Consider the following 57,406-nt stretch of genomic DNA (forward strand, 5'->3'; position numbering starts at 1 on the left):
ATGAACGATGTCGACCTCGGCACGGTATGGGCGAACGCCCTGAGCAACTTCCTCAACGAGAACGTCCCCATACAGCAGCGCACCTGGCTCTCCATGGTGCGCCCCATCGCCCGGGCCGACGACACGATCGTGCTTGGCGTCCCCAACGACTTCCTGAAGGACCTCATCGAGGGGAAGCTGCGCCCCCTCGTGGCCCACGCGCTCTCCCAGGAGCTCGGCCGGGCCATGCGCCTGGCCGTGATGATCGACACGACGGCCCCCGAGCAGCCGATGCCGGACCTTCATCCACAGCCTGTGGCTCAAAATTATCCCCAGGGGCTCGACCCCCAGCCACGTTATGCACAGCCCCCATCGCCCCAGCTCTACCAGGCTTCCGAACCTCCGCAGTTCTATTCTCCACAGCCGGACCCGGCCCAGATATCCACCGAATATCCACAGCCCACGTTCTCTTTTGAACAGGGGCAGTCCCCTGTGGAGAAACTGCCGGAGCCGACGCACAACCGCTGGGAAGCGAAGAGCAACAAACCCAGCGAACCCGCCCGGCTCAACCAGAAGTACACCTTCGAGACATTCGTCATCGGGGCCAGCAACCGATTCGCCCACGCGGCCGCGGTGGCCGTAGCCGAATCCCCCGCAAAGGCGTACAACCCCCTCTTCATTTATGGCGACTCGGGCCTGGGGAAGACCCACCTCCTGCACGCGATCGGGCATTACGCCCAGAGCCTGTACGACGGCGCGCGGGTGAGATACGTGAGCTCGGAGGAGTTCACCAACGACTTCATCAACAGCATCCGCGACCACAAGGCCGACGGCTTCCGCGGCCGCTACCGGGCGATCGACATCCTGCTCGTGGACGACATCCAGTTCCTGGAGGGCAAGGAGCAGACGCAGGAGGAGTTCTTCCACACCTTCAACACCCTCCACAACGCCAACAAGCAGATCGTGATCTCCAGCGACCGGGCGCCGAAGCAGCTGATCACGCTGGAGGACCGGCTGCGCAACCGGTTCGAGTGGGGCCTGATCACCGATGTCCAGCCGCCCGAGCTGGAGACCCGCATCGCGATCCTCAGGAAGAAGGCCATCCAGGAGGGCCTGGCCGCCCCGCCCGAGGTCCTGGAGTACATCGCCAGCCGCATCTCCACCAACATCCGCGAGCTGGAGGGCGCGCTGATCAGGGTCACCGCCTTCGCCAGCCTCAACAGGCAGGGCGTCGACCTGCAGCTGGCCGAGGTGGTGCTGAAGGACCTGATCACCTCCGACGGCGGCGGCGAGATCACCATCGCCACGATCATGGCCAAGACCGCCGAATACTTCGGCATCAGCATCGACGACCTCTGCGGCAGCTCGCGCAGCAGGGCTCTGGTCAACGCCAGACAGATCGCGATGTATCTGGTACGCGAGCTGACCGACCTGTCGCTGCCGAAGATCGGGCAGCAGTTCGGCGGCCGCGATCACACGACCGTCATGCACGCCGAGCGCAAGATCCGCTCGCTCATCGCGGAGCGCAGGTCGATGTACAACCAGGTCAACGAGCTAACAATGCGTATCAAACAGACGTCGCGCGGATCCTGACCCGTTATGCACAGCCTGTGGATAACACTGTGGATCAGGGGAAACGTCAAAAAGCGGCGGCCGTACGCCCCATCTTCGCCTGAAAAATCCTGCGCGACGCCTGGGGATAAAGCTGGGGACATCCTGAGGACAACCTGGGGACATCCGGTGGATGACTTGTGGACGGCCTGTGCACAGTCGAAAAAGGGTCTCTCGCGAGGCCGTTTAGCCCGTGGATAACCTGTGGAAAGCCGGTGGATGACCAGTGGATGAACGCACCATGATCTGGGGACGAGCTGTGGGCAACGAACGGCCATCCCCAGGCGCCGAAGTTTTCCCCAGGCGTAATCCACCGGGCATGTGGGCGACGCCACGCAAGCTGACCAGGGGAAACGCCGGTTGTCCACACTATCCACACCCCCTAGTGTGAAGACCACCTATCTCTCTTACTAAGAAACTCAAGACCCATAGAGGGGTTCTCCCGGAACTCGGGTGCGGGAGAGGCAACACTTGAATCAACGACGAACTCAGGAGGCTGATGACCGTGATGTTCCGAATCGAGCGAGACGTCCTCGCTGAGGCGGTGGCATGGACGGCACGCAGCCTGCCCGCGCGACCGTCGGTCCCCGTTCTCGCCGGAATGCGGATGGAGGTCACCGAGGACCAGCAGCTGAAGCTGTCGGGCTTCGACTACGAGGTCTCCGCCGAGGTGACGCTCGAACTCCACACCGGTGAGGCCGGCGTCGTCCTGGTCTCCGGCAAGCTGCTCGCCGAGATCACCCGCGCGCTTCCCGCACAGCCTGTGGATTTCGTCGTGGAGGGAGCCAAGGCGGTCGTCACTTGTGGCAGCGCCCGGTTCACCCTGCTGACCATGCCTGTGGAGGACTACCCGTCGCTGCCGGCCATGCCGCCGGCCGCCGGCCGGGTGGGCAGCGACGTCTTCGCCGCCGCCGTCGGCCAGGTCGCCGTCGCTGCGGGCAGGGACGACACGCTGCCCATGCTCACCGGCGTACGGATGGAGATCGAGGGCGACACCGTGACCCTCGCCGCGACCGACCGCTACCGCCTGGCCGTCCGCGAGCTGAAATGGCAGCCCGACCAGCCCGACTTCGCGGCGATCGCGATGATCCCCGGCAAGACGCTCGCCGACTCGGCCAAGGCGCTCGGCGCGACCGGCGCCGAGGTGGAGATCGCGCTCAGCTCGGCGGGCGGCACCGGTGAGGGCATGATCGGCTTCTCCAGCGCCGGGCGGCGTACCACGACGCGGCTGCTCGACCCCGAGTTCCCCAAATACCGCTCGCTGCTGCCGACGGAGTTCTCGGCGCGCGCCGACTTGTCCACAGGCACGTTCGTCGAGGCCGTCAAGCGCGTGGCCCTGGTCGCCGAGCGCAACACTCCGGTACGCCTGGCGTTCAAGAGCGGCGAGGTCGTGCTGGAGGCCGGCAGCGGCGACGAGGCCCAGGCCGTCGAGGTGCTGCCGGTGGACTACGAGGGCGAGGAGATGAACATCGCCTTCAACCACCAGTTCCTGCTGGAAGGGCTGGGCGCGATCGACTCGGACGTCGCCCGGCTGCAGATGACCACGTCCACCAAGCCCGCCATCCTCACCGGTGGAAAGCCTGTGGATGACGGCGGAGTCCCCGACTACCGTTACCTGATCATGCCGATCCGCTTGTCGAGCTGAAAATCCCATCGGGGATTATGGAGGCCTGACTAGGGGAGTTGGTACATCATGCAGATCGGCATGGTCGGACTTGGCAGGATGGGCGGCAACATGGCCGAAAGGCTGCGCCGCGGAGGCCACGAGGTGGTGGGCTATGACCACAACCGGGAGGCCAGCGACGTCGGCAGCTTGAAAGAGCTGGTCGACAGGCTGGAGGCGCCGCGCGCGGTCTGGGTGATGGTCCCGGCCGGCAAACCTACTCAGCAGACGGTCGACGAGCTCGGCAAACTCCTCTCCGAGGGCGACATCGTCATCGACGGCGGTAATTCACACTATGTGGATGACCAGAAGCACGCCGCCGAGCTCGCCGAGCGCGGCATCCGCTTCGTCGACTGCGGCGTGAGCGGCGGCGTCTGGGGTCTGCAGAACGGCTACGCGCTGATGTGCGGGGGCGACGAGCCCGTCGTCCAGCACATGATGCCGATCTTCGAGACGCTCAAGCCCGAAGGCGAGGACGGCTTCGTCCACGCGGGCGAGGTCGGCGCCGGACACTTCGCCAAGATGGTCCACAACGGCATCGAGTACGGCATGATGCAGTCCTTCGCCGAGGGCTGGGAGCTCCTGGAAGCCTCCGACATCGTCAAGGACGTCAAGGGCTGCTTCAGCAGCTGGCGCACCGGCACCGTCATCCGCTCCTGGCTGCTCGACCTGCTGGTACGGGCGCTCGAGAGCGACGAGCACCTCGAGGAGCTGCGCGGTTACGCACAGGACTCCGGCGAGGGCCGGTGGACCGTGCAGGCCGCGGTCGACCACGCCGTGCCGCTGCCGGTGATCACCGCCGCGCTGTACGCCAGGTTCGCCTCGCGCCAGGAGGACCCGCCCGCGATGAAGGTGGTGGCCGCGCTGCGCAACCAGTTCGGCGGCCACCCGATCGCCTCGGCGGAGGGCTCGACGGGCATGGGCGCCGACTCCCCCGGCGCCGACGTGACCCCGCCGAACGTGCGCTGACCCCGATACCGGTTTTCCACAGGCGCACGCCGGTGACCCCAGTGAGCTGCGTGGCCCACTAACCTTCTTGGGGTGCACGTCGCCCATCTGTCGCTGACCGACTTCCGGTCCTACGCGTCCGTGGAGCTCGGCCTGGAGCCGGGCGTCACGGCGTTCGTGGGGCCCAATGGCCAGGGCAAGACCAACCTGGTCGAAGCCCTCGGCTATGTCGCGACGCACTCCAGCCACCGGGTGGCGAGCGACGCGCCTCTCGTACGACGGGGTGCGAGCCGGGCCATCGTGCGCTGCGCCATCCACAGGGACGACCGGCGGGCGCTGGTCGAGCTGGAGATCAACCCGGGGCGCGCCAACCGCGCCCGGCTCAACCGCTCCCCCGTGTCCAGGCCGCGCGACGTCATCGGCCTGCTGCGCACGGTGCTGTTCGCCCCCGAGGACCTGTCGATGGTCAAGGGCGACCCCTCTGAGCGGCGGCGCTTCCTCGACGAGCTGCTGGTGAGCCGCACCCCGCGGTTCGCCGGCGTACGTGCCGACTACGACCGCGTGCTGAAGCAGCGAGGAGCGCTCCTGCGTGCCGCCTCCCAGGCCCGCAGAGGGGCCAGGAGCGCCCGGAGAGCCGAGAGTGACGCGGGATTCTCGGCGGCGGGCGCCGGAGACGTCCTGAGCACTCTGGAGGTCTGGGACGCGCATCTGGCGAGACACGGCGCGGAGCTCCTCCAAGCGCGGCTCGGTCTCATCGACGCGCTGCGCCCGCTGGTCGCCGGAGCCTACGCCGCGCTGGCCCCCACGAGCGCCCCCGCGACCCTGTCCTATCGCAGCAGTTTGTCCACAGGCGGCGACGCGGCTGAGGACGAAGTCCCCGGTGAGACGGGATCTTCCGATACACAGACGTTATCCACAGACTTGGGGAAAACCCTTGAAGAACGACTCCGCGAGCGGCTATTGGAAGTCCGCGCGGCCGAGCTGGAGCGGGGTGTCACCCTCGTCGGCCCGCACCGCGACGACCTGATCCTGGGCCTCGGCGAGCTGCCCGCGCGTGGTTACGCCAGCCATGGGGAGTCGTGGTCGTTCGCCCTGGCGCTGCGCCTGGCCGCCTACGACCTGCTCCGGGCCGAGGGCGGCGACCCGGTGCTGATCCTGGACGACGTCTTCGCCGAGCTCGACAGTCAGCGCAGGCGCCGCCTGTCCGAGATCGTCGCCCCCGCCGAGCAGGTGCTCATCACCGCGGCGGTGGCCGACGACGTGCCCGGGGAGTTGATCGGGGCCAGGTTCGATGTCGCGGAAGGGAGCGTGACGCGTGTCCGCTGACAGCACCTCCAACGTGCCCGCCGATGACAATCCCACGGCCAGGGGCGCGGCGATGGCCAGGGAGAAGCTGGCCCAGGCCAAGGCCGACGCCGCCAAGCGCGGCCAGCTCCCCCGCCGCGAGCCCAGGCGCAGGGCGGGGGCACGCAGGGACGCCGGCGATCCACAGCTTTTCGGACGCGCGATCTCCGACCTGCTGGCCGACCGCGGCTGGGAGCGGTCGGCGGCCGTCGGCGGGGTGTTCGGCCGCTGGTCCGACATCGTCGGTCCCGAGCTGGCCGCGCACACCAAGCCCGATTCGTTCGACGACGGCGAGGTGCTCATCCTGGCCGACTCCACCGCGTGGGCGACCCAGGTACGCCTGCTCGCGCGCACTCTCGTACGTCGGCTCAACGAGGAGCTCGGTCACGGCACGGTGACGAAGGTGAAGGTCAGAGGCCCGCAGAACGCACCGCGCGCGGCCGGGGGCCTGAGGGTGACCGGCAGCAAGGGGCCGGGAGACACCTACGGCTGAGCCGGATCGGCGCTAAACCCATGGGCCGGATCCGCGAGAAAACCCATCAGAGAGCCGCAGACGCGATGACCCCCACTCCTGTGGGGGGATGCTCGAAGAGGGGGAAATCAAGCGACAGGCCGTTACAGGCGCGTTCAATGCCACCTTGGGCCCTCAGAGCCGGTAGAATGAAACTGGATTCCGGACACGTCCGTTTGCGTGTCACCCCCGGCACGTATGCGGCGCCGATTCCCCCGGGTGATCAACGCAACGGGGCACTCACGACGGTGACGGGCACGGCAGGGGCAGCTTGACAACGGTCGCCTCCCCAGCCGCGTGTCCGCGGCAGGAGGATTTGGCACTTGTCCTACGACGCTAGCTCAATCACCGTACTCGAAGGGCTTGAGGCGGTTCGCAAGCGCCCGGGTATGTATATCGGTTCGACCGGTGAGCGCGGTCTGCATCACCTGGTCTACGAAATCGTCGACAACTCGGTGGACGAGGCCCTCGCCGGCCACGCCGACCGCATCGACGTCACCCTGCTCGCCGACAACGGTGTGCGGGTCATCGACAACGGCCGCGGCATCCCGACCGGCATCCACCCGGTCGAGAAGCGTTCCGCCGTCGAGGTCGTGCTGACCACGCTGCACGCGGGCGGCAAGTTCGACGGCAAGTCGTACGCCGTGTCCGGAGGTCTGCACGGCGTCGGCTCGGCCGTCGTCAACGCGCTGTCCACCGCCATGGAGGTGGAGGTCAAGCAGAACGGCCACATCTGGCGGCAGCGCTACGAGCACTCCAAGCCGACCGCGCCGCTGGCGACGGACGGGGAGACCACCGAGACCGGCACCACGATCACGTTCTGGGCCGACGGGGCGATCTTCGAGACCACCACCTGGAACTTCGAGACGCTCTCGCGCCGCTTCCAGGAGATGGCCTTCCTCAACAAGGGCCTGACGATCGTGCTGCGCGACGAGCGGCCCGACCACGTCAACGGCGAGTCCGTCGAGGTCACCTACTGTTACCAGGGCGGTCTGTCCGACTTCGTGACGCACCTCAACTCCAAGAAGGAGCCCGCGCACGCGTCGGTCATCGACTTCGAGGAGCATGGCGACGGCATCTCCGTCGAGATCGCCATGCAGTGGAACAACTCCTACAGCGAGTCCGTCTACACCTTCGCCAACACCATCAACACGGCTGAGGGCGGCACCCACGAGGAGGGCTTCCGCGCGGCGCTGACGTCGATCGTCAACCGCTACGCGCGCGAGCAGAAGTTCCTCAAGGAGGGCAAGGACGACAACCTCTCCGGCGAGGACGTCCGTGAGGGCCTGACCGCGATCGTCTCGATCAAGCTGGCCGACCCGCAGTTCGAGGGGCAGACCAAGACGAAGCTCGGCAACACCGAGGCCAAGTCGTTCGTCCAGAAGGCCTGCAACGATCACCTGCGCGCCTGGTTCGAGCGCAACCCGGGCGAGGCCAAGGACATCATCAACAAGTCGCTGCAGGCCGCCAGGGCCCGCCTCGCGGCGCGCCAGGCCCGTGACCTGACGCGGCGCAAGTCGCTGCTGGAGTCGGGCAGCGGCCTGCCGGGCAAGCTGGCCGACTGCCAGTGGAACGACCCCGACAAGTGCGAGCTGTTCATCGTCGAGGGCAACTCGGCCGGCGGCTCGGCCAAGGGCGGGCGCGACTCGCGGTTCCAGGCGATCCTGCCGATCCGCGGCAAGATCCTCAACGTCGAGAAGGCCAGGGTCGACAAGGTCCTGCAGAACACCGAGGTCCAGTCGCTGATCACGGCCATGGGCACCGGCGTGCACGACGAGTTCGACATCAGCAAGCTGCGCTACAACAAGCTGATCCTGATGGCCGACGCCGACGTCGACGGGCAGCACATCACCACCTTGCTGCTGACGCTGCTGTTCAGGTTCATGCGCCCGCTGATCGAGGGCGGCCACGTCTACCTTTCGCAGCCGCCCCTCTACAAGATCAAGTGGGACCGCAAGGGCGACGACGCCTCCTACGCCTACTCCGACCGCGAACGCGACGCGATCATCGAGGACGGCATCGGCCGCGGCAAGCGTGACCCCCGCGCCCACGACGGGGTCCAGCGGTTCAAGGGTCTCGGCGAGATGAACGCCAACCAGCTGTGGGAAACCACCATGAACCCTGACAGCCGCATCCTGCTACAGGCCACGCTCGACGACGCCGCCCAGGCGGACGAGATGTTCAGCGTGCTCATGGGTGAGGACGTCGAGGCGCGCAGGGCCTTCATCATCCGCAATGCGCGAGATGTCCGTTTCCTAGACGTGTAGCGCTCAGCCGTACAGTAGAAAAGGATCTTCACACGTGACGGAAGTGAACACTCCGCCTCCACCGTCTTCGGACCGCATCGAACCGGTCGACATCCAGACCGAGATGCAGCGCAGCTACATGGACTACGCGATGTCGGTCATCGTCTCGCGTGCCCTGCCGGACGTGCGTGACGGTCTCAAGCCGGTGCACCGCCGCGTGCTCTACGCGATGTACGACGGCGGCTACCGCCCCGACCGCGGCTACTTCAAGTGCTCGCGCGTCGTCGGCGACGTCATGGGTTCCTACCACCCCCATGGCGACACCTCGATCTACGACGCCCTCGTACGCCTGGCGCAGCCCTGGTCGCTGCGCCACCCGCTGGTCGACGGGCAGGGCAACTTCGGCTCTCCGGGCAACGACGCGCCCGCGGCGATGCGCTACACCGAGTGCAAGCTCGCGCCCATCGCCATGGAGATGCTGCGCGACATCGACAAGGAGACCGTCGACTTCCAGCCCAACTACGACGGTCGCTCCCAGGAGCCCGTCGTACTCCCGGCGCGCTTCCCCAACCTGCTGGTCAACGGCTCGGGCGGCATCGCTGTCGGTATGGCGACCAACATCCCGCCGCACAACCTGCGCGAGGTGGCCGAGGCCGTCAAGTGGTCGCTGGACAACCCCGAGGCCTCCGAAGAGGAGCTGCTCGAAGCGGCCATCGCGCGGGTCAAGGGCCCCGACTTCCCGACCAAGGGCCTGATCGTCGGCCGCCGGGGCATCGAGGACGCCTACCGCACCGGCCGCGGCTCGATCACCATGCGAGCCGTCGTCGAGGTCGAGGAGGACAACAAGGGCCGGCACGCCCTCGTCGTCACCGAACTCCCCTACCAGGTCAACCCCGACAACCTCTCCTACAAGATCGCTGAGCTGGTCAAGCAGGGCAAGGTCACCGGCATCGCCGACGTCCGCGAGGAGTCGTCGTCGCGGGTCGGCCAGCGACTGGTCATCGTGCTCAAGCGCGACGCCGTCGCCAAGGTCGTGCTCAACAACCTGTACAAGCACACCCAGCTCCAGGACACCTTCGGCGCCAACATGCTGGCCCTGGTCGACGGGGTGCCGCGCACGCTGCGGCTCGACCAGTTCATCACCTACTACGTGGCGCACCAGATCGAGGTCATCGTCCGGCGGACGCGCTACCTGCTGCGCAAGGCCGAGGAGCGGGCCCACATCCTGCGGGCGCTGCTCAAGGCGCTCGACCGGATGGACGAGGTCATCGCGCTGATCAGGCGCTCGCCGTCGGCCGCGGAGGCCCAGGGTGGCCTGATGACGCTGCTGGAGATCGACGAGATCCAGGCCCAGGCCATCCTCGACATGCAGCTGCGCAAGCTCGCCGCCCTGGAGCGCCAGGCGATCCAGGACGAGTTCGACGCGCTGATGACGGCGATCGCCGACTACCAGGACATCCTGAGCTCGGAGCCCCGGCAGCGGCAGATCGTCGGTGACGAGATGGCCGAGATCGTCGCCCGCTTCGGCAACGACCGCCAGACCGAGATCGTCGCGTACGACGGCGACATGTCGATCGAAGACCTCATCGCTGAGGAAGAGATCGTCGTCACCATCACCCGCGGCGGCTACGCCAAGCGCACCCGTACCGACCTTTACCGGGCGCAGAAGCGTGGCGGCAAGGGCGTCAGGGGCGCGCAACTGCGCCAGGACGACATCGTCGACCACTTCTTCGTCACGACGACCCATCATTGGTTGCTGTTCTTCACGAACAAAGGCCGCGTCTACCGCGTCAAAGCCTACGAACTGCCCGACGCCGCGCGTGATGCGCGGGGCATGCACCTGGCGAACCTACTGGCGATGCAGCCTGACGAGACCGTTATGGAGGTCCTCGACCTGCGTGACTACGACGTCGCCCCCTACCTCGTGCTCGCCACCCGCAGCGGCCTGGTGAAGAAGACTCGCTTGTCCGAGTACGACTCCCCCAGGTCCGGTGGTCTGATCGCGATCAACCTGCGGGACGACGACGAGGTCATCGGGGCCCGCCTGGTCTCCGAGGAGGACGATCTGCTGCTCGTCTCCAAGGGCGCGCAGTCCGTCCGCTTCACCGCCTCCGACGAGGCGTTGCGCCCGATGGGGCGGGCGACCAGCGGTGTCATCGGCATGAGATTCCTCGATGGTGACGAACTTCTCGCCATGAATAGAATCGCCGATGGTCAACATGTGCTTATCGCCACCAAGGCTGGGTACGCAAAGCGGACACCCGTCGAGCAGTATCCAGTTCAAGGACGTGGCGGTAGGGGCGTGCTGACTGCGAAAATCGTCAGTTCCCGTGGCAAGCTGGTCGGAGCAGTCATGGTCAACCCAGAGGATGAGGTCTTCGCGATCACGTCCGCCGGCGGGGTGATCCGGACGAGTGCCGGCGAGATCAAGCAGTCCGGCCGCCAGACCATGGGAGTGCGTTTGATGAATCTCGCCGAAGGCGACAGCGTGGTGGCCCTCGCCCGGAACGCCGAGTCCATGGAGACTTCGGTGGAGATTGAGGAAGACGGGGGAGGAGAGTAGGTCATGAACGCCCAGGGTGGCTCCGCCAGGACTCAGGCGGCCCGGGACAACGGCCAGCAGCCGAAGAAGCCCAATGAAACCGAGATCTTCGACGCAGCGGTCGACGAGGAGAAGGCGACGCCTCCGCAAGGAGTAGTGCCGCCCACCACGGGTCAGCCAGGGGAGGATCAGACGACGGAGGGCAACGAGACGGTCCGTCTCCGTCCTTCGCTGACTTCCGAGGCGCCTCCGCTTGTCGAGATGCCCAAGAAGAAGTCCTCCAGTTCCGCGGGGGCCCGTCTCCCCCGCAAGGCCCACCTGGTCCTGCGTCGCGTCGAGCCGTGGTCGGCCATGAAGTTCAGCTTCGTGGTCTCCCTCGTCTGCTTCGTGGTGCTGTTCGTGGCAGTGGCTGTCCTGTACGGCGTACTGTCCGCCTTGGGCGTGTTCGACTCGCTCGTGGACCTGGTCAACCAGCTCGGCAAGGGTGAGCAGGGGCAAAACTCGATCCCGATCGACATCGCCTCTTGGTTCGAGCCGGTCCGCATCCTCGGCTACACCGCCCTCATCGGCGCGGTGAACGTGGTGCTGATCACGGCACTGTCCACGCTGGGGGCGGTCATCTACAACGTGGCCTCCGACCTGGTGGGCGGCGTCGAGGTGACCTTCAGCGAGGCAGAGTAGTTTCCGTACGTGGTTCGTGGTTCTGTGGCTTGTGGTTTTGCGGCTTTTGGGCTCGCGTCGCCGTCGATCTTCCGGGGGCGGCGCGAGCAACTCGGGAGAGGCGGTAAGCTTTTCCTCGTCCGGACAACCGGTTCGCCTTCCCTGGTGGGGATGCGATACCGTTTGGCGTACGCGGGGCTATAGCTCAGACGGTTAGAGCGCTTCCCTGATAAGGAAGAGGTCCCAGGTTCAAGTCCTGGTAGCCCCACTCAGTTGACCAGCGAAAAGGCCGCTCTCCGATCTCCGGAGAGCGGCTCTTTGGCATTCTGAGTGTCTTACTGAGTGACTGGCGATCCCTGCTCCGCTCAAGCAGTAGTCAGCACAACCGAGTCGCTCTGCGACGGACGTCGTGGAAGCGGGCGCAGAACGGCCTGAGCATGCACATCACCGAGATCCGACGCCCGCCGCACCATGCCTCGCCCGCCGACCAAATGCAGCACTGCGATCGCCTGGCTGAGGCCAGCCAGCGTACGGGGTCGGGGGCGATCGCCGATCCGGGACTTCGTTCCTCAGCCCCGGCTCACGGAGCATCGTGGTAGCCGTGATCAGTAAGCCCGCCCAAAGATGACACGCTTGCCATACGCAGATGCTTCACCGCAATGCACGCACCATCCGGTCTCTGAAGCACCGTCGAGCGGAATACAGCGCGGAGTTGCTGCGACCTTGGCCTTGATGTCGTCCTCACACGCGGGACTGCCGCAGTGCAACACCAACGCCCATCCCGACGCTACGGCTTCCGTGAAGGAGTCCCAGGTGTCCACCCTCATGGTGTGACTGTCGCGGTATTCGGTAGCCCGCTGAAGAAGGAAGGCTTGGAAATCCTCCAGTACGCCAGGAATGAGCTCCGGCGCAGAAGACAGCGAGATGCTCTGTTTGCCCTCGTCGCCGAGCCTCTTGGCCATCACCACAGTGCCAGACTCAAGATCACGCGGACCGAGTTCCAGCCGGATGGGAACGCCGCGCAGCTCCCACTCATTGAACCGGAAGCCAGGCGAAAGCTGTGCGCGATCATCGACATGGGTGCGTATACCGGCCGCCTTAAGCCGTCCTGCAAGCTCCAGCGCCGCGGCCGAGGTCTGCGCGCCCTGATCGCCACGTCCAATCGGCACGATTACCACTTGATAGGGGGCAAGTCTGGGCGGGAGGACCAGGCCTTTGTCATCGCCGTGGGTCATGATGACCCCGCCGATCATCCTCGTGGACATGCCCCATGAGGTGGTGTGACACAGTTCGAGACGACCAGCTTCGGAGGTGTACTGAATGTCGAAGGCTTTGGCGAAATTCGTGCCCATGTAGTGGGAGGTTCCAGCTTGGAGCGCCTTGCCGTCCCTCATCATGCCCTCGATGGTGAAGGTACGGACGGCGCCGGCGAACCGCTCCCCGGCTGTCTTCTCACCAGGTACTACGGGGATCGCCGCGATGTCCCGCGCAACCTCTGTGTAGAGATCGAGCGCCAGCATCGTCTCGCGCATCGCGTCCGCCTCGTCGGCGTGTGCTGTGTGACCCTCTTGCCAGAGGAATTCCGTCGTGCGCAGGAACATGCGGGGCCGCAATTCCCAGCGCACGACGTTGGCCCACTGATTCAGCAGGAGCGGAAGGTCTCGATGGGATGAGACCCACTTGGCCATCATCTCACCGATGATCGTCTCTGAGGTGGGCCGAACGACCAGCGGCTCTTCAAGCTCCTTACCGCCAGCGTGAGTGACAACGGCGAGCTCAGGCGAGAACCCCTCGACATGATCGGCCTCTCGCCGGAGGTAGCTCTCCGGGATCAGCAGAGGGAAGTAAGCATTCTCATGACCGGTGTCCTTGATCCGGCGATCAAGTTCCCCCTGGATGAGCTCCCAAAGGCGATAACCGTACGGTCGGATGACCATGGTGCCCTTGGCGGGTCCCCTGTCAACGAGCTGCGCCTTTGCGACCAGCTCGTTGTACCAGGCCGAGAAGTCCTCATTCTGAGGAGTCACACCGCGTTCATCACGTCCCATGCAGGGAGATTATCGCTCATGGCATGTCCTCGTGGCTCATCGAGGAAGGCCTCGCAACAGTGCCCTGAGGGGACGGGGGCGGATGGCAGTCATGGGTTCTGTGACGCCCAATACATCAACCTGGTCTCATGCCCTCATGAGTGCAAACGGGCAACCCCTTGGAGTGAATGCTCAGCTCGGATTCCCCACTACGGTTCCCGAGTTGAGCGCCTGATCGTCACCAGGTCACGGAGAGTGTGTGCACGCCATAGATGCTCATGCTCTCCCGCATGCGCACCTGCTCGGGCGGAATGGCCAGCCGGAGCCCGGGGAAGCGGCGTAGCAGCGCGGGGAGGGCGATGCGCAGTTCGGCGCGGGCGAGTTGCTGGCCGAGGCATTGGTGTATGCCGTGCCCGAACGCCAGGTGCCCGCCGGCCGGTCGGGTGAGGTCGAGGCGGCCCCCGCCGGGGTAGCGGGCGGGGTCGCGGTTGGCGACGGGAGTGTGGACGGTGACCGTCTCGCCCGCCTTGATCGGGTGGCCGTCGATCTCGACGTCCTCCAGCGCCGTCCTGATCGGCCCGATGTGGATGATCGACAGAAACCGCAGCAGTTCCTCGACGCCGTTGTCGGCGGCCGACGGGTCGTCTCGCATCAGGGCCAGCTGGGCGGGGTGGGTGAGCAGCGCGTACGTACTGAGGCCGATCATGTTGGCGGTGGTCTCGTGCCCGGCGCTCAGCAGCAGGAACGCGACCCCGGTCAGCTCCTCGTCGTTCAGTTCACCGGTTCCGATGAGCCCGCTGAGCAGGTCGTCGGCGGGTTCTGCGCGCTTGCGGCCGATCAGCTCGCCCAGGTAGGCGAACACCCTGCCCAGAGCCGCGGCGGCGTCCTGCCCGCCGAGCGTGAGGTCAAGGAGCTTCTTGGTGTCGTCCTGGAAACGGGCGCGGTCCTCGTACGGGATGCCGAGCAGCTCGCAGATCACCAGCGACGGGAGCGGCAGCGCGAAGTGATCGACGAGGTCGGCGGGCGGCCCGCCGGCGGCCAGGGCGTCCAGGCAGGCCTGGGTGATCTCCGCGATCCGGGGTTCGAGCGCCTTGATGCGGCGCACGGTGAACTGGCCGGTGAGCAGTCGGCGGTAGCGGGTGTGTTCGGGCGGGTCCATGCGCAGGAAGAAGCCCGGCGGGATGCGAAAGTCGGACTTCTTCATCAGCTCCGTGCGGGACGGGATCGGCGGGTGCATGTGTTCGGGCCGGTTGCTGAAGCGCGGATCGCCGAGCACGGCGCGGGCGGCCGCGTGCCCGGTGGCCAGCCAGCCGAGGTGGCCGTCGGCGTAGGTAAGGCGGTGCCACGGGGCCGCGCGGCCGAGTTCGGTCGCTTCGTCGGGCGGGTCGAGGGGGCGTTGGCGCTGCGTGGGGTACAAGGGCAGAACTCCATATTCGTACGGCGTATCGGTTGCCGTACACTGTATCGCCTTCGCGAGGGGTTTCGACGTAACAGCCGCCGATCGGACGCTCGTGCGCTGTGGCGTGAATGGGCTGCTCCAGGGGACGCGGACCCGCCACGGAGGATTTAGGGCTCAGCGTGGCGGCCGGGCTGTCTATGTGCGGGCGGTGGTACGCCCCCACACCCAGCTCAGCCAGTCCCAGCCGAGCAGGCCGCACACGATGATCACGGCTCCGACGTCGGCGGATAGACCGAGTGCGGAGAGTATCTGCAGTTCCATTCGAAGCTCCTTAGAGGGGTTGTGAGAGGGGGTCTCCGCCACCGTCCCTCCAGATCCGGACGGAGACCCCAGGCCCCGGTTCGATCGTCACTTTGACGTGCGACGGGCTCGCCGGGGAGATTGACCCGGCCGCCATGGAGGTTTCGGTATGGCGGCCGGGCTGGCCAAGGGGCCTGCCTGGGCAGCAGGTTCGATACGTGCACGATCAGGGCCCTGGCGAGCGTGAATTCCAGCGTGCAGAGATCGGTCAGTGGGACGTCCTGGAGAGTCGGCCGGCCGGAGGCGGAGAAGACGAGTCCCTTCACACCCCACGGCTCATAGTCGGGCGAGGTGTAGACGTGGGCATCGAGCTGAAGATGCGGGCATGCGGCCCGCGCCTTGGGGATGCACCGCAGGCACGTTGGCGGCTTGCTGAGCTGGCCGGCCCCGGCGTGCACTTCCTCGTGGAACAGCCAGGACAGACGTCCGGTGCCGGGATCCATCGCGGGGGCCTGGCACACCTGGCAGAGCCGGTGCAGCATGCACTCCCGCTGCCGGAGGGTGTGCATCTCCTTGTAGTTGACCTTCCCGCGCCGATCGCACTTCTGCCGGGCCCACAGCACACCCATCACCCAGTCGCTCGCCGCCGGGTCGGCGTAGGACAGCCGACGCCCGTTCAGCGCCCAGACGTCGTGGATGACAGCAAGGTTGAGCGCGACGGTTTCGACCTCGTAGGCGACGACGTACGGCACCCGGACGGCGGTCGTGGTCATGGCCTGGTGGCCTGGGGAAGTTCGCACCAGGCGCGGTGACCGCCCTCGGTGGAGGAGGCACCGAAATTCAGCACGCCGCGGCTGATGTCCGCCCAGCCGCCAATGTCGGGATCGAGGGCGGGCGCGCCGGGGTCCTTCACCTCGATCACCATGCCGCCCCGCGCGGCAGGAGTCACAAGGATCTCGACGAGACCACCCTTGGGGGTGTGCCGGACGGCGCTGGCCACCAGTTCGCCGATGATGTGAACGGCGACGGCGACCTCGACCTTGGGGTGCTCGCTCTGTACGACGGTGCGGATCCAGGCGCGGGCATCGTCTACTGCGGCGGGTACGCCTGGCAGCGTCTGGTGAAGCATGGGGGACCACCTAGTGCTGCATAGTCAGTTATCGACGTGTCATATGAAGCTTGCCGCCTGACTATGTAACCCGTCAAGCTGTACGCGTGAATCACCCCGCGGATCGCCCGAAGTACCTCCGCATAGCGGACGAGCTGCGATCCAAGATCGCCTCTGGAGAGCTCGCCGTGGGAGACCGGCTGCCCTCCATCCCGGACATCACCCGGGAGTACGGCGTCGCACGCAACACCGCCGCCGACGCACTCGACGTTCTGACGTCCGAGGGGCTCGCCGTGGCTCGTCCGGGCTCAGGTACCTACGTGCGAGCGCAACCCGAGATCCGCCGTCTCGTACGCAGCTGGAACCGCAACGCCCGCGGCGGCTCGCCGTTCGCTGGCGAGATGGCCAATCAGGGCCAGGCCGGGACCTGGGACTACGACTCCCGGACGGCGCAGGCCTCCGCCGCGGTGCGCGAGCGCCTAGCCCTCGACGAGCCACCAGCTGGAGACCCCGACGTGGTCAGGACGACCTATACATTCCGGGGCGATGGAAATCCGGTGATGCTCTCGACGAGTTGGGAGCCGCTGGCCTTGACCCGCGGCACGCCCATCGTCATGCCTGAGGATGGTCCGCATGCTGGCGCTGGTGTGGTCGAGCGCCTGCGGCAGATTGGTGTTCAGGTAACGCACTCGGCTGAGGTCGTATCGGCGCGACCCGCCACCGAAGACGAGGCAAAGCGCCTCGACGTAGGGAACGCCGCCATCGTGCTGACGATCGAGCGGACCTACTACGCCGACACCCGGCCGGTCGAGACCGCGGACATCGTGATCCCGGTCGACCGCCACCAGGTGGTGTACGGCACGTCGATGTGGGACGAGCCCGCAGGGGAGTAGCCTCCCGCGCATGACCGACCGACACACGGTGAGTGAGGCAACGACCGCCCCGTGGAGGGTGGACTTCTACGAGAGTGCCACGCCGCTGGACACAACCCTCAACGACCAGAGGCCGACACAGGAGAGCCTGCCCGGAGTGGTCGACCGTTCTACCGTCATTTGACCCTCAGCTCACGGCCCCGGCCTTCCGAGCAGGCGTCGCCGAGGACTGCGGCGACGCGGTCCAGGACGGGCTGCGGCGGGGTGAACGGGACGCGCAGGTAATGGGTCAGGGTGGCGTCGGCCGCGAAGCGCGGGCCCGCGACGAGCGCGATTCCGTGCTCGTCCGCGTGGCGCACGACAGTATCGGCGGGTGTCGCGCTCAACCGAAGCCACAGGGCCAGCCCGCCGGGCGGGCGGGTGAAACGCCAGCGATCGTCGCCGTCGAGCAGGGCACAGAGGTGGTCGCGCTGTGCGCGCAACTCGTCCCGGCGCAGTTCGAGCACCGGATGGGGGTCGCTCAGGAGTTCGGCGGCGACGAGTTGTTGCATGGGAGAGGCGGACAGGGGTCCGGCCAGGGGGTGCTCCTCTAGGTCACGAACGAGCGAGGCTCGGGCACGGATCCAGCCGACGCGCAGCCCGCCCCATACCGACTTGCTGGCCGACCCGATGAGCAGCGCGCCGGCGATCCGCGGCATGCCGACCGGCTTCTCGCGCAGGTCGAGGTCGCGCATTGTTTCGTCGGCGACCACGGTCACCTGATGGCGGGCGGCCAGTTCGGCGACGGTGCGGCGGACGTGTGGGGACATCAGCGCCCCGGTCGGGTTGTGGAAGTCGGGCACCAGGTAGGCGAGGTGGCCGCGCGCGGCGGCGAAGGAGGACTCCAACTGGTCGAGGTCCCATCCGTCGCCGGTGACCCGGAAGCCGACCAGCCTCGTACCGGCGGCGCGCAGCACGTGGAGCGCGTCGACGTACGTGGGTATCTCCACCGCCGTGAGGCGGGGCCGGAAATGGGCCGCCAGCAGGGTCAGCGCGGCCCGCGTCCCGTTGGTGACCAGGATCTGCTCGGGCCGGGTGGCCATCCCCTCATGGCTGTAGCGCTCGGCGATCATCGCGCGCAGTTCGGGCAAGCCCGGTCCCGGCTCCCCGTGTTCGGCCAGTACGGGCCCGGCGCGATCGGCCGCTCGTCGCATGGCCTCCAAGTACGCCTGCTGCGGCGCGGCGGGGACGGCCCGGCGAAGGTCGATCGTCGATCCAGTGTCCCCGGACGCCGAGAGCGGGGCGACACGCTCGGCCACCGCTGGAGGCAACCGCACGAGGCTGCCGCTCCCATGCCGCGTATGGACCCATCCGGTCTCGCGCAGCCCCGCCAGGGCGGCCGTCACCGTGCCGCGGCTGACCCCGAGCGCCGCGGCCAGGCGGCGCTCGGCGGGCAACTCGCTTCCGGCGCGGATGCGGCCGTCCAGCAACGCTTCCCGCACGGCGCGGGCCAGCGCCGTGCTGAGTGGTTCGCCCGTGCCGCGCCAAGACCGCAGAGCCCTGGCCAGCTGCTGCTCTCCGATCCTCACTGGTCCAGTTTTCCACAATTGGACCAGGCGGCGGGGTAGGTGCCCCGCATACCGTCGTAACCGTTCCAGATGAAGGGAGAACCACCATGCACCCCACACTCGCCGCCGACCGCGACCAGCTGCCCGAGCTGTTGCGGGCGGTTTCGGAGCACAGCGCCGGCATCCTGGGGCGCCTGGCGGAACGGAAGGTCGTCCCCACGGCCCCGATCCCCGAGCCGGCTGCGACGCCCGTGCGGGGCGAGGGGCTGAGAGCGGCGCTTGAGGAGTTCACCACACGCTGGGAGCCGACGCTGTCGGCCAGCGCCGGCCCGCGCTACTGGGGTTTCGTCACAGGAGGTGTCACACCGGCCGCGCTGGTCGGTGACTGGTTGACCGCGACCTGGGACCAGAACTCCTTCACCTCCCTCGACGCGGCCGGGCAACACCTGGAACGCCAGACGATCGCCTGGCTGCGTACCCTGTTCGGGCTCTCCGGCGACCACCATGGGACGTTCGTCAGCGGTGCGACCATGTCCAACACCGTCGGGCTCGCCGTCGCCCGCGAGTGGATCGGCGAACGGACCGGCGTCTCGCCGGCCGAGGACGGGGCCGGCGCACTCGGGCCGGTGACGGTGCTGTCGGGCACCGCGCATTCCAGCGTGCCCAAGGGCCTGTCGATGCTCGGGCTCGGGCGCCGGGCCCTGGTGACCGTACCCACCAGCCCGGGGCGGGAGTGCGTCGACCCGGCGGCGCTGGAACTCGCGCTGCGCCAGGTGGACGGCCCGTGCGTCGTGGTGGCCAACGCCGGGACCGTCAACACCGCGGACTTCGACGATCTGCGCGCCATCGCGGCGCTGCGTGAGCGTCACGACTTCTGGCTGCACGTGGACGCCGCTTTCGGCGCCTTCGCCGCTCTCTCCCCTGCCCACGCCCATCTGTGCGACGGCCTTGACCTGGCCGACTCCATCTGCATCGACCTGCATAAATGGCTGAACGTGCCGTACGACAGCGCCCTTCAGTTCACCCGCCGCCCGGACCTGCAGACGGCCGTGTTCCAGAACGCCGCCGCCTACCTCGGCCCGCTCGGTGACACGCCCGACAGCGGCCACCTCACCCCGGAGAACTCCCGGCGCCTGCGGGCGCTGGCCGCCTGGTTCACCCTGCGCTCCTACGGACGGGACGGCCACCGCGAGATCACCGAACGGTGCATCGCCTGCGCCCAGCTACTGGGCGAGGCCATCGAGGGCATCCCCGGTCTGCGGCTGCTCGCGCCCGTCCGGCTCAACGTCGTGTGCTTCACCCTGGCCGCCGACCCCACCGCCGAGCGGCTGGCCGCTCTCAGCGAACGCCTCGCCGACGAGGCGTTCTTCACGCCTACGGTCCTGAACGGCGTGCCCGCCCTGCGCGCCGCCTTCAGCAACTGGCTGACAACGGAATCCGACGTCCATCACCTGGCCGAATGCCTGCACGCCGCCGTACGCCACGTCTGAGAGGGAGCCGGGCGTCATCCGCCGTCTGGAGTGCGGCGAACGCGGTGTTCTCATCGACGTCGATCAGGAGCCGGCGTCCCAGTAGACGGCGTCCAACCATTGGCGGACCTCAGGACGGCCGCCGGAGGGCTACCCGTTGGCCGGGGGATCCGTCGTGGGAGCGTCCGTCGGTGACGGGGCCGTTCCCTCGCCGCGAAGGGTGACGAGGGTGGGCTGGGGGCCGACGTTGTGGTGGATGACCAGTGTGGCCTGAGCCGTGCCGCCCTCGGCCGGCGAAGTGAAGCTCACACCGAACGAGCAGGACACGCCGGGAGCCAGGTTCTTGCGCTCGCAGGTGCCGTCCTTGCTGAAGTACGCCTTGCCGGCGCCCCTGATCTCCATGTAGGTGACCTTCAGCGTGGCGTCGCCCACGCTTTCGATGCGCACCTCGCTGTCGCAGCCGCCCTCGGCGGTGCAGGTGATCTCGCCCGGCGTGATCTCCACATCCGCCTTGCCGGCGGGCACCTTGATGATCTGTTTGCCCTCCCCGCTACCGGGATGCTGCTTGCTGGTCGCCTTGTCGGGGCCGCACATGAAGTCGGGACAGATCGGCGCGTGCGTCGTGATGAGCGCCGCGACGATGACCGCTCCCGCTCCGATGAGAGCGACCGCGATACCCGCTCCCTTACCTGACACGAACTCCTCCGATATTCCGGGATGAGGGCTGAAAAGCGTAAATGATCGGTGGGTGAGTCGAACCGCCGTTAGGACCGGATTTCTTCACGAAATGGGAGAAGTCGGTGTCGGCGACGGCCGTCCTGCCATGCGAAATCGCGGAGTCTCCTCCCCCGGTGCCCGACTATCGAGAGCCTCGGCCCGAATCCGCACACGTCAACGATAAACACGTTTCGGTTGCAATTCACATGAATACTTCTGTCACCGTCCAGCCGGTGCCAGGCCCTCTTCCCGCGTGTGGCGGGGCGGTGGTGCGCTCGCGAATGATCGCGTGAATCGCCTACATCCGAGCCGCGTTCGGGCTAGGGTGGCCAATTCGCGATCATGGAGGAAGCACTATGAAGCAGACCATAGCCCTGCGGATCGGTCGGTCGGCGCTCGTGGCGGCGTTGGCCGGTGGGGTCGTGCTGGCGGGCGTCGCGCCCGCGGCGAACGCCGCCCCCGCCCAGAAGGCGACGCTGGGGCCGTTCGGGTACGGCAGCCTGAAGCTTGGGATGACCGAGGCACAGGCCAAGGCGACCGGGCTGATCGTCCGCAAGAGGATCAAAGCCCCCACCACGTGCGCGACCTATGACCTGAAGACGCAGCGCTACAGCGGCGACCGGGCGGGGTTGTTCATCTCGAAGAAGCAGGGTGTGGTCACGATCTCCGGGCCCGGCACCGTCAAGACGCCTCAGGGCATCGGCAGGGGCTCCACCCCCGCGCAGCTGAAGGCCGCCTACCCCAACCTGAAGCAGAACGCGATGTACGGGACCTTTGCCACCGTGCCGGGCAATCCCAAAGCGTCCTACATCTTCCTCGTGTCGAAGAGAATGGTCGTCGGTGTGGTCCTGGTCCTGACCGCGCAGAACTGCCTCAGGTAGCGGCTCGTCACACGCAGGGGGGCAAGGCCCCGGTCCGCAGGTCTGCCTACGGGAGCACTGGACTCCCCGTCATGCCTCATGGTGGCCGAGCCGCGCATCGATGTACCCGCCACTGCGAGCGGCCCTCAGGACGGCGGCCAGGAGTGCCAGGCCCACGCCGATGCCCAAGGCGTGCTCGACGATCGCGACCGCTGTGTATTCCCCGGCCACGAACCCGCCAGGCCGCAGAATAACCATCGGCAGCTTCCAGCCGCTCCACGCGAACAACGAGCCGGACGCCCCGAAGGCCAGCGTCATCGGAACCCACCGCCGGAGCCGGGCGGGGCGGCCACGCGTGAGCGTCCACACGCTCCAGGCTCCGAGTAGCGCCCACAGCCCGGAGCTCCCGCTCAACAGTCGAGCGTTGAGCTCCATTTGAGCGCGATGAGCCGGGTCGAGGCCCAGCGTCCCGCCCAGTGCCCAGGACCACCAGAGCAGGCCCAGCCCGGCGGCCACCGCCATCGCCACCGTCACCAGCGCCGAGGAGTGTGCCGGGCCGTCACCGATCCGGCCCAGGAAGGGCCGCGGCCATCGCTCCCTCAGGTAGATCGGCAAGGCCACGGCCAGCCCCACCGCCATCCCGGCGAAGCCGATGGCGATGAAGACCTCCTCCCCCTGCGCGGCCGAGCCGGAACTGTCGCCCTGGTCGCCTCCGAGGAGGCTGCTGATCAGCACGTACGGAAGTATCGGGACCAGAAAACCCGCGCCCACCCACGAAAAGAAGATCACTGGTCCGGCCGCCAGCCGACGGCCCCACGGCTGGGCCAGCGCCAGCCCGAGCGCGATCCCGGTCGCCGCCATCACCACGGTGACGACGTTCAGCAGCACCCAGTCCGCGGTGCCGTAACCGTCCGGGGCGTGCCCGAACAGGCCCGCCGTGATCCAGACGACCTTGACGGCTAAGTACAGCGACATGCTGAGTGCCGCGCCGTAGCCGGCGAGCCTGCGCACCCGGCTCCATCGCGCACCTACGCTCGGAATGTCCGCCGAATCTCCTACCATCTGCCCCCGAACCTCCCTCAACCGGCTGATCTCGGTGCTACCGAGCCTTCCGGAGCCGTCGGTTGGGCAGCCTCCCCCCACGTGGTGATCCTGCTCCCCCGCACGAGGGAGCGGGATTGTCGCTGGGACCACCACACTCATGATCCCGGGCCTGGAACGGATTGAAATATGCCGATTGGGGAGTAATGCCTGCTGAGAAGGATCTGGAGTCGATTGGCGATGGCTGGTTGCTCCGGGGCGGCCCGAACGGCGGCTATCTGGCCTCGATGGCCATGCACGCCATGGCGCGGGCCGTGCCCGGCCGGTCCCCGCTGGCCGCCACCGTGCAGTTCCTGTCCCGTCCCAAGGTGGGCGAGGTGGCAGTGTCGCTGCGTACGCTCAGAGCCGGGCGTACGCACTCGACGGTGCAGGCGGAGCTGAGCCAGGAGGGCAGCCCTCGGCTGCTCGCGGTCGCCACCTTCGCCGAGCGGGGCACCTTCGATGAGGACGATACAGGCGAGGACCGTGCAGGCGAGGACGGTGCAAGAGAGGGCGGTGCGTCGGCGGGCTTCCAACACCGGTCCATGCCGGCCGTGCCCGATCCCGAGGAGTCCGTACCCCTCCCGCTCGACCGGCTCACCGGGAGCTTCGAGCGGCGACTGGATCGCAGGGCGCCCTCGGCGGAGACGGTGGAGTTTCTCCAGGGGGTGGCCTCCGGGCCCGCCCAAGTCGGCGGCTGGACGCGGTTCGCGGACGGGACGCCGCTCGGCGCCACGACCGTGCCGCTCATGATGGACTCCTGGCCGCCGCCACCGCATCGGCACTTCGGCTTCGGCGGCGGTGTCGTCAGCGTCGACCTCACCGTTCATTGGAGAGGGCGACCGGGGGACGGCTGGCACTTCGTGTGGTTCGAATCGACTCTCCTGCGGCACGGTTACGCCGAGATCGACGGCCTGCTGTGGCGGCCGGACGGTGTCCTGGTGGCGCAGAGCAGGCAGCTCGCTCGTTATACGCCTCCGGCCGGCTGAGGTCCGACTTGCGGGCAGGCTTCGGAGGGCGCGGGGGTGCACTATGGGCGGCCCGTGCCCGCCGGAAGGCGAGCGGCTCAGGTGGCTCCGGTTCGTACGAGGCCGCTTTCGTAGGCGTAGACGACGGCCTGGACGCGGTCGCGCAGGCCGAGTTTGGCCAGCACGCGGCTGACGTGGGTTTTCACGGTGCCTTCGGACAGGAAGAGGCGCTCGGCGATCTCGATGTTGGACAGGCCGCGGGCGATGAGGCTCAGCACCTCGCGTTCGCGTTCGGTCAGGACGTCGAGGCCGGCAGTGGGGATGAGGGGGACGACGCCGATGCCGACGTAGCGTTCGAGGAGGCGCCGGGTCACGCTGGGCGCGACGACCGCGTCGCCTCGCGCGACCACGCGGATGGCCGAGAGCAGGTCGGCCGCGAGAGTGTCCTTGAGGAGAAATCCACTGGCACCGGCGTGGAGGGCCGCGTAGACGTACTCGTCGAGGTCGAAGGTCGTCAGGATCAGCACGCGGATCTGATCGGTGCCGGCGCAGATGCGACGGGTCGCCTCGACGCCGTCGACCTCGGGCATCCGGACGTCCATCAGCACGATGTCGGGCCGGAGGTCGAGGGCCATCCGCGCGGCCTGCGCGCCGTCGGCGGCCTCCGCGATGACGCGCATGTCGTCGGCATTGTCGAGGATCATGCGGAAGCCGGTGCGGACGAGAGCCTGATCGTCGGCGAGGAGCACGCGGATCATACGGCGTCTCCCCCGACCGGGAGCGCTGCCCGTACGGCGAATCCGCCCTGGGAGCCGGGGCCGGCCGAGAACGTGCCGCCGAGTAACTTGACGCGTTCGCGCATGCCGCGCAGGCCATTGCCACCGTCGGTCCCGGCGGTCGTGCCGTGGCCGTTGTCGCTGATCTCGATGCCGATCTCCGTGTCCTGATAGGCGAGGACCACGCTGGCGGTGGCGCCCGTTCCGGCGTGTTTCATGGTGTTGGTCAGCGCCTCCTGCACGATGCGGTAGGCCGACAGGTCCACCGCCGAGGGCAGCGTGGCGGGTGCGCCTTCCACGCGCAGGCGTACGGGTGTGCCTGCCCTGTTGACCTGGGCGATCAGGGCGGACAGGTGCGCGAGGCCGGGTTGCGGATGCCAGGCGTCCTCCACCTCGCCGACCGCGGTGAGCACGCGTCGCATGTCGGCCAGGGAAGCGCGGCCGGTGGTGACGATGGCGTCCAGGGCCGTCCGGGTGCCGGTGGGGTCGTGGTCGAGCGCGGCGGCGCCGCCTTGGGCCTGGACCACCATGAGCGACAGGCCGTGGGCGACGACGTCGTGCAGTTCGCGGCTGATGCGGGCGCGCTCGGCGGCCACCGCGAGCGCGGCCTGCTGATCGCGTTCGCGTTCGAGGTCTCGGGCGTGGGCGTGGAGCTCGTCGAGGTAGGCCCGGCGGTTGCGGGAGCCGGAGCCGATCGCCCAGGAGGCGACCAGCGCCGAACCCAGCGCGGCCAAGCCGATCCAGGAGTCTGCCGAGGCGCTGCGGTGGACCGTCATGACCTCCTTCGGCACGGACGGGCCGTCGAGGACGGGGCCCGTGGAGAGCACGGCCGACGGGCCGAGCATCGGACGGGGGTCGTACGGCAGGCTCCAGGTGGCGGCCAGCAGCAGTGCGGCCAGGACGGCGAGTGATACGACACGGGCGTGACGGGTGGCCACGGTGTAGAGCAGGACCAGCACGCTCAGGTCGATGATGGTCAGGGGTGCGGCCTGGGCTACGTGCACCCCCACGGACAGCAGGCAGCAGGCGAGCATCGGCAGTGGCCGCCACCTGCGTAGGGTCACACCGAGCGCGGCCAATGTCGTCGCCCCCCACCAAGCCACCAACCAAGGAGTGCTCGTTGTCGCGTTCGGGTCGTTGACCAGCACGCACAGCAGGAGCAGCAGGGCGGCCAGGATCGCGTCCTGCGGCACCGGCAGGCGTGGCAACGCGCGAACAGCCGTCATAAAACCGGGAGCCTACGGCGAGGGCGGGTGCGGCCGCGTCCGTCCCAAGTCTGATTCTGCGGCGCCCGGATACATCTCACGACAGATGCGCGCGTGCGGCGGGGGACAGACGCGGGTGTACGGCCGTGGACAGCAAGGTGACCACATGACCAATCCTCGATCCCTGACCGGTCGCGCGATCACCGCCCTGGCCGTGGGCTCCGTCACGTTCACCTCGCTGATCGCGGGCTCGCCTGTCGCGACGGCCGCCGCGACAGGGCCGACCTCGGCCTCGGTCCAGTGGCGAGCCTGTCCCGCCTACGCGGACGACGTGATCCGCTCCTATGTCACCTCGGACGAGCAGCTGCGGAAGTTCCGCGCGCTGCTGGACCGGATGGAGTGCGGAACCGTCGGCGTACCGCTGGACTACCGCGAGCCACGCGGACGGCAGATCACCATCGCGATCACCCGGGTGAAGGCCGCAGACCGGAAGCGCCGGCTGGGCGCTCTGGCGCTCAACCCGGGCGGACCCGGCGGCGGCGGATACCTGTTCCCCCTCCAGATCGCCTCGATGAACGAGACGAACGCCAAGCTCAACGACCGTTACGACCTGATCGGCTTCGACCCTCGTGGGGTCGGCTACAGCACCAAGGCGGACTGCCCGGCCATGGGTGGTCAGCCGCCGGAGCCGGGGCCGCTGACCAAGGCGGCGGCCAAGCGCGTCCATGACGCCGGCGTGGCCAAGAACAAAGCCTGCGCGAACTCCGACCCCGCCTTCCTCAGTCAGCTCACCACTCTGAACTCGGCCCGCGACCTGGACCGGACGCGGATCGCGCTGGGGGAGCGCAAGCTCAACTTCGTTGGCGTCTCGTGGGGCACCTGGCTCGGCGCGGTCTATCGCGGCACGTTCCCCAAAGCCGTCGGGCGCATGTTCCTGGACAGCGTGGCGCCGGTGAAGTTCCGGCTGGACGACTTCGAGGACGGCCACGCCAAGGGCACCGAACGCAACTTCGGCCGGATGGCCGCCTGGATCGCCGAACGCGACGGCACCTACGGCCTCGGCACCACCGCGAAGGAGGTGCGGGCCAAGATCCTGGCGCTGCGCCAGGCATACGACGACAACCCCCGGCACTACACCGACTGGGAGATGGTCGCCGACGGCGCCACGGTCGCCATGCTGGCCGTGCAGAGCGCACCGGACTGGCCGCAGGTCGCCCAGGCGTTCAAGGAAATGCACGGCAAGGGCGACACCGCGCCGCCCGCCCTGAAGAAGCTTATGGACCACGGGCCGCGGACTCCCCCGGCGGCCGGCGCCCCCGAGCAGTTCAACCCGACCGCCGGCCAGGCCGTCTTCTGCAACGAGGACCCCAGCCGGCTCGGTTTCTCCGACGCCTGGGCCACCTACCAGCGCCGCCTTGAGCGCAGCCCCGTCACCGGGCGGGCGGGCGCCTTCACCGCCCAGTGTGCAGGCTGGCCGCTGCCGGTCCAGCAGATCAAGGTCCAGCGCGGCGGCGGGTCGCTGGTGCTGTCCGGGCACCGCTACGAGGCGGTCTCCCTGTACGAGTGGACCAAGCAGATGCACGCCGCCATCGGCGGTACGGTCTTCACCGTTGACGACGACGTGCACGGATCCGTCCTGAGGGTGCCGGACTGCGCCGCCGAACTCGTGTCGTACTTCAACACCGGGCGCATCGACCGCGGCTGCGACGGCACTCCCGTACCCGAGAAATAAATCTTTGGTCGCACCCATGCGCAACAACCGGTCGCGAGGCCGCAACGTCCGCACGTTACGGCGGGCCCGGGCCGGACGCGAGGCTGGCCGCATGAGCGTAACAAGATCCATGTCAATGGCGAGGCGGCTGCTCGCTCTGGTCGCCGGCGGCTGTCTCGCCATGAGCGCGGGCGTCACGCAAGCTGCCGCGAGTGCGGGCGTCACGCAAGCCGCCGCGCAGGAGGTGCCGACGCCGCGGCCGTCGATCGTGCAGCTGGACTCGGGCCGGATCCGGGGAGCGGACGACGGTACGGTCAGGACGTACTCGGGGATCCGCTTCGCGCAGCCGCCGGTGGGGCGGCTGCGCTGGAAGGAGCCGGAGCGGGTCGCACCGTGGCGGGGAGTGGCCGACGCCACCAAGCCGGGGCGGCCGTGCCTGCAGGTGGAGGCGGGTAAGCAGATCGGCGGGGAGGACTGTCTGTTCCTCGACGTCACCGCTCCCGCCAAGCCGTCGCGCGGGCCGCTGCCGGTGATGGTGTGGCTGTACGGGGGCGGCTTCCTCGACGGCTACGGCAGCATCTACAACGCCCGGCGGATGGCCGACCAGGGCGACGTGGTGGTGGTGACGCCCAACTATCGGCTGGGGGCGTTCGGTTTCCTCTCGCTGCCAGGTTTGTCCGGCTCGGGGACCTTCGGGCTGGCCGACCAGCTCGAAGCCCTGAAGTGGGTCCAGCGCAACGCCGCGGCCTTCGGTGGCGACCCGGACAACGTGACGCTGTTCGGTCAGTCCGCCGGTGGGATCAGCACCTGTGCGCTGCTGACCTCGCCGGCCACCCGTGGCCTGATCGACAAGGCCGTCATGCAGTCGGGGACGTGCACGCTCAACTGGCCGAACGGAACCTATCTTCCGATCCCGAGCGTGGGCGCGATACGGCCGTACCATTCGCTGAAGAGCAGCTGGGACATGAGCCTGGCCGCGGTCAAGCAGCTCGGCTGTCCGGCGGGCAAGGAACTGGACTGTCTGCGGGACAAGCCGGTCTCCGAGCTGATGAAGGTCAGCGAGAGCTTCGGCAGCAATGTCGCGTACGGCACGCCGTTGCTGCCGCTCGACCCGGCGCAGGCGCTGCGCACGGGCAAGTTCCCGCGCGTGCCGGTGATCTCCGGTGGCACCAAGAGCGAGGGCAATGGCTTCGTCGCCGGCGCCGCACAGGCCGGGTTCCCGGTGACCGCCGAGAACTACCCGCAGTTGATGAAGGGCGCGTTCGGCGAGCAGGCCGACAAGGTGCTGAAGGAATATCCGCTGACGGACTTCGCCTCTCCCGGCCTGGCCTGGGCGACACTGAGCAGTGACCGCGCCTGGGCCTGCCCGACTCTTGAGGGCGACAAAGCGCTGGCTGCCCGCACCACGGTGTACGCCTATGAGTTCGCCGACGCCAAGGCGCCGAACGTCGTGGGCGTCCCGTCCGACTTCCCGCTGGGTGCCCAGCACGCCAGCGACCTGCCCTACCTGTTCGACCTGGATGGCCGGGCAGAGGACGGCTTCACACCGGAGCAGTGGCGGCTGGCGGAGCAGATGATCGGCTACTGGACGTCCTTCGCCCACACCGGCAAACCCCAGGTCGACGGCGCACCCGCCTGGCGCGCGTTCACGCCGTCCGGCCAGACCGTGCTCAGCCTGAAGCCCGCGAGCCAGGGCGGCGTCGGCCCGGTCGACCTCAGCGATGAGCACCGGTGCGCCTTCTGGCGCGGGCTCGACGACTGACACCAGGCGCTGGTGCCCGGCCTCGAATGGGCCGGGCACCAGCCCGCTGTGACAGAGTGGGCGCACGTGATCAGAGTTCTGCTCGCCGACGACGACCCGATGGTCCGTCGGCATCTCAAGGTGATCCTCGGCTCCAGCACGGAGATCGAGGTCGTCGGTGAGGCCCGTGACGGGGCGGAAGCGGTCGAAGAGGTTCTGCGTAACCAGCCGGACGTGGTTCTGATGGATCTGCGGATGCCGGGCGTGGATGGGATCACCGCGACGAAGGAGATCGCGGCACTCGCCTCGCCACCCGCGGTCATCGCGCTCACGACGTTCGACTCCGACGAGCACGTGCTCGGCGCCCTGGAGGCCGGCGCCGGGGGCTTCCTGGTGAAGGCCACCCCGGCAGAGGACCTGATCAACCTGGTCAAGGTGGCGGCCGACGGGAACGTGGTGATGTCACCGAGCGCGGCGCGCAGACTGCTCGCGCAGTCGTCCAGAGGGGACGAGCGGCGCGACACCGCTCGGTCGCGGGTGGCCGCGCTCGCCGAGCGCGAACGCGAGGTGCTGGCCTGCCTCGGCGAAGGGCTGACCAATCCGGAGATCGCGGGGCGACTGTTCCTGTCGGAGACCACCGTCCGCAGCTACGTCTCCCGCCTCCTGGTCAAGCTCGACCTCACCCACCGTACGCAGGCCGCCCTGCTCGCCCACCAGGCCGGACTCCTCGACGAGCCCGGCTGAAACCACCCTTGAGGTGTCCGCTGTGCCGCGTTTCTCCAGACCGGAGCTCATTGTCAGCGACCGGAGGACCACGCTCATGGCCGCCTTCGGCTCGGCCGTGTTGTCCGCTGTCATACAGATCGTCCTGCACGCCGCGGGCACGTACCCGCGCGGCGCCGCCTCGCTCACCGAGCTGGCCCTGAACCTCCTGCTGGCCGCGTCCTTGCCGCTGGCGGTCCGCTTCCCGTGGACGGTGGGAGCGCTGGCCGTCGCGATCACGACGGCGCTCGCCCTCGGCGGCACGCTGGCGCCGGAGATGATGGCGTCGCGGATCGCTCCCGTGGCGGCCCCGTTCGTGGTGTCGTTCCTCGTCTTCCTTCTGCCCTGGCGGCAGGCGTTCGCCTTCGCCGCGGTCCTGGCGTTGCCGGCGATCCCGATCTGGTCCCCCTCATGGGGGGCGCTCTACAGCGGGCTGTCGGCCACCGCGCTTCCCGCCCTGCTCGCCCTCTACCTGAAGGCCCGGAGCGAGCTCGTACGGTCGCTGCGCAAGCGAGCCGAGCTGGCCGACTCCGAACGCCACCTGCTCGCCGAGCGAGCCGAGACCGCCGAACGCCGGCGCCTGGCCACCGAGCTGCACGACATCGTCACCCACCACGTCACCGAGATCGTCCTGCACGCCGACGCCCTGCGCGTCACCACGGGCGACGACGACGCCCGCGCCGCGGCCGAGCAGATCCGGCTCGCCGGCACGCGGACCCTCACCGAGCTGCGCGACCTCATGCGGGTGATGAACACAGGGGTCCGGACGGCGCCCGCCGATCGTCCCGACGACGACACGGGCGGCGACCTGGCCGCGCTGGCGGCGGCTGACCGAGCGGCGCTGCGTGTCGAGGGCGATCCCGGTACGGTGCCCGCGGTGGTGGCCCGCGCCGTCTACCGGGTGGTACAGGAGTCGCTGACCAACGCCCGCAAGCACGCCCCCGGGGCGCCGGTCACTGTCACCATCGCCTATCCCGGCGATCGGGTCGACGTCGAGGTGCGTAACGTGCCGCCTCGGCGGAGCGTCGATCCCACGCTGACCGGCGCCGGGTCCGGGATGGGCCTGACCGGGCTCAACCGCCGGGTGAGTCTGCTCGGCGGCACCTTCAGCGCGGGGGACGACGGTGACGGAGGCTTCACGGTCACTGTCAGCATCCCTGCCACCGCCACGTGATTTGCCGGGCAGGCTTCACGGTCACTGTCGGCATCCCTGCCGCCGTCACGTGATACGCCGCCACGCCAGATCAGTTGGTTTTACGGTCGCGACATCAGGCGAGAGCCGTGAGCAGGCCGATCGTCAGAGCCAGGCGCTTCGGGATGTGCTCGACCAGCAGGTGCTCGTGCCGGGCGTGTGCCCCGTCGCCCACCGCGCCCATGCCGTCCAGCACGGGCCGCCCGAGCGCCGAGATGAAGTTGCCGTCGCTGGCACCCCCGACCGACACCTCGTCCAGCGGCCATCCGAGCCCGGCGGCCACTTCCTGGGCCTCCTTGAACAGCCGCCGCGAGGCGGGGTTCGGGGTCATGGGCGGCCGATTCCACTCGCCGGTCACGGAGATCGTCACCCGCGGATCGGCGGCCCGCAGGCCGGCGAACACGTCGTCGATCCGCCCCATCTCGGACGGGTCGGTCACCCGCACGTCGATCCCGCAGCTCGCGTGACCGGCCGTGACGTTGCGCCCGGTGCCGCCGGTGATTACGCCGATGTTCACGGTGGTTCCGCGCTCGCGCGAGGCGGAGCCGGCCAGCGTGGTGACGATCTCGGCCAGGGCGTGGATCGCGTTCGCCCCCGCGTACGGGTCGAGCCCCGCGTGCGCTTCCACCCCGGTCACGCTGAGGTCGAACAGCCCCACGCCCTTGCGGGCGGTCTTGAGCGCGCCGTCGAGTGACGCCTCGAAGACCAGGCTCGCCAGAGCATCCGCGCTCGCGGCCTCGATGTGCGCGCGTGAGGCCGGGCTGCCGATCTCCTCGTCCCCGGTGAACAGGAAGCGCACGCTCGGATGCGGCAGCCCCAGCTCGCGCAGCCCGCGCAGTGCCCAGATCGACTGCACCAGGCCCGACTTCATGTCGAACACGCCCGGCCCGCTGGCCTTACCGTCGACCACCGTGAACGGCCACTCGGCCAGTGTCCCCGTGGGCCAGACGGTGTCGTAGTGGCTGAGCATCAGCACGGTGCCGGGCGCGGTTCCCTGGTAGGTCAGCTCAAGGATGTCACCGTACGGCCCGCCGTCGTGCAGGACCTCCGCGTCGGGCGGGCCGAGGAGATCGACGGCCCGGGCGCGGATCGCGTGCAGCCCCTTGACCAGCATGGCCTTGTCGGAACTGTGGGTTTCCAGCTCGACCACGGCCTTGAGGTCGTCGAGCATGGCCGGGAGGGCCTGCCGGGTCCAATCGGTGATCAAGACGGGAATCCTTTCAACGCTGATGGGCGACACTTCCGGATTTACCGGCGGCGTGGGATGCTCCGGGCTGTGAACGAGCCCAATAAGCCCGCTCGGCGCATCGACCCCCCGTATGACCGCGATGGTGTCGAGAGCACGCACACGTACGGCGCGGTGCTTCTCGGGCTGGGACTCGCGCTCTGCGTGGGTGCGCTCATCGTTGAGGACGGCCACCCGCCTTGGCAGGTGCTCGGTGTCTTCGCGCTCGTGGCGATCAGCGGCCTGGTGATGCGCATCGAGGCGGCGATACAACGACGTTCTCAGTGACGCCGCGCTGTTCGGTGGCGTCGATGAAGTCGTGGAGGACCTGGCGGGAGCGGGTGAGCAGGTCGATGTGCTCGTCCAGGCCGTGCATGCGGGCTCTCAGCGTGTCCAGGAGCTCGGGGCAGGGCTCGAGGTCGGGGGCCGCGCCGGTGGCGCAGGGCAGCAAGTACCCGATTTCCTGGGTCGACAGTCCGGCTTCGAGCAGCCGCCGGATCTGGGTCACGGTCAGGACGGCATCGCTGGTGTACTCGCGGTAGCCGCTGGCGGCGCGGCGGGGTTCGAGCAGGCCCTGAGCCTCGTAGTAACGCAGTTGATGCGTGCGGACTCCGGTCCGCCGGCTCAGCTCCCCGATCAGCACGCGCGCTGCTCCTTGACCTTCATATCGGTGTGAACGTTGATGATTCTGCCATGAGCACTCAAACCAACCGGAATGGCGACGTGACGGTCATTGGTCTTGGCCTGATGGGTCAGGCGCTGGCTGGAGCGTTCCTGCGCGGCGGCTACTCCACGACCGTGTGGAACCGTACGGCGGCGAAGGCCGAGCATCTTGCCGCCCAGGGGGCGAAGGTCGCCGACTCGGTCCGCGACGCCGTCCTGGCCGGCCCGCTCGTGGTCGTCTGCGTGTCCGACTACGAGGCTGTGCACGCGCTCCTCGATCCGCTGGGCGATGAGCTCGACGGCCGCGTCCTGGTGAATCTGACCTCCGGTACGTCGCTGGGGGCCCGCGAGACCGCGGAGTGGGTGATGCGGCGGGGCGGCGCCTATCTCGACGGCGCGATCATGGCCACCCCCGCGGCCGTCGGGGCGGAGGCCGTCCTCCTCTACAGCGGGCCGCGCTCGGCCTTCGACCTGCACGAGCCGGTCCTGAGGAGCCTTGGCGCGGGTACGACGTACCTCGGCGACGACCACGGCCTGTCGGCGCTGTATGACGTGGCCGTACTGAGTCTGATGTGGAACATCCTGAACGGCCTCCTGCAGGGTGCCGCCCTGCTCGGCGCGGCGGGTGTGGACGCCACGGCGTTCGCTCCCATCGCGAGCAAGGGGATCGAAACCGTGAACGGCTGGGTGTCCGCCTATGCGCGGCAGATCGACGACGGCGCGTACCCGGCCGTTGATTCCACCATCGACACTCACCTGGCCGCGATGGAGCATCTCATCCACGAGAGTGAGTTTCTCGGGGTGAACGCCGAGCTTCCGAGGTTCATCAAGGCCCTGGCCGATCGGGCCGTGGCGGATGGGCATGGCGGCAGCGGGTACGCGGCGATGATCGAGCAGTTCCGTCCCGCATGACACTCCGCTGCCGTCCTCGCCCAGGACGGCCCAGGACGGCCCAGGACGGCAGCGGAGCCTTGGCGGCCGCTATAAGTCGCTGATGTGGGGGATGATCTCGGTCAGTACCCAGAGCGCCAGGCCGAGGGCGATGAGGTTGACGCGGCCGCCGCCGACGTTGAAGGCGGCGAGCACGAAGCAGGCCAAGGCGAAGATGAGCAGAATGAGGGTGAGCATGCTGGGCTTCCGTCCGTCCGGTGTTACGGGTGTGGTTGCTCAGCGCTACCCATGATCGCCTGGTTCAGGCGTGGCGATTGATCGCATGCCCCGAACTGTGACCCAGCCGCCCAGGTGACGCGGATCTCTGATTCAGGCATGCGAAAGAAAGATCCCGGCCGACGGGTGTCCAGGACCGTGGCGGCACGCCATGGGCGTGCGGGGATCGGAAGTCCGCGGGTTCGAGTCGTCGGTGACCTCTCCGGTGGCCGGCTCGGCCGGAACTAGCCCGGTCCCGTGGAGAAGCCTGGGCTCGTGGAGAAGCCTGAGGAGGAGGCGCCCATGGAGGAGTACGCGACGGCCTGCCGGCTCGTCTCCGGCAGGGTGCCCAGCTTGCTGACCTCGTTGGTCAGCCCTTCGAGGACCGCGCGCAACTGGACCTGGGTGACCTCCGCGAAGGTGCGCAGGTAGGCGATGCGGCGTTCCAGTTCCTCGGCCTCGACCGACTGGACCTCTCCGCTCGCCCGATAGACGTTGACCGCCTGGCTGGCGGCCTCCTCCGCCTGCTGCTGCGCCTCCTGGAGGATCTGCTCGTACTGCTGGCGCGCCTGGCCCACCAGCCTGCGGGAGTAGTCCTCCGCCTCGGCTATCTGGGCGTCCGCCGTCTGCTGAGCGCGGGAGAGGAGGTTGACCGCGTCGACGTTGAGCCTGGCCGAGGCGCCCGGGGAGGTGTCGTGGCCGTGGTCCTTGAACCAGTTGCGCAGCCGGTCGACCTCCGCGCGCAGGTCGGCCTTCTCCGTGTCGCTGGCCGCTATGTCGTCGGCCATGCGCATGAGGAACGTACGTACCTCATCCGCGTTGTAGCCGCGGCTCCCGAGCTTGGCGCGTGAGAAGTCCTTGTTGCGTACCCGATCCGGCGTCAGTGGCTGGCGGTCGTTCGATGGGTTATGTGCCCATGGCGTCTCTCCAGTCACTGCTCTCTACCTCCAGCACTGGTGAATTCGTCGAAGCGGATTTGCTCGGCCGGCACGCCAGCGTCCAGCAGCCGGGCGATCGTGCTCTGAACCATCTCTTCGGAGCCGCATACGAAGACGTCCTGGCCACGCCAGGCCTTCAGGGCGACGTCCACCACATAGCCGCGCTCACCGCGGTAGAGCCCGTCATGGGACACGACGGGCACGACACTCAACCATGGGTGCTCGGCGCCCAGCTTGGACAGCGCCTCGATGTCATACAGCTCGCGGGAGGTCCGGGCACCCATGAAGAGGCGGATGTTGCAGCGCGCCCCTTCGTAGGCCACCTGCTCAATGAGCGCCTTGAGGGGAGCCAGGCCAGTGCCGCCGGCGATCAGGAGGAGATCCTTGGGCAGGCTCGTGTCGAGCGTCAGCTTGTCGCCCAACGGTGCGCCGATCTTCAGTGCGTCGCCGCGTTGCGCGCCGTGCACCAGGGCCGTGCTGACCGCGCCACCGTCGACCACCCGTACGTGCAGGTCAATCGTGTTGTCGCGACGCGGCGCGTTGGCGAAGGAGTAGAAACGCCACATTCTCGGTCGCAGCCCGACCGAGACCGACGCGAACTGGCCCGCGCGGAAGGGGTACGGGTAGTTGAGGCGAGCTCGGATCACCGCGATGCCGGGGGCGCGCGGCTCGTGCAGGATGATCTCGCCATCCCACCAGGGCGGCGTCGTGGCCGACGCCTCTTCGGCCGCTTCGCTCATCACCTTCGCGACCAGTCCGTACGCCTGCGTCCAGTCGTTGGCCAGAGCAGGTGTCCAGCGATCACCGAGGAAGTGCTGCAGGGTGGCCAGGAGGGCCTGACCGACAGCGGGGTAGTGCTGCGTGACCACGGCGAACTTGCGGTGGTCTCGGCCGAGTTGCTGGAGGAACGGCACCACGTCTTCCACGTGGTCGACGTTGCTGACGACTTGCCCCAGCGCGCTGACGAGCCGATCCCGCTGGGTGGCCATGGACACCGGGAACAGGGCGCGCGTCTCGGGGTACATCAGGAACAGGGCTGAGTAAAAGAACAGCGGCACCTGATCACCCGACCGGGCGACCTGGTGCCAGCTGTCCTTTAAGGCTTGCGTGTCCACTTACCCGGCTGCCTCTGCGGGCTTCTCCACGATGGAGCCGCGCACCTGGCCCAGGACCGTCACGACGTTCCCCACGACCTCCTCAGGCGCGCCGAGGTCGCGGAGCACGGTGACGAGGATGTCGCCGACCTTGTCGTAGTGCTCGTCGGTGATGCCCATGCCACGGTGCGCGTCGGCCAGGTCGTGGCCCTCGTACACCTCGGGGCCGCCGAGGACGGAGCAGAGCAGCATGACCATGTGCCGCTTGAGCCGCGCCATGTCGATGCCGTCGAAGTACGGCTTGAGGTCGGGAGTGTCCAGCACGACCGTGTAGAAGCGGTCCACCGCTTCACGGACGGTGGGAGCGCCACCGATCTTGTCATAGTCCGAAACCACAGCTACCACAAAACCTCCCAAATCAGACACACATGCACGTGCGGGTACATGAGGTCAATTTCCTTGGTTCTCCGCTGTCGCGGGCGTCCGTCCGGCTGGACGGGCGTCAGTCGGCGGTCTGGGCCTCCCACTCGGTGGAGGTCACGTCTGTCTTCTTCCTGCGGGCCATGACCGGCTCCGCGCGTTCAGGGCACGGCAAGGGCCGGCGGGCATGTCGAAGGCGGCGGCCTCGGGCTGCGGCGGTGGGATCACGCCGCACTCCATAGCCGCTGGCACCACCACGGCCGAAGCCGTGCGCGGTCTGAGCGCCATTCATGCCCCCATAGAGCGGATCCTGTGCAGGCCGAATGCCTGTACGGGCCCTTAACCCTTCAGGTGTCCGAACACGTGAATATGCCTCAGGCACACTAGGGGGTGACCAAGGTGCTGGCAACTCGTCGCTCACAGAGCGTGTCGCCTTTTACACATAGCCACTCCGCGGTCAATTCCGGTCGGTGCCCTGACTTCTCTATGACTACCTGTGGCACAACCGGGTCTGACTCTATCGGTTCATGGCGATTCAGCTGACAATGTCAAAGGAGAGCGCCTCTTCGTGGTGCGGGTCAGGGGCTGGGCCTGGGGCGCAGCCCCGAAGCGGACGTCCTGGTCGATAGCACGCAGTCGGCTGCGGCGGCTGGTGAGTTGGGGACCGTTCCATATTGGTGACGCTGGGGTGTCCGTCCTTTCAGGAATGGCCGAGTCAAGTCGCACTGAGTTACCTCGACCCCGCCCGAAAACGCGAACCATGATTTCCTGCTGACCTGGGGAAACGCGGCTTATTCGCGGCACTGAGACGTGCGTATTCATCACTGAATGCGATGCGGCAAAAAACAGAGCGACGGTCCGCTTGTGGCGGGCCGTCGCTCTCCATGGACGCTGCTGCCTGCGGTTATTCACATAGAGCGGTGTCGAGGGCGGCTTCGAAGTGTTTGAAGGCGGACAGTTCGGTGGGCAGCGCGGTGACGGCGATGGTGGCGGCCCGGCCGTCGTCGGTGATGGCGTTGGCGGTGGCGTAGCCGGGGGCGGAGCCGCCGTGGGACCAGGCGAAGCCGCCGCAGCTGAGTTTGAAGGTGGCCAGGCCGAGCCCGTAACGGGAGCCGCCGGTGGAGTCGAAGTCGGGGGCGTCGACAGTGGTCTTCATCTGCTTGAGCTGCTCGGGCTTGAGCAGCTTGCCGCCCAGGAGCGCGCTCATGAACCGGTTGAGGTCGGTGGGGGTGGAGATCAGCTGCCCGGCCGCCCAGGCCATGGAGGGGTCCATCGTGGTGACGTCGGTGTACGGGTCGCCGGACTTGGCGGCGTAGTAGCCCTTGGGGTGCGGGCCGCGGATGGACTGGTCGCCGAGGGCCGGCCAGTACGTTCTGCGCAGCCCGAGCGGCTCGATGATCCGCTGGGTGATCTGCTCGCCGATCGGCCGTCCGGTGACCTTCTGCGCGATCAGCCCGGCCAAGATGTAGTTGGTGTTGCTGTAGCTCCAGCCGTGGGTGGGGGAGTTCTTGCTGGTCAGCCCCGCGTCCACCAGCTCACGCGGCTCGTAGTGGGTGTGCTGGATGGCCAGATAGTCCTTGATCAGGACGTCGTCGTAGTCGGCCAGGCCGCTGGTGTGCTGCAGCAACTGCCGGACCGTGATCTTGCGGCCGTCGACGCCCTTGCCGCGCACCACCTTGGGCAGGTACTTCTCGACCTTCGCGTCCAGCTCGATCTTGCCCTCGCCGACCAGTTGCAGCACAACCGTGGCGGTGAACATCTTGGTGTTGCTGGCGATGCGTACCTGGCCGTCGACGGGGACCTTCGCCTTGGTCTCCAGGTCGCCCACTCCGGCGGTGTAGTTGCGGGTCCGCCCGTCACGGCCTCGTACGGCCGCCAGCGCGGCGGGGTACTTGTCGACCTTGACCAGGGCGTCCAGGCTCTTCTGCACGGCGTCGGTGTCGGCGCTCGCCGGTGTGGCGGACAGACCGAGGCCGCTCAGCGCGGCGACGGTCACCGCCGCCAGGGCCAGCCGGCTACGACGCTTGGTGGAGGGGTACGACATCGGGGGGCTCCCTGCTTGGTGGCTCGTTTGTGATGCCACCAGCCTGTCGGCCGGACCACCTCATGATCGATCCCACTCGCTGGAGTTCAGAGGTACAGCCAGCGCTACCAGGGCGGGCCGTCACGGCCCGCCACCCGGCTCCGCGCTACCAGTCGCCGCCTTCCTCCTCCTCGTCGCCCTCGAAGATCTCTTCGGCGACCTCGGCCGCGACGAACCCGCCCACCAGGCCGGCGGCTCCGGCCGCGGCCACCGTTCCCCAACCGGGACCGCCGCCGCGGTGGTGGTGGTCGTCGTGATGTCCGTAGCCCTCGTGATGCTCCATGTGACCGTGCGACCCATAACCGCCGTGCGACCCATAACCGCCGTGCTGGGCCAGGCCGGTCAGCCAGCGGTCGAGCTCGCTGGACCAGTCGGTGTGCAGCGCGTCGTCATGGCTGACGTGGAAGCGGCCGATGGCGTCGCCGGAATAGCGGCCGGCCCGCTTGTCGGCCTCCAGGATGACCTCCAGCCCGGCCGGGCTCGCCACGAAGGTCAGCTCGACCTCGCCCACGACCCCGGCGTGCTGGGCGGGCGGGTAGAACTCGATCTCCTGGTAGAACGGCAGGTCCTGGTGCACTCCGTACAGGTGGCCGGCTTCCAGATCGGCGGACTTGAAGTGGAAGCCGAGCCGCAGCAACGCCTGGAGGATGCGGAGCTGGGAGGGCAGGGGCTCGACCGCGATCATGTCCAGGTCGCCCTTGTCCACGGCCTTGGCGATGGCCAGCTCGGTGCGTACGCCGAGGGCCATGCCGTTCAGCTGCTGGCCGTCGATCTCGCTGATCGGCGTCTCCCACGGCACCGGGATCTGGAAGTCGAGGGTGCGGTCCTCGCCCTCGCGCAGCGTGAACGGGCCCGAGACCTGGGTGCGGGAGAACTCGCCGACCCCGCCGTGCTCGCCGTCGCCGTGCTCGATCTCCACTCGCGCCACGAGGCCGAGGGTGATGTGCTCGATCTCGGCGTCGAAGTCGCCGCCCTTGAGCCGTACCTGCCCGGTCAGCAGCCCGCCCGGCTGGATGCGCGGGGTGGAAAGGACGGTGTCCACCGAGGGCGCGCCCACGCCGAAAGCGCCCAGCATCCGTTTGAAGACCACGCTGTTGTCTCCCTGTCGTCGGGATCGGTTGTGTCAGCCGCCCGTCACAACGATCAAGGCCAGGGCCGGGTTCCGAAGCGGTCAGGATTCGAGAAGCGCGGGTCACCGAGCCGCGCCTAGCCTGAGCGATGTCGGGAGGGCGGTCCGCCGGTTCCGGCCCGCCCCGCCGATCGGGTAGACAGGGGGCCGTTGCCGAAGGGGGCGACCTGACAGGGAGCGCGACGGCGGCCCCGCCCAACAGATGGAGACAGGATGAGCATGGCCACGAGTGCGGACACGCAGTCGCCTGAGCCGCACACCGCCGACAGCCACGACCTGATCCGCGTGCACGGCGCTCGCGAGAACAACCTCAAGGACGTCAGCGTCGAGCTCCCGAAGCGCCGGCTGACGGTGTTCACCGGCGTCTCCGGCTCGGGCAAGAGCTCGCTGGTGTTCGACACGATCGCCGCCGAGTCGCAGCGGCTGATCAACGAGACCTACAGCGCGTTCGTCCAGGGGTTCATGCCGACACTGGCGCGGCCCGAGGTCGACGTGCTCGACGGGCTGACCACGGCGATCATCGTGGACCAGGAGCGGATGGGCGCCAACGTCCGCTCCACCGTGGGCACCGTCACCGACGCCAACGCGATGCTGCGCATCCTGTTCAGCCGGCTCGGGCAGCCGCACATCGGCTCGCCCCAGGCGTACTCCTTCAATGTCGCCTCGATCAGCGGAGCGGGTGCGGTCACGCTGGAGCGCGGCGGGAAGGCGGTGAAGGAGCGGCGCGAGTTCAGCATCACCGGCGGCATGTGCCCGCGCTGCGAGGGCATGGGCAAGGTGAACGACATCGACCTGACCCAGCTCTTCGACGACTCCAAGTCGATCGCCGAGGGCGCGATCACCATCCCCGGCTACAAGGTGGACAGCTGGTGGACGGTGGGGATCTTCGCCCAGTCGGGCTTCATCGACCCGGACAAGCCGATCCGCGACTACACCGAGACCGAGCGGTACGACTTCCTCCACCGCGAGCCGACCAAGGTGAACGTCAACGGCGTCAATCTCACCTACGAGGGGCTGATCCCGAAGATCCAGAAGTCGTTCCTGTCCAAGGACCGGGAGGCGATGCAGCCGCACATCCGGGCGTTCGTGGACCGGGCGGTCACTTTCACCGCCTGCCCCGACTGCGGTGGCACCCGGCTCAGCGAGGCGGTCCGGTCCTCGAAGATCAAGGGGATCAACATCGGCGACGCCTGCGCGATGCAGATCAGCGACCTGGCCGAGTGGGTCCGCGACCTCGACGAGCCGTCGGTGGCGCCGCTGCTCGCCAAGCTGCGGCACACCTTCGACTCGTTCGTGGAGATCGGGCTGGGCTACCTCTCGCTGGACCGGTCGTCGGGCACGCTGTCGGGCGGCGAGGCGCAGCGGGTCAAGATGATCCGCCACCTCGGGTCGTCGCTCACCGACGTCACCTATGTCTTCGACGAGCCGACGATCGGGCTGCACCCGCACGACATCCAGCGGATGAACGGCCTGCTGTTGCGGCTGCGCGACAAGGGCAACACGGTGCTCGTCGTGGAGCACAAGCCGGAGGCGATCGCGATCGCCGACCACGTCGTCGACCTCGGCCCCGGCGCCGGTACGGCGGGTGGCACCGTCTGCTTCGAGGGCACCGTCGAGGGGCTGCGGGCCAGCGGCACCATCACCGGCCGCCATTTCGACGACCGGGCCGCCCTCAAGGAGACGGTGCGCAAGCCCACCGGGACGCTGGAGATCCGCGGCGCGACGGCGAACAACCTGCGGGACGTCGACGTCGACATCCCGCTCGGCATGCTGGTCGTCCTCACCGGCGTGGCGGGCTCGGGGAAGAGCTCGCTGATCCACGGCTCGGTGTCGGGGCGGGACGGAGTGGTCTCGATCGACCAGGGCGCGATCCGCGGCTCGCGACGGAGCAACCCGGCGACCTACACCGGACTGCTCGAGCCGGTCCGCAAGGCGTTCGCGAAGGCCAACGGGGTGAAGCCGGCGCTGTTCAGCGCCAACTCCGAGGGCGCCTGCCCCACCTGCAAGGGCGCCGGCGTCATCTACACCGACCTGGCGATGATGGCCGGGGTGGCCACCACCTGCGAGGAGTGCGAGGGGAAGCGGTTCGAGGCCTCGGTGCTGGAGTACCACCTCGCCGGCCGCGACATCAGCGAGGTGCTCGCGATGTCGGTGACCGAGGCCGAGAAGTTCTTCGGCGCCGGTGAGGCGCGTACGCCGGCCGCGCACGCCATCCTCGACCGGCTCGCCGACGTCGGACTCGGCTACGTCAGCCTCGGCCAGCCGCTCACCACGCTGTCCGGCGGCGAGCGGCAGCGGCTCAAGCTGGCCACCAACATGGGCGACAAGGGTGGCGTCTACGTCCTGGACGAGCCGACCACCGGCCTGCACCTCGCCGATGTCGAGCAGCTGCTCGGCCTGCTCGACCGGCTCGTCGACTCGGGCAAGTCGGTCATCGTCGTCGAGCACCACCAGGCGGTCATGGCGCACGCCGACTGGATCATCGACCTCGGGCCGGGCGCCGGCCATGACGGCGGCCAGATCGTCTTCGAGGGCATACCGAGCGACCTCGTCGCCGCCCGCTCCACCCTCACCGGCGAGCACCTCGCGGCCTACGTAGGCGCCTGACCGAGGCGTTCGTGGACTCGGCGCCGGATCACCGTCCGGCGCCGAGCACCGTCCAACCGCCGGATCACAGCTTGAGCAGCGGCAATGCCTCTTACTTCGATAGTCGAAGCCAAGGTCGGGCGTCCTTTCGGAGGTGATCGAAACGCCCCCGCGCTTCCCCGCGAATGGGGTAAATTACGCGATCACTGATCGGCCGTTCGCACGGGTGCCGCCGCAACGGCAGGCGTCCGCGAGCCGCTGGGCTGGAGGTCGAAAGGCGTGACCGCGGACAGAACCGCGTGGGAGCAACACAGCGTGGCACGGGTGGTCTCGCCCGTCAGACCGCGCAAACTGGCGAAGGTGCCCTTCGTCGAGATGGCCGACGGGCGGTTGCAGGGAGTCGTGTCGAGCGGCTCGGACATCAGCCGGGTGTACGTCTCGTCGGTCACCGCCGGGACTCATACCTACAACTGCAGCACCAACAACAACCGGCCGTGCGGCGGCTTGTACGGCGACATGTGCAAGCACCTGCGATCACTGGTCGATGAGGCGGTGCTGCAGTACGGCCAGGATCGGGTCGCCGGCTACCTGCGGGTGGAGCTCGCCGAGGGCGAGAGGCTGTCCTACCACCTGAACGGCGGTGTCGAGCGTACGCAGGGGGCCGAGGTGTTCAGCCGGTTCCTGCGCCACCTGGCCTACCTGGAGTTGCCCATGACCACCGAGCCCATCGCCGAGCTGCACTGGTTCCCGTCCAACGGGGCGGTGGGCTGATGCTGAGCGTGCAGCTGGCGGAGTTGACCGACCAGCCCCTTCCGGGTGTCGGCGAGGCGCTCGACCTGGTGACGGGCTTCGACGAGGCCCTGACGAACGGCTTGGCCCGGCTCGGCGAGGAGCGCGCTTCGGCGCTGACCGACCTGGCCGGCGCGGTGGCGGCCACGCCGCTGGGTGATCGGGTGGGGGAGGCGGCGGCCAAGGTCGCCGCGGGCTCGGTCTCTGAGGAGAACGTCACGTCGCTGGCCGGCGGGCGTACCGCGCTGCTGGGCGCGGTGCACGACGCCCTGCTGGCCCGCCTCGACGCGGCACTGGGCCGGGAGCGGGATTCCTGGGCGCAGCCGCCGGCGGCCGGTACGACCGACAACCTGCTCAGCGGGTGCCGGTCCTGGCTCAACGAGCTGGCCATCACCGGCTGGCGAGGAGTCGACCACGACCTCGTCTCGGCCGTGAGCCAGACGATGGAGGCGCTGCTGGCCGAGCCGCGACTGCGCCGGCTGGCCGTGCTGGTCGACGGCCTGGCGGCCGAGCTGCGCGCGTCCTGCCCGGTAGCGACGATGGAGGTCGTACCCGCCCGGCGCTGGGCCGACCTGTGGGCGCGGGCGCTGGTGCTCACGCAGGCGGGCGGCCTGCCCGTGGGCGCCGGCGAGCCGGTGTCCGGGCGGCTGCTGGTGCTCGGCGTGGACGTGCACGAGCACGCCACCGCCGTGCAGGCGCAGGTCCACGCGATCCTGGAGCCCGCCGACGGCGGTCAGTGCCGCCTGGTGCGTACGAGCGTCGCCGCCACGAAGGTGGACACGATCGTCGGCGCGGCCGTGTGGCGGCTGCTGACCGGGGCCCCGGTACTGCTCAACGCGCTCGCGCAGCACCGCAGCCTGGACATCAAGGACATGCCGCTGCTCGGCGGCGGTGACCTGGTGTGGCACGACGACCGGGCCACGGTGGGGAAGCCCGCGGATCCGTTCACCACGGCACGGGTCCAGCTGGGCAGCGCGCTCGCCCCCGCCACGCCGCCGCTGGAACGCCACCCGGTGCGAATCGCCGAGCCGGTGCTGGTCGAGGGCTACTCCGTGCCCAAGGGCAATGAGACGGTGTTCGACCTCGGCGGCACGACGATCACCGTGGACACCGACCGGCTGCCGTCGTGCGGCCCGCTCACGCCCGCGATCGTGCGCGGCTCAGAGTCGTGCATCGGCCTGCTCCGCTGGGACGCCGGCCGGTGGCTGCTCCAGCCGCTCGCCGTTCAGGGGACGGTCAAGAAGGAGCCGGTCACCGCGCACAACGGCGACTGGGCGCAGGGCCCGACGGACCCCAAGATCGCCAAGTCCGCGACCAAGAACGGCGACGCGGTGGCCGTGCTGCGCGAGCGGGCGGGACGGCTGCTGCGCAAATGACCGCCAACAACGAGAACAGGCGGCAGGTGCTCTACTGGCGCCTGCTGGCCCGGGTGTTCAACACCGAGGAGCAGGCGACCCTGGAGTCGGCCAGCGTGGCCGTCGTGGACGACCTCGGCCTGCCGGCCGCCCTGCTCGACCCGTCGGTCTCGGTGGACAACCTCGTGCAGCGCTTCCCCGACCTGGCCGCCGAGTTCGACGGCCTGCTCGACGACAACGAGGACGCCGAGGACTCCGGTGAGCAGGTGCGCAGGGCCGCGCTGATCTCCAAGCTCCTGCTCAACGTCTTCGCCACCGGGACGGGCGACGTCTCGTCCTCCCAGCTCGCCGCCTGGCAGAAGGACGCCGGGTGGTTCAAGCAAGCACTCGGGGGAAGCGGCGGCAGTCAAGACGAAGGAGCAAAGGAGAGCGAAGGATCCAGCCAAGGCCGGGGGCTCGGCACCGGCGGCGGCGGTCGTGGAATCGACGACGCCGAGCTGAACAAGGCCCTGGCCAACCTGGAAGGCGACCTGGTCCGCCGGATGCGCCTGCGCGAGGTGCTGTCCAACTCCTCCCTGGCCGCCCAGCTCAATCCCAGCATGTCGCTCATCGAGCAGCTGCTGCGCGACAAGGACAACCTCTCCGGAGAAGCCCTGGCCAACGCCAAGGCGCTGATCCGCAGGTTCGTCGACGAGGTCGCCCAGGTGCTCCGTACGCAGGTCGAGAAGACCAGCGTCGGCAAGATCGACAAGTCGGTGCCACCGAAGCGGGTGTTCCGCAACCTCGACATCGAGCGGACGATCTGGAAGAACCTCACCAACTGGAGCCCAGAGGACGAGCGGCTGTACGTGGACCGGCTGTTCTACCGGCACACGGCCAGGCGGACGACTCCGGCCCGGCTGATCGTGGTGGTGGACCAGTCGGGGTCGATGGTCGACTCGATGGTCAACTGCACCATCCTGGCGTCGATCTTCGCCGGGCTGCCCAAGGTGGACGTGCACCTGGTCGCCTACGACACCCGCGCGCTCGACCTGACGCCGTGGGTGAAGGACCCGTTCGAGGTGCTGCTGCGCACGACGCTCGGCGGCGGCACGGACGGTACGGTCGCGATGGCCCTGGCCCGGCCGAAGATCGTCGACCCGCGCAACACCGTGATGGTCTGGATCTCCGACTTCTACGACAACCGGTCGCTGATCGACGACTTCACGTCCCTGCATCGCTCGGGGGTCAAGTTCATCCCGGTCGGCTCCGTGAACAGCTCGGGGTACGCCAGCGTGGACCAGTGGTTCCGCGAAAAGCTGAAGGACCTGGGCACCCCCGTGATCTCCGGCCACATCCGCAAACTCGTGCTCGAGCTCAAGAACTTCCTCACCTAGGAGACCCGCGAATGACTGAGACACTGCGTGCCCCCGCCGAGGTCAAGTACGCCGAAGAGCTCGACTGGCTGGAGTCGATCGACGACGGCCCCAAGCCGTTCTCGTGGCGGCTCAGCCCCCGGATGGTCCGCCTGTTCGTGCTCGGCTCCGAGCGCTCGGACGGGCTCGACCGCGAGATCCCCCAGAAGTGGTTCGGTGACCGCAGCTTCGTCGAGCGCAGCATCGTGACGCTGGCCTCCGACCGCGGCCTGCTGCTCATCGGCGACCCGGGCACCGGCAAGAGCTGGCTCGCCGAGCTGCTCTCGGCGGCGATCAGCCGCAACTCCACCCTGGTCGTCCAGGGCACGGCCGGCACCACGGAAGATCACATCAAGTACTCCTGGAACGTCTCCATGGTGATCGCCAAGGGACAGTCCCGCCAGTCGATGATCCCCTCGCCCATCATGACGGCGATGGAGCGGGGCGTGATCGGCCGCTTCGAGGAGCTGACCAGGTCGACCAGCGACGTCCAGGACGCCCTGATCTCCATCCTGTCCGAGAAGTACGTCTCCATCCCTGAGCTCGACGACGACAACATCGTCTTCGCCCAGCCGGGATTCTCGATCATCGCCACGGCCAACAGCCGGGACCGGGGCGTCAACGACCTGTCGTCGGCGCTGAAGCGGCGCTTCAACTTCGTCCGCATCCCCGTGGTGACGAGCAAGACCAGCGAGGCGGAGATCGTCCGGTTCCGTACCACGGAGCTGCTGCGCCGGCACCGCATCGAGCTGGACGTGCCGCCCACGCTGCTCGACATCCTGCTGCAGAGCTTCGCCGACCTGCGCAACGCGGCGGCCTCGGCCAAGAGCGACGACGACAAGCTCGAGTCGGCCCTGTCCACGGCCGAGCAGATCGGTGTGCTGGAGGACGCCATCCTGCACAGCCAGTTCTTCGGCGACCGCCAGTTGCGGGCGGAGACGCTCGGCGGCTCGCTGGTGGGCTCGCTGGCCCGCCGCCAGCCGGAGGACCTGGCCATCCTGAACAAGTACTGGCACGGCATCGTCGAACCCCGCAGCAAGAAGGACGGCGGGCCGTGGACGGACTTCCTCGAAGGTGGCCGTCAGGCCATCAAGACGCTCTCATGAGCCCGTTCGGCGCACTCCGCGAGCAGCTGCTGGACGCCGCCGCCGCGTTCGCCGGCGAGCCGGACACCCTGGCCGGGATCCTGTCGGGCCTGGTCGACGACGTCGACCGGGCACTGAGCGAGCAGCTTGAGATCTTCCCGGTGTGTCACCACTCGCCGGCCTCGGCGCTGGCCATGGTGCGGCGCCTGCGTGAGAAGCAGCCCAAGGTCATCTACCTGGAGCTGTGCGAGGACCTGCGGCCGCTGCTCGACGAGCTGCGCAACTGCCGCCTGCCGGTGGCGTTGCAGGCGTTCGCCTCCGACGTCGACGGCTTCCCGGCCAGCTGGGAGCCGCTCAGCGTGGTGGCGCCCATCACGGAGGTGTCGGCCGAGTACCAGGCCATCTCGTACGCGCTCAACACGCCGGACGTCGAGCTGGTGCTGGTGGATCGCTCGACGGACCACGTCTTCCAGTGGCTGCCCCGCGACCCGGCCGAGCCCAAGCAGGGCGGGGAGGACGACGCGGGCCTGCACGGCGACGCCGTGGGCGTCGAGATCGGCGACCTGCGGCCGGGCTTCGCCGAGCTGGAAGAGCACCTGCTGCACCACGGCAAGGTCCGGCACTGGTCGGAGTGGTGGGACCAGTACGTCGAGCAGCCGCTGACCGGTGCGGACTACGAGTCGTACCGGCAGGTCATGGTCCTGATCGGCAGCCTGTTCCGGCGCCTGCGCCCCGAGGGCGACCGGCGGACGGACCGCGACGAGGACCGCGAGCGCTACATGTGGACGCGGATGCGCGAGCACCTCGCCGCGACGGGCGCCGATCCGGCCGAGTGCCTGTACGTCTGCGGAGCCTTCCACGCGGCCAGCCGGGTGGAGCAGTTCGGGCTGGCATCGGACGCGCCGTTCGAGATCACCCCCCGCACGGCCACCCAATGGTTGTACGGGCTCATCCCGTCGAGCCACTCCGCCATCGAGGCCCAGTTCGGCCTGGCCTCCGGCTCGGTCTCGATCGCCGCGGCCACCTGGGAGAAGGCGCTGCAGCGCGACGGCGTCAAGCCGTATCAGCTGGCTGGCCAGAAGAAGCCGGGCAAGAAGCCGCGGAAGCCGGTGGCGCCCGCCCCGCCGGAGCCGGTCACCGACCGGTTGTCCGGTTTCCTGGGCAAGCCGCCGGTCCTGGACGGGCTGGACGAGGCCGAGCTGCTCGGCTGGTCCGTCGACATCGTCCGGCTGGCCCGGCGCAACGGCTACCAGTCCAGCACCGCCGACGCCATCGCCGTGTTCGAGACGTCGATCCTGCTCGCCGGGCTGCGTGGCCGGGGACGTCCGACGCCGTACGACTTCCAGGACGCCGCGGTCACCTGCATCGAGAAGGACACGGTGCCGGGACGCCGGGACGTGCGCCGCCTGTGCGAGATCCTGCTCGGCGGCGACCGGATCGGCCAGGTGGGCTACCACGCCATGCCGCCGCTGGCCCAGGACGTGTTCGACCGGCTGCAACCGCTGGGGCTGGACCTGAGCAAGCGCACGGTACAGCGGGCGCTCATGGACCTCAAGGCGGACCCGCACCTGGTGCCCTGCTCCGACCTGCTGTGGATCCTGCGCCACCTGCTGCCCGACGACGCCGTACGGCCCATCATGGGCGCGCGGCGACTGGGCGAGCGGGCGATCCAGGAGAGCTGGGACCTGACGATCGGCAAGCACCAGCGCTCGATCATCGAGCTGGGCTACGAGGGCATCACCGTCGAGCAGGTGCTGGAGCAGCGGCTGCGGCGCAAGGTGTGGGATCCCAAGGCGACCGCGGCCGTGGCGCTCGAGGCCGTCGAGGACTCGATCCTCTACCTGCGCAGCCGGCGGTTCACCGACGAGCTCGGGGCGCGGGCCGTGGAGCTGCTGGCCGCCGAGCGGTCCGTGGACGACGCGCCGGAGGTGCTGCGCCGGATCAGGCGGCTGCTGGCCCACTACCGCGCGACCGAGCCGGAGCTGCCGGCCTGGTGCGAGGCGTTCGTCACGGCGGGGTTCGCGCATTACTGCACGCTGCTGCCGACCGCCTTCGTGGACGAGTACACCGGTGTCCGGCAGGTGTCGGCCATGCTCGGGTTCCTGTTCACGATGGAGAGCCTGGCGCTGGCGCTGGGGTGTGAGCGGGCCCAGCTGGAGATCGCGGTGCGGCAGTCGCACCCGGAGGCGCCCGCCAAGGTGGCCCTCCTGTGGTCGGCCCAGTATCTGCTCGGCACGTTGCCGCTGGCCGAGCTGCGGGCGCGCTGTGACGAGCTGCTCGCCAACCCGCTCGTCATCCCGGCCTTCCCGGAGTACATGAGCGGGTTCGCGCAGGCGATGGAGCCGGCTCCCGCGCTGGCGTCGTTCGTGGTCGAGCTGATGTCGAAGGCCTTCGGCCGGTTGCCCGACTCCGTGCTGCTGCCGTGGCTGCCCGGCCTGATCACCACCCTGCGCGAGCAGGCCGGTGAGCTGGTGCCCATCCTGGTGCGCGAGGCGGGCCGTACGTTCCCCGGCAACCTGACCGCGCTCGACCAGTGGACACCGCCGTGGTCGGCGAAGCCCGCGAAGAAGGCGACGAGTGCGGCGGCGCCCGCGCCGGCGGGCCCGGTGACCGACCTGCTGGCCGGACATCCGGGCACGACCGACGCCGTGGCCGCGCTGCTCGGCTGCGAGGGCGGCTGGCAGCAGGTCGACGCCGGCCCGTCCGGCGGCTCGTCCAGCGGAGAGGCGGGCGCGCTGCTGGCCCGTCATCCCGAGACCGCCGACGCCGTGGCGGCAGTGCTCGTCAGCGTGTGAGCCGGGGCCGGCGCCCTACCGATTCCCTGGTGGGCGCCGGCCTGCGGGATGATCACGGCCGTTTGACCGGCGCGGTGGTCCGCGGGGTGATCGCGGCCGGTCACCGGGCCGAGTTCGGCGACTCACCGGGGTGGTGACGACACCGGGCCGAGCTCGGGGCGCTTGGCGACGCGGCCGTCTCCCGAGGACCGGCCGCGCAGACGCCGGTAGATCCAGGGCCCGGCGAAGCTCGCGACCCAGCGGACCTCGGCCCCGGCCACCCGCCAGCGCGCCGCCGGGGGAAGCGGCGTGAGCGGGACCGACCAGGTGTCGTCGCTGCCGGGCAGCCCGATGGCGTGGGCGATGGCGGCGGCGATCCTGGCGTGGCCCAGCGGGCTGGCGTGCAGCCGGTCGCTGCTCCACATCCTGGCGTCGGTGGTGAAGGAGTGCGGGAAGGTGTCGACGACGATGACGCCGTGGCGGGCCGCGGCGGCCTTGATCCGGTCATTGATGTCGAGCACGCGGGGGACCAGCCGCCGGGCCAGCGGGGCGATCTTGCCGATGTCGGGGAAGGTCACGGTCACCACGCACGCGCCGGACGCGGTGAGCTGCGCGAACATGTCTTCCAACGCCGAGGCGACCGCGACGGCGTCGAAACCGGGCCGGACGAGGTCGTTCATCCCGGCCATCACCGTGGCCAGGTCGGGCCGCAGCCGCAGCGCCGGGCCGAGCTGCTCGTCGCGGATCTGCCCGGCCAGGCGCCCGCGGACGCCCAGATTGGCGTACTGGACGTCGGGGTTCGCGACGGCCAGCTGCTCGGCGAGCCGGTCGGCCCAGCCGCGGTGGCCCCGGATGTCGTCGCCGTCGCCGAGGCCCTCCGTCTGGCTGTCACCGAGGGCGACATATCGGGCGTAGGTCATTCAGCGAGTAGAGCCCACAAGACCGCCGGGGTCAATGGCGTCTGAGTGATGCGAGTGGCGATCTCCGGCAGCGCGGCGGCGACCGCGTTGCCGATGGCCGCCGGCGGGCCGATCGTCCCCGACTCCCCGGCGCCCTTCATGCCGCCGGGCGTTCGCGGCGAGGGCACCTCCAGCGTCGCGAGCCGGATGTCGGGGATCTCCCGGGTGGTCGGCAGCAGGTACTCGGCGACCGGCTGCCCCTCCTCGGTGTAGACGATCTCCTCCGTCAGCGCCATGCCGATCCCCTGCGCGATCCCGCCGAGGACCTGGCCCTCCACGATCGCCGGGTTGACCAGCACACCGGAGTCGTTGACGGCCCAGTAGCCCTCGACCTCGACCGCTCCCGTCTCCGGATCGACCGCGACCGCCGCCGCATGGGCTCCGTAGGCGTACGTCATGTCGGCCGGATCGTAGGAGACCCGCTCCTCCAGTCCGGGTGTGGCCCCCTCGGGCAGGTCCCAGCCCCGCCACGCCGACGTGGCGATCTCCCGCAGCGTCAGCGACGCCTGCGGATCCCCCTTGACGCGTACGACGGAGTCGACGATCTCCAGGTCGGCCGGCGCCGCCTCCAGCAGATGGGCGGAGATGGCCACGATCTTCTCCCGCAGCCGGTCCCCGGCCAGGGCCAGCGCGCCGCCGCCCACCGCGAGCGAGCGGCTGGCGATCGACCCGATCGAGGAGTACGGCGTGGCCGAGGTGTCGCCCAGCACCACGCGTACCCGGTCGAGCGGCACCCCCACCCGGTCCGCCGCGATCTGGGACAACGCCGTCTCGATGCCCTGCCCGACCCCCGACACCCCCGACGAGACGACGACCGAGGCGTCCTGCTCCATGCGCAGGATCGCGGTCTCGAAGCCCCCGGCCAGCATGCCCATGGCCTTCATGCCCATCGACGAGCCGAGCCCGGTGCCCTCCACATGGCAGGAGTAGCCGACGCCGCGCCTGCGTCCGTCGTCACGGGCCGGGGGAGTGACCAGGTCGCGCAGGGTACGCAGGGCGCGGGGGTAGTCGCCGGAGTCGTACGCCTGCCCGGTCCGGGACGTACAGGGGAGCTCGTCGGGGCCGAGCATGTTGCGCAGCCGCAGCTCCACCGGGTCGGCGCCGAGCCGTCTGGCCGCCTCGTCGATCAGCCGCTCCCTGGTCCAGGTGGCCTCCGGCTGTCCGAAGCCGCGATAGGAGCCGGTCGGGGTGGTCGTCGTGACGACGGCGCGCAGCCGTACCCCCGCCCGATCGAAGCGGTAAGGGCCCGGCAGCAGCGTGGCGGTCACCGCGAACGGCGAGATGCCGACGTTCGACGGGTGGCCGCCGAGATCGCCGACGACGTCGGCGTGCAGCGCGACGAAGCGCCCGTCCGCGTCGAGCGCCAGGCGGGCCCGGTGCACGGCGGCCCGCGAGGGCAGGGTCGCGGCGAGGCGGTCCGTGGGCGACTCCGTCCAGCTCACCGGGCGGCCCAGGCGCATGGCGGCCAGGCAGATGAGCACCTCGTCCGGATACAGGTGCTCCTTCCCCCCGAAACCGCCGCCCGCGTCGCCGGTCACGACGCGTACCCGGTCGTGCGTGAGCCCGAGCGCGTCCGCGGCCTGCTCGCGTACGTGGTGCGGGGCCTGCGTCGAGGTCCGCACGGTCAGCTCGCCGTCGGCGAAGTCGGCGACGATGCCGCGCGGCTCCAGCGGGTACGGCGTGGCCCGGCCGAACGTGAACGTCATCTCCACCACGTGCGCGGCCCCCGCGATGACCGCGTCGCAGTCCTGGTCGCCGAGCGTGAAGTCGGTCAGCACGTTGCCGCCCCAGTCCGGGTACAGCAGCGGGGCGTCATCGGCCAGCGCCCGCTCGATCCCGATCACTGGGGGCAGCGCCTCGTAGCCGAGGTCGAGCAGGTCGGCCGCGTCCCTGGCGGCCTCCGGCGTCCGGGCGACCACCACGGCGAGCGGCTGGCCCACGTAGCGGATCGCCTCGTCGAGCGCCAGGTAGGAGGTGACGGGCTGGCCGGGGCTCAGGGTGACGCAGGGCAGGCGGACCGCGGCGGCGTCGCCCGGCGTGATGACGTCGAGCATCCCGTCGATCGTCCACGCCTCCTTGGCGTCCCAGCTCACCAGCCGTCCATGGGCGATGGGGCTGCGGACGACGACCGCGTACGCCATGCCGGGCAGCCGTACGTTCGCGACGTACCGGGCGCGCCCGGTCAGCAGCCGGGCATCCTCGCGGCGGGGCGTCCTGGCACCCACATAACCTTCAGCCATAGCCCGATTGTGAGCGTGGGCGGACCGCCGGTCTATCGACACACGGGTGTCACCCGGCTACCTTCCGGCGCGGGTGTTAACCGGCTGTCACTCGGCTGCCTCCCACACAGCCTCGAAGGCGGCTCCGGTGATCTCGGTCAGCTCCCAGATCTCCACGGCCTGCTCGGTGAGGAAGCCGTGCTCGTCCTGCAGATGCCGCCACCAGTAGCGGTGCGCGGCGCGGTCGGGTCCGATCTCGATCTGTCTGACCGCCCAGTGCTCGCCTTCGCCCTCTACGGTCTCGAACAGCCATAGGCCGCCGCGCTCGTCGTCGCCGCGCCAGTGGTGGCGCGGCAGGTCCGACTCGGTGAGCTGCTTGATCAGGTCGGGAAGCACGGCTCCACTCTAGGTTGATCGCGAGCCGCCATAGGTAGCCGGTGGGCATGAGGTGCCTGCCCAGCCGGGAGTTCGGCTGAGCAGGCCGGGGGTTCAGCTCAGCTGAGCAGACTGTCTCCGATCCAGCCCTCGGGTGCGCAGCCCGGTGGGATGGCGAAGACGGCCGAGCCGACGGGTGTGATCCACTCGTTCAGCAGGTCGCCCTTGGCCAGGTTGCGCTGGATGGGAACGAACTGCCGGTCGATGTCCGCCTGGTAGGAGGCGAACAGCAGCCCGGAGTCCGATTTTCCGTCCGGTGTGAGCCCTTCGTCGTAGTTGTAGGGACGGCGCAGGATGCGCAGCCCCGGGTCCGTGACGTGGGCCCGCCTGATGTGGGCGTACTCGGAGATGATCGGGAAGCCGAGCTTGTTCACCTGGCTGTAGTCCGCCTCGTCGCGTTCCGCCCGGCCGGTCAGCGGGGCGCCCGTGTCGAGGCGGCGGCCGATCGTGAACTCCCTGGCCACCCGGTCGGCCGCGTCCCATGACTCCAGGCTCATGCGGATGCGCCGCAGCACCAGGGTGGTGCCGCCGCGCAGCCACGCGGGTCCTTGGGAGATCCACACGGCCCGGTCCAGGTCGGCAGGCTGGATCGTACCGTCGACCTGGCCCATCAGGTTGCGCCGCGTCGCGCTCTGGAAGCCGCGCTGGATCCAGCGGACCTTGGCGAACGCGCGGGCGTCCTTGACGATCATCCGCAGCGCGTGGGCGACGGTGACCCCGTCGTCCGCGCAGATCTGCACCAGCAGGTCGCCGCCGCTCCACCGCTTGTCCAGCTTGTCGATCGTGAACGCCGGCAGCGGAGCCACCGGTGACTCCGCCTTGACCGCCGCGAACAGCCCCGGACCGAAGCCGAACGTGATCGTCAGCCGGGCGGCCGTCGCGGCCAGCTCGGGCTCGGTGTCGGCCAGCGCGGGCCGCCCCTGGGTGAGGCGGCGCGCGTCGTCGGTCAGCAGTTGGAGGAGCCGTACGACGGCCTCCTTGTCGCTGTCCGGCGACAGGTCGAGCCCGACGAAGACGGCGTACGCCTGCGGAGGCGTCGCGATCCCGGCCTGGTGGGGCCCATGAAAGGGCTCGACAGTGGCTTGTGCGGGGGCTGCGGTCAGGGCGCCGACGGCCGTCAGAGCGCCGCCGGCGATGAGACCCCGGCGGCTGATCACTTGTGGCCCATGCCGGGCTGGTAGTCCTCCTTGCCACCGGCGAAGTCCTTGCCGATCGCGGTGAACTCCAGCGGTTTGCCGCCCTTGACGGTGAGCGTGAACGGGATCCGGGCGCCCGGCAGCACCTCCTGCGCGACGTCCATCAGCATGATGTGGTCGCCGCCGGGCCGCAGCTCGTGCGTGCCGTGCGCGGGGATGACGAAGCCGCCCTCCTTGGGCCGCATGATCATCTTTCCGCCGGACTCCACGACCTCGTGCAGCTCGATCTTCGGGGACAGCGGCGAGGCGCCGGAGACGATCGTCACCTCGGCGTCGGTGTTGTTGACCAGCGTGCCGAAGGCGGCGCTCATCCCCTTCTTCGCGGTCTTCACCCAGGGGTCGGTGATGGTGATGGCCGCGGCAGGGGACTGCTCGGTGACGGCGGGGGACTGCTTGGCCGGTGCGGCGGCGACCTGCGCGGAGCCGCAGCCCGTGAGCGCGAAGGCCGTGGTGGCGGCGAGCAGCAGGGCATGGCGAGAGAACATGAGGGAATGCCTTTCTCCACCCGGTACGGCACGCCGAAGCGCGCCCTGCCGGGCGTGGTCATCGAAATGAGGGTCCACCGAAATGGGGGTCAGCTGGTTTCGACGACCATTGGCGGACCCCGCCCGGAGACCACGTGCCGCAGCACGGCGGAGCGGAAGACCGGTGGCTCCGCCGTACACGGAGCCGGGAACGGCGCCCGGATGACGGGCAGCAGCACGACCAGCAGTCGTACGGCCAGACGGCGCAGCAGCCCCCAGAGCAGGGCCTCGCCGCGCGCCAGCCACAGGGCGGTCAGCCCGATCGCCCAGCCGTGCGCGACCAGCATGCCGAGACCCGGCACCAGGCCCGAGTGCGCGTGACCGATCGCCGCGATCGGTGAGGCGGCGTGGGCCAGCGAGAACAGCAGGTGCATGACCACCTGGAGGCCGCCGAGCAGCGACAGGATCGCGCCCACGGTCCGCTCGCGCCCCGACAGCAGGAAGGCCGCCGCGAACGACAGCCCCAGCGCGATGCCCATGGCCGGTGCTCCGACCGTGCCGCCGCCGAACGCGTGCGCCGCGACACCCAGCCCGAGGCACACCGCGGCGAAGGCCGAGGTGCGGGCGAGGCGGAAGGGCAGACCGGCGGTCACAGTGCCGTCATCATGCCATGGCCGTTGGCCGCCCCGTGATCAAGCATCGGAGTGAATACTCACTCCGCTATTGACGGAGTGAGTATTCACTCCGTACCGTGGTCCGCATGAGTGAGAAACCAGTCCGGCGCAGGGCGCCGGGAATGAGCCCGGAGGAGCGCCGCGCGATGATCATCGCCGCCGCCCTCCCCCTGGTGGCCGAGTACGGCACCGCCGTCACCACCAGCAAGATCGCCAGAGCGGCGGGCATCGGTGAGGCCACCATCTTCCGGGTGTTCGCCGACAAGGACGAGTTGCTCGACGCCTGCATGGCCGAGGCGATGCGGACCGACCGCGTGGTCAGGGAGCTCGCCTCCATCCCGCTCGACCAACCGCTGGCCGACCGGCTCGCAGAGGCGGCCGACGCGCTCGGCGCGCACCTGGAGCGGATGGGCGCCGTGGCGGGAGCCCTACATTCCAGCGGCCACCGGGGCGGCGAGCGGGGCGGCCGCCCGCAGCCGGGCAGCCGGGAGGCGTCCATGGAGCTGATCGGGGACTCGATCGCCGACCTGCTCGAACCGGACGAGGCGACGCTGCGGCTGCCCGCCGCGCAGGTGAGCAAGGTCTTCCTGGGCCTGCTGTTCACCCGGTCGGCCGTCCTGCCCACCAGCCAGTTGGTCGAGGTGTTCCTGCACGGAGCCGTCGAGGAGAAGGAGTCGGCGTGACTGTATCCCTGAACCACACGATCGTCCCCGCGGCCGACAACAACCGGGAGGCCGACTTCTTCGCCGACATCATGGGGCTGGAGCGCCTGCCGCCCATGGGGGCCCGTGGGCACTTCGCCCCCGTGCGGGTCGACGAGCGGCTCACGCTCGACTACATGACCGTCGAGAATCCTGAGGGGCATCACTTCGGGTTCGACGTCGATCCGGCCACGTTCGACGCGATCCTGGCCCGCATCCAGGAGCGCGGCGTGCCGTACGGGAACCACCCCGCGACCCCCGACAACGGACGGATCGACCACCCGCTCTGCCCGCGCGGGCTGTTCTTCACCGACGCGGTCCGCAACCTTTACGAGATCATGTCGCCCGAGTGAGCGCCCAGCACGACTGCTTCTCCACCGGCATAATGGCGCTCAATGCCGAAATTACATGACCTGGCGGATTATGCGGCGACCATGGGTCCCGTCATCGGCGCGGTCCACGTGAACGTGCATGCCTCGGCTCGCGCGCAGGACGCGGGGCTGCTACCCGGCTTCCTGATCGACCTGCGCTTCACACTCCCCCTCCGCTCGCTGAGCCGCCGCTCGCTCGCCACGATCTACCGGTACGGCGACGCGGCCGAGCTCGACGCCGAGATCCAGGACCACCTGGACCTGGGCATGCTGGAGGAGGACGGCGACGGCGCGCTGCGGGCGACGGCCAAGGCGCTGGCGTTCATCGACGGCCTCTACGCCGTGCACGCCGCCACCACCGAGCGGATCTGGGCGGGCCGCGATCTCAAGACGCTCGCCGACCTGGCCGGACGGGTGATCGGCGCTGCCGGAGCGGATCCCGGTGACGCGCAGGGCGCCACGACGGAT

The 57,406-nt window shown here is 69.0% G+C and carries 51 protein-coding genes and 1 tRNA gene (1 of these 52 cut by a window edge); 29 read left to right on the plus strand and 23 right to left on the minus strand.

Going from position 1 to position 57,406, the window contains the following annotated elements:
* From dnaA to ACQP2T_RS00045, 9 genes are all read left to right on the plus strand, one after another.
* On the plus strand, positions 1 to 1,572 hold the full coding sequence (dnaA, locus tag ACQP2T_RS00005; RefSeq protein WP_433514136.1) for a chromosomal replication initiator protein DnaA: 1,572 nt from the start codon (positions 1 to 3) through the stop codon (positions 1,570 to 1,572).
* Positions 1,573 to 2,095: 523 nt separating this feature from the next.
* Positions 2,096 to 3,235, plus strand: coding sequence for a DNA polymerase III subunit beta (dnaN, locus tag ACQP2T_RS00010; RefSeq protein ID WP_433520007.1), 1,140 nt, complete (start codon positions 2,096 to 2,098; stop codon positions 3,233 to 3,235).
* A 48-nt stretch (positions 3,236 to 3,283) separates the two neighbouring features.
* A complete protein-coding gene (gnd, locus tag ACQP2T_RS00015; protein ID WP_433514137.1) occupies positions 3,284 to 4,222 on the plus strand; it encodes a phosphogluconate dehydrogenase (NAD(+)-dependent, decarboxylating) in 939 nt (312 codons plus the stop codon).
* A gap of 72 nt (positions 4,223 to 4,294) precedes the next feature.
* Positions 4,295 to 5,527, plus strand: coding sequence for a DNA replication/repair protein RecF (recF, locus tag ACQP2T_RS00020; RefSeq protein WP_433514138.1), 1,233 nt, complete (start codon positions 4,295 to 4,297; stop codon positions 5,525 to 5,527).
* Positions 5,517 to 6,038, plus strand: coding sequence for a DUF721 domain-containing protein (locus tag ACQP2T_RS00025; RefSeq protein ID WP_433514139.1), 522 nt, complete (start codon positions 5,517 to 5,519; stop codon positions 6,036 to 6,038). Before recF ends, ACQP2T_RS00025 begins: the two co-directional genes overlap by 11 nt.
* A gap of 362 nt (positions 6,039 to 6,400) precedes the next feature.
* Complete coding sequence (gene gyrB, locus ACQP2T_RS00030) at positions 6,401 to 8,323, plus strand: DNA topoisomerase (ATP-hydrolyzing) subunit B (RefSeq protein WP_433520008.1); 1,923 nt, start codon at positions 6,401 to 6,403, stop codon at positions 8,321 to 8,323.
* Between the two features lie 34 nt (positions 8,324 to 8,357).
* Positions 8,358 to 10,865: a DNA gyrase subunit A gene (gene gyrA, locus ACQP2T_RS00035; protein WP_433514140.1), complete on the plus strand. Its 2,508-nt coding sequence runs from the start codon at positions 8,358 to 8,360 to the stop codon at positions 10,863 to 10,865.
* A gap of 3 nt (positions 10,866 to 10,868) precedes the next feature.
* Positions 10,869 to 11,525, plus strand: coding sequence for a DUF3566 domain-containing protein (locus ACQP2T_RS00040; protein WP_433514141.1), 657 nt, complete (start codon positions 10,869 to 10,871; stop codon positions 11,523 to 11,525).
* A gap of 173 nt (positions 11,526 to 11,698) precedes the next feature.
* Positions 11,699 to 11,772: transfer RNA gene (locus tag ACQP2T_RS00045), tRNA-Ile, on the plus strand.
* Positions 11,773 to 12,109: 337 nt separating this feature from the next.
* Here ACQP2T_RS00045 and proS read toward each other — a convergent pair.
* From proS to ACQP2T_RS00065, 4 genes are all read right to left on the minus strand, one after another.
* On the minus strand, positions 12,110 to 13,552 hold the full coding sequence (proS, locus tag ACQP2T_RS00050; protein ID WP_358534241.1) for a proline--tRNA ligase: 1,443 nt from the start codon (positions 13,550 to 13,552) through the stop codon (positions 12,110 to 12,112).
* 217 nt (positions 13,553 to 13,769) lie between these two features.
* Positions 13,770 to 14,948 carry a cytochrome P450 gene (locus tag ACQP2T_RS00055; RefSeq protein WP_433514142.1) on the minus strand — a complete coding sequence of 393 codons (1,179 nt, stop codon included), beginning with the start codon at positions 14,946 to 14,948 and terminating at the stop codon, positions 13,770 to 13,772.
* A gap of 248 nt (positions 14,949 to 15,196) precedes the next feature.
* Positions 15,197 to 16,003, minus strand: coding sequence for a hypothetical protein (locus ACQP2T_RS00060; RefSeq protein WP_433514143.1), 807 nt, complete (start codon positions 16,001 to 16,003; stop codon positions 15,197 to 15,199).
* Entirely contained in the window at positions 16,000 to 16,359 is a 360-nt protein-coding gene (locus tag ACQP2T_RS00065; RefSeq protein ID WP_433514144.1) for a hypothetical protein, read from the minus strand. Before ACQP2T_RS00065 ends, ACQP2T_RS00060 begins: the two co-directional genes overlap by 4 nt.
* A 167-nt stretch (positions 16,360 to 16,526) precedes the next feature.
* Here ACQP2T_RS00065 and ACQP2T_RS00070 point away from each other — a divergent pair, with 167 nt between their 5' ends.
* Together ACQP2T_RS00070 and ACQP2T_RS00075 are read left to right on the plus strand one after the other, a co-directional pair.
* A complete protein-coding gene (locus tag ACQP2T_RS00070) occupies positions 16,527 to 17,231 on the plus strand; it encodes a GntR family transcriptional regulator (protein ID WP_433514145.1) in 705 nt (234 codons plus the stop codon).
* A gap of 10 nt (positions 17,232 to 17,241) precedes the next feature.
* Positions 17,242 to 17,394, plus strand: a complete 153-nt coding sequence (locus tag ACQP2T_RS00075) for a hypothetical protein (RefSeq protein ID WP_433514146.1) — start codon at positions 17,242 to 17,244, stop codon at positions 17,392 to 17,394.
* Here the strand turns inward: ACQP2T_RS00075 and ACQP2T_RS00080 are convergent.
* On the minus strand, positions 17,387 to 18,778 hold the full coding sequence (locus ACQP2T_RS00080; protein ID WP_433514147.1) for a PLP-dependent aminotransferase family protein: 1,392 nt from the start codon (positions 18,776 to 18,778) through the stop codon (positions 17,387 to 17,389). The genes ACQP2T_RS00075 and ACQP2T_RS00080 overlap by 8 nt on opposite strands.
* Before the next feature lie 86 nt (positions 18,779 to 18,864).
* Between ACQP2T_RS00080 and ACQP2T_RS00085 the strand changes: the two genes are divergently transcribed.
* Positions 18,865 to 20,247, plus strand: a complete 1,383-nt coding sequence (locus tag ACQP2T_RS00085; RefSeq protein WP_433514148.1) for a pyridoxal phosphate-dependent decarboxylase family protein — start codon at positions 18,865 to 18,867, stop codon at positions 20,245 to 20,247.
* A gap of 129 nt (positions 20,248 to 20,376) precedes the next feature.
* Here ACQP2T_RS00085 and ACQP2T_RS00090 read toward each other — a convergent pair whose 3' ends face one another.
* Positions 20,377 to 20,922, minus strand: a complete 546-nt coding sequence (locus tag ACQP2T_RS00090; RefSeq protein ID WP_433514149.1) for a hypothetical protein — start codon at positions 20,920 to 20,922, stop codon at positions 20,377 to 20,379.
* Between the two features lie 377 nt (positions 20,923 to 21,299).
* Between ACQP2T_RS00090 and ACQP2T_RS00095 the strand changes: the two genes are divergently transcribed.
* On the plus strand, positions 21,300 to 21,824 hold the full coding sequence (locus ACQP2T_RS00095; RefSeq protein WP_433514150.1) for a hypothetical protein: 525 nt from the start codon (positions 21,300 to 21,302) through the stop codon (positions 21,822 to 21,824).
* A gap of 69 nt (positions 21,825 to 21,893) precedes the next feature.
* Here the strand turns inward: ACQP2T_RS00095 and ACQP2T_RS00100 are convergent, their stop codons facing one another.
* Positions 21,894 to 22,814: a hypothetical protein gene (locus ACQP2T_RS00100; protein WP_433514151.1), complete on the minus strand. Its 921-nt coding sequence runs from the start codon at positions 22,812 to 22,814 to the stop codon at positions 21,894 to 21,896.
* A gap of 236 nt (positions 22,815 to 23,050) precedes the next feature.
* Between ACQP2T_RS00100 and ACQP2T_RS00105 the strand changes: the two genes are divergently transcribed.
* Complete coding sequence (locus ACQP2T_RS00105; RefSeq protein WP_433514152.1) at positions 23,051 to 23,872, plus strand: thioesterase family protein; 822 nt, start codon at positions 23,051 to 23,053, stop codon at positions 23,870 to 23,872.
* Between the two features lie 77 nt (positions 23,873 to 23,949).
* Here the strand turns inward: ACQP2T_RS00105 and ACQP2T_RS00110 are convergent, their stop codons facing one another.
* Both ACQP2T_RS00110 and ACQP2T_RS00115 read right to left on the minus strand, forming a co-directional pair.
* Positions 23,950 to 24,609 carry a response regulator gene (locus ACQP2T_RS00110; RefSeq protein WP_433514153.1) on the minus strand — a complete coding sequence of 220 codons (660 nt, stop codon included), beginning with the start codon at positions 24,607 to 24,609 and terminating at the stop codon, positions 23,950 to 23,952.
* On the minus strand, positions 24,606 to 25,853 hold the full coding sequence (locus ACQP2T_RS00115) for a sensor histidine kinase (RefSeq protein ID WP_433514154.1): 1,248 nt from the start codon (positions 25,851 to 25,853) through the stop codon (positions 24,606 to 24,608). The genes ACQP2T_RS00110 and ACQP2T_RS00115 overlap by 4 nt, the downstream gene beginning before the upstream one ends.
* A gap of 145 nt (positions 25,854 to 25,998) precedes the next feature.
* Between ACQP2T_RS00115 and ACQP2T_RS00120 the strand changes: the two genes are divergently transcribed.
* The 4 genes from ACQP2T_RS00120 to ACQP2T_RS00135 all read left to right on the plus strand — a co-directional run bounded on the left by ACQP2T_RS00120 (position 25,999) and on the right by ACQP2T_RS00135 (position 31,220).
* Positions 25,999 to 27,564 carry an alpha/beta fold hydrolase gene (locus ACQP2T_RS00120; protein WP_433514155.1) on the plus strand — a complete coding sequence of 522 codons (1,566 nt, stop codon included), beginning with the start codon at positions 25,999 to 26,001 and terminating at the stop codon, positions 27,562 to 27,564.
* A 115-nt stretch (positions 27,565 to 27,679) separates the two neighbouring features.
* Positions 27,680 to 29,305, plus strand: a complete 1,626-nt coding sequence (locus ACQP2T_RS00125) for a carboxylesterase/lipase family protein (RefSeq protein ID WP_433514156.1) — start codon at positions 27,680 to 27,682, stop codon at positions 29,303 to 29,305.
* Positions 29,306 to 29,371: 66 nt separating this feature from the next.
* Positions 29,372 to 30,028: a response regulator gene (locus tag ACQP2T_RS00130; RefSeq protein ID WP_433514157.1), complete on the plus strand. Its 657-nt coding sequence runs from the start codon at positions 29,372 to 29,374 to the stop codon at positions 30,026 to 30,028.
* A gap of 22 nt (positions 30,029 to 30,050) precedes the next feature.
* Entirely contained in the window at positions 30,051 to 31,220 is a 1,170-nt protein-coding gene (locus ACQP2T_RS00135) for a sensor histidine kinase (protein ID WP_433514158.1), read from the plus strand.
* Positions 31,221 to 31,314: 94 nt separating this feature from the next.
* Here the strand turns inward: ACQP2T_RS00135 and ACQP2T_RS00140 are convergent, their stop codons facing one another.
* Entirely contained in the window at positions 31,315 to 32,445 is a 1,131-nt protein-coding gene (locus ACQP2T_RS00140) for a M20 family metallopeptidase (RefSeq protein WP_433514159.1), read from the minus strand.
* Positions 32,446 to 32,514: 69 nt separating this feature from the next.
* On the opposite strand from ACQP2T_RS00140, the gene ACQP2T_RS00145 reads away from it, so the two are divergent.
* Positions 32,515 to 32,751, plus strand: coding sequence for a hypothetical protein (locus tag ACQP2T_RS00145; RefSeq protein WP_433514160.1), 237 nt, complete (start codon positions 32,515 to 32,517; stop codon positions 32,749 to 32,751).
* Here ACQP2T_RS00145 and ACQP2T_RS00150 read toward each other — a convergent pair.
* On the minus strand, positions 32,699 to 33,106 hold the full coding sequence (locus tag ACQP2T_RS00150; protein WP_433514161.1) for a MerR family transcriptional regulator: 408 nt from the start codon (positions 33,104 to 33,106) through the stop codon (positions 32,699 to 32,701). The two genes, ACQP2T_RS00145 and ACQP2T_RS00150, sit on opposite strands and share 53 nt — an antisense overlap.
* 50 nt (positions 33,107 to 33,156) lie before the next feature.
* On the opposite strand from ACQP2T_RS00150, the gene ACQP2T_RS00155 reads away from it, so the two are divergent.
* Positions 33,157 to 34,038: an NAD(P)-dependent oxidoreductase gene (locus tag ACQP2T_RS00155; RefSeq protein WP_433514162.1), complete on the plus strand. Its 882-nt coding sequence runs from the start codon at positions 33,157 to 33,159 to the stop codon at positions 34,036 to 34,038.
* Positions 34,039 to 34,107: 69 nt separating this feature from the next.
* Here the strand turns inward: ACQP2T_RS00155 and ACQP2T_RS00160 are convergent, their stop codons facing one another.
* The 6 genes from ACQP2T_RS00160 to ACQP2T_RS00185 form a co-directional block, all read right to left on the minus strand.
* Positions 34,108 to 34,254 (minus strand): hypothetical protein, encoded by a 147-nt coding sequence (locus tag ACQP2T_RS00160; protein WP_357938195.1) that lies wholly within the window; start codon positions 34,252 to 34,254, stop codon positions 34,108 to 34,110.
* A 263-nt stretch (positions 34,255 to 34,517) separates the two neighbouring features.
* Entirely contained in the window at positions 34,518 to 35,207 is a 690-nt protein-coding gene (locus ACQP2T_RS00165; RefSeq protein ID WP_433514163.1) for a DivIVA domain-containing protein, read from the minus strand.
* Positions 35,204 to 36,325: a globin domain-containing protein gene (locus ACQP2T_RS00170; protein ID WP_433514164.1), complete on the minus strand. Its 1,122-nt coding sequence runs from the start codon at positions 36,323 to 36,325 to the stop codon at positions 35,204 to 35,206. Before ACQP2T_RS00170 ends, ACQP2T_RS00165 begins: the two co-directional genes overlap by 4 nt.
* A complete protein-coding gene (locus ACQP2T_RS00175) occupies positions 36,326 to 36,709 on the minus strand; it encodes a group I truncated hemoglobin (RefSeq protein WP_433514165.1) in 384 nt (127 codons plus the stop codon).
* Positions 36,710 to 37,628: 919 nt separating this feature from the next.
* Positions 37,629 to 38,768, minus strand: coding sequence for a serine hydrolase domain-containing protein (locus ACQP2T_RS00180; RefSeq protein WP_433514166.1), 1,140 nt, complete (start codon positions 38,766 to 38,768; stop codon positions 37,629 to 37,631).
* Positions 38,769 to 38,913: 145 nt separating this feature from the next.
* Positions 38,914 to 39,897 carry a sporulation protein gene (locus ACQP2T_RS00185; protein ID WP_433514167.1) on the minus strand — a complete coding sequence of 328 codons (984 nt, stop codon included), beginning with the start codon at positions 39,895 to 39,897 and terminating at the stop codon, positions 38,914 to 38,916.
* A gap of 252 nt (positions 39,898 to 40,149) precedes the next feature.
* Here ACQP2T_RS00185 and ACQP2T_RS00190 point away from each other — a divergent pair, with 252 nt between their 5' ends.
* From ACQP2T_RS00190 to ACQP2T_RS00215, 6 genes are all read left to right on the plus strand, one after another.
* Positions 40,150 to 42,543 carry an ATP-binding cassette domain-containing protein gene (locus ACQP2T_RS00190; protein ID WP_433514168.1) on the plus strand — a complete coding sequence of 798 codons (2,394 nt, stop codon included), beginning with the start codon at positions 40,150 to 40,152 and terminating at the stop codon, positions 42,541 to 42,543.
* A gap of 258 nt (positions 42,544 to 42,801) precedes the next feature.
* Positions 42,802 to 43,293, plus strand: coding sequence for a hypothetical protein (locus ACQP2T_RS00195; protein WP_433514169.1), 492 nt, complete (start codon positions 42,802 to 42,804; stop codon positions 43,291 to 43,293).
* Positions 43,293 to 44,687 carry a hypothetical protein gene (locus ACQP2T_RS00200; RefSeq protein WP_433514170.1) on the plus strand — a complete coding sequence of 465 codons (1,395 nt, stop codon included), beginning with the start codon at positions 43,293 to 43,295 and terminating at the stop codon, positions 44,685 to 44,687. Before ACQP2T_RS00195 ends, ACQP2T_RS00200 begins: the two co-directional genes overlap by 1 nt.
* Positions 44,684 to 46,042 (plus strand): VWA domain-containing protein, encoded by a 1,359-nt coding sequence (locus tag ACQP2T_RS00205; protein WP_433514171.1) that lies wholly within the window; start codon positions 44,684 to 44,686, stop codon positions 46,040 to 46,042. The genes ACQP2T_RS00200 and ACQP2T_RS00205 overlap by 4 nt, the downstream gene beginning before the upstream one ends.
* A gap of 11 nt (positions 46,043 to 46,053) precedes the next feature.
* Positions 46,054 to 47,166 carry an ATP-binding protein gene (locus ACQP2T_RS00210; RefSeq protein ID WP_433514172.1) on the plus strand — a complete coding sequence of 371 codons (1,113 nt, stop codon included), beginning with the start codon at positions 46,054 to 46,056 and terminating at the stop codon, positions 47,164 to 47,166.
* Complete coding sequence (locus ACQP2T_RS00215) at positions 47,163 to 49,940, plus strand: DUF5682 family protein (RefSeq protein WP_433514173.1); 2,778 nt, start codon at positions 47,163 to 47,165, stop codon at positions 49,938 to 49,940. The genes ACQP2T_RS00210 and ACQP2T_RS00215 overlap by 4 nt, the downstream gene beginning before the upstream one ends.
* Before the next feature lie 122 nt (positions 49,941 to 50,062).
* Here ACQP2T_RS00215 and ACQP2T_RS00220 read toward each other — a convergent pair whose 3' ends face one another.
* From ACQP2T_RS00220 to ACQP2T_RS00245, 6 genes are all read right to left on the minus strand, one after another.
* The gene (locus ACQP2T_RS00220; RefSeq protein WP_433514174.1) at positions 50,063 to 50,839 is read right to left on the minus strand and encodes an SGNH/GDSL hydrolase family protein; all 777 of its coding nucleotides are present in this window, start codon (positions 50,837 to 50,839) and stop codon (positions 50,063 to 50,065) included.
* Entirely contained in the window at positions 50,836 to 53,118 is a 2,283-nt protein-coding gene (locus ACQP2T_RS00225) for a xanthine dehydrogenase family protein molybdopterin-binding subunit (RefSeq protein WP_433514175.1), read from the minus strand. Before ACQP2T_RS00225 ends, ACQP2T_RS00220 begins: the two co-directional genes overlap by 4 nt.
* Before the next feature lie 87 nt (positions 53,119 to 53,205).
* The gene (locus ACQP2T_RS00230) at positions 53,206 to 53,493 is read right to left on the minus strand and encodes a hypothetical protein (RefSeq protein WP_433514176.1); all 288 of its coding nucleotides are present in this window, start codon (positions 53,491 to 53,493) and stop codon (positions 53,206 to 53,208) included.
* Between the two features lie 98 nt (positions 53,494 to 53,591).
* On the minus strand, positions 53,592 to 54,689 hold the full coding sequence (locus tag ACQP2T_RS00235; RefSeq protein WP_433514177.1) for a Dyp-type peroxidase: 1,098 nt from the start codon (positions 54,687 to 54,689) through the stop codon (positions 53,592 to 53,594).
* Entirely contained in the window at positions 54,686 to 55,213 is a 528-nt protein-coding gene (locus ACQP2T_RS00240; protein ID WP_433514178.1) for a copper chaperone PCu(A)C, read from the minus strand. The genes ACQP2T_RS00235 and ACQP2T_RS00240 overlap by 4 nt, the downstream gene beginning before the upstream one ends.
* 89 nt (positions 55,214 to 55,302) lie before the next feature.
* The gene (locus ACQP2T_RS00245; protein ID WP_433514179.1) at positions 55,303 to 55,845 is read right to left on the minus strand and encodes an MFS transporter; all 543 of its coding nucleotides are present in this window, start codon (positions 55,843 to 55,845) and stop codon (positions 55,303 to 55,305) included.
* Positions 55,846 to 55,952: 107 nt separating this feature from the next.
* Here ACQP2T_RS00245 and ACQP2T_RS00250 point away from each other — a divergent pair, with 107 nt between their 5' ends.
* The 3 genes in view from ACQP2T_RS00250 to ACQP2T_RS00260 are tightly spaced (at most 42 nt apart) and all read left to right on the plus strand, a layout consistent with a single transcriptional unit that may run on beyond the window.
* The gene (locus ACQP2T_RS00250; RefSeq protein ID WP_433514180.1) at positions 55,953 to 56,549 is read left to right on the plus strand and encodes a TetR/AcrR family transcriptional regulator; all 597 of its coding nucleotides are present in this window, start codon (positions 55,953 to 55,955) and stop codon (positions 56,547 to 56,549) included.
* Complete coding sequence (locus ACQP2T_RS00255) at positions 56,546 to 56,920, plus strand: VOC family protein (protein WP_433514181.1); 375 nt, start codon at positions 56,546 to 56,548, stop codon at positions 56,918 to 56,920. Before ACQP2T_RS00250 ends, ACQP2T_RS00255 begins: the two co-directional genes overlap by 4 nt.
* A 42-nt stretch (positions 56,921 to 56,962) precedes the next feature.
* Positions 56,963 to 57,406, plus strand: partial view of a hypothetical protein gene (locus ACQP2T_RS00260; protein WP_433514182.1) — the 5' portion only. Its footprint extends 285 nt past the window's final position; only the first 444 of its 729 coding nucleotides appear in the window; its start codon is at positions 56,963 to 56,965; the stop codon falls past the right edge of the window.

Origin of the sequence: Nonomuraea sp. CA-143628 (genome assembly GCF_050942315.1) — a bacterium.
Classification (GTDB): Bacteria; Actinomycetota; Actinomycetes; order Streptosporangiales; family Streptosporangiaceae; genus Nonomuraea.

What these genes read in the sequence shown, in the direction of transcription:
- ACQP2T_RS00110 (WP_433514153.1), bottom strand. Translation starts at nt 24,609, where the DNA reads ATGATCCGCGTGCTCCTCGCCGACGATCAGGCTCTCGTCCGCACCGGC.
- ACQP2T_RS00120 (WP_433514155.1), top strand. Translation starts at nt 25,999, where the DNA reads ATGACCAATCCTCGATCCCTGACCGGTCGCGCGATCACCGCCCTGGCC.
- gnd (WP_433514137.1), top strand. Translation starts at nt 3,284, where the DNA reads ATGCAGATCGGCATGGTCGGACTTGGCAGGATGGGCGGCAACATGGCC.
- ACQP2T_RS00040 (WP_433514141.1), top strand. Translation starts at nt 10,869, where the DNA reads ATGAACGCCCAGGGTGGCTCCGCCAGGACTCAGGCGGCCCGGGACAAC.
- ACQP2T_RS00160 (WP_357938195.1), bottom strand. Translation starts at nt 34,254, where the DNA reads ATGCTCACCCTCATTCTGCTCATCTTCGCCTTGGCCTGCTTCGTGCTC.
- ACQP2T_RS00190 (WP_433514168.1), top strand. Translation starts at nt 40,150, where the DNA reads ATGAGCATGGCCACGAGTGCGGACACGCAGTCGCCTGAGCCGCACACC.
- dnaA (WP_433514136.1), top strand. Translation starts at nt 1, where the DNA reads ATGAACGATGTCGACCTCGGCACGGTATGGGCGAACGCCCTGAGCAAC.
- proS (WP_358534241.1), bottom strand. Translation starts at nt 13,552, where the DNA reads ATGGGACGTGATGAACGCGGTGTGACTCCTCAGAATGAGGACTTCTCG.
- ACQP2T_RS00205 (WP_433514171.1), top strand. Translation starts at nt 44,684, where the DNA reads ATGACCGCCAACAACGAGAACAGGCGGCAGGTGCTCTACTGGCGCCTG.
- ACQP2T_RS00155 (WP_433514162.1), top strand. Translation starts at nt 33,157, where the DNA reads ATGAGCACTCAAACCAACCGGAATGGCGACGTGACGGTCATTGGTCTT.
- ACQP2T_RS00200 (WP_433514170.1), top strand. Translation starts at nt 43,293, where the DNA reads ATGCTGAGCGTGCAGCTGGCGGAGTTGACCGACCAGCCCCTTCCGGGT.
- ACQP2T_RS00105 (WP_433514152.1), top strand. Translation starts at nt 23,051, where the DNA reads ATGCCTGCTGAGAAGGATCTGGAGTCGATTGGCGATGGCTGGTTGCTC.
- ACQP2T_RS00095 (WP_433514150.1), top strand. Translation starts at nt 21,300, where the DNA reads ATGAAGCAGACCATAGCCCTGCGGATCGGTCGGTCGGCGCTCGTGGCG.
- ACQP2T_RS00085 (WP_433514148.1), top strand. Translation starts at nt 18,865, where the DNA reads ATGCACCCCACACTCGCCGCCGACCGCGACCAGCTGCCCGAGCTGTTG.
- ACQP2T_RS00075 (WP_433514146.1), top strand. Translation starts at nt 17,242, where the DNA reads ATGACCGACCGACACACGGTGAGTGAGGCAACGACCGCCCCGTGGAGG.
- ACQP2T_RS00240 (WP_433514178.1), bottom strand. Translation starts at nt 55,213, where the DNA reads ATGTTCTCTCGCCATGCCCTGCTGCTCGCCGCCACCACGGCCTTCGCG.
- ACQP2T_RS00215 (WP_433514173.1), top strand. Translation starts at nt 47,163, where the DNA reads ATGAGCCCGTTCGGCGCACTCCGCGAGCAGCTGCTGGACGCCGCCGCC.
- ACQP2T_RS00220 (WP_433514174.1), bottom strand. Translation starts at nt 50,839, where the DNA reads ATGACCTACGCCCGATATGTCGCCCTCGGTGACAGCCAGACGGAGGGC.
- ACQP2T_RS00125 (WP_433514156.1), top strand. Translation starts at nt 27,680, where the DNA reads ATGGCGAGGCGGCTGCTCGCTCTGGTCGCCGGCGGCTGTCTCGCCATG.
- ACQP2T_RS00065 (WP_433514144.1), bottom strand. Translation starts at nt 16,359, where the DNA reads ATGCTTCACCAGACGCTGCCAGGCGTACCCGCCGCAGTAGACGATGCC.
- ACQP2T_RS00210 (WP_433514172.1), top strand. Translation starts at nt 46,054, where the DNA reads ATGACTGAGACACTGCGTGCCCCCGCCGAGGTCAAGTACGCCGAAGAG.
- ACQP2T_RS00250 (WP_433514180.1), top strand. Translation starts at nt 55,953, where the DNA reads ATGAGTGAGAAACCAGTCCGGCGCAGGGCGCCGGGAATGAGCCCGGAG.
- ACQP2T_RS00180 (WP_433514166.1), bottom strand. Translation starts at nt 38,768, where the DNA reads ATGTCGTACCCCTCCACCAAGCGTCGTAGCCGGCTGGCCCTGGCGGCG.
- ACQP2T_RS00225 (WP_433514175.1), bottom strand. Translation starts at nt 53,118, where the DNA reads ATGGCTGAAGGTTATGTGGGTGCCAGGACGCCCCGCCGCGAGGATGCC.
- ACQP2T_RS00115 (WP_433514154.1), bottom strand. Translation starts at nt 25,853, where the DNA reads ATGACGGCTGTTCGCGCGTTGCCACGCCTGCCGGTGCCGCAGGACGCG.
- ACQP2T_RS00060 (WP_433514143.1), bottom strand. Translation starts at nt 16,003, where the DNA reads ATGACCACGACCGCCGTCCGGGTGCCGTACGTCGTCGCCTACGAGGTC.